General features: G+C 65.9%; 54 protein-coding genes (1 of these 54 cut by a window edge). 37 read left to right on the top strand and 17 right to left on the bottom strand.

What is annotated here, in order from left to right:
- Positions 1-207 precede the first annotated feature (207 nt).
- Positions 208-714 carry a transglycosylase family protein gene (locus ACPGXI_RS07465; RefSeq protein WP_526651382.1) on the top strand — a complete coding sequence of 169 codons (507 nt, stop codon included), beginning with the start codon at positions 208-210 and terminating at the stop codon, positions 712-714.
- Positions 715-738: 24 nt separating this feature from the next.
- On the opposite strand, the gene ACPGXI_RS07470 is transcribed toward ACPGXI_RS07465, so the two are convergent.
- Positions 739-1,905 carry an FAD-dependent oxidoreductase gene (locus tag ACPGXI_RS07470; protein WP_526651384.1) on the bottom strand — a complete coding sequence of 389 codons (1,167 nt, stop codon included), beginning with the start codon at positions 1,903-1,905 and terminating at the stop codon, positions 739-741.
- Positions 1,906-2,095: 190 nt separating this feature from the next.
- On the opposite strand from ACPGXI_RS07470, the gene ACPGXI_RS07475 reads away from it, so the two are divergent.
- From ACPGXI_RS07475 to proB, 11 genes are all read left to right on the top strand, one after another.
- A complete protein-coding gene (locus tag ACPGXI_RS07475; RefSeq protein WP_526651386.1) occupies positions 2,096-3,364 on the top strand; it encodes a saccharopine dehydrogenase family protein in 1,269 nt (422 codons plus the stop codon).
- 102 nt (positions 3,365-3,466) lie between these two features.
- Complete coding sequence (locus ACPGXI_RS07480) at positions 3,467-4,072, top strand: DUF937 domain-containing protein (RefSeq protein ID WP_526651388.1); 606 nt, start codon at positions 3,467-3,469, stop codon at positions 4,070-4,072.
- A 98-nt stretch (positions 4,073-4,170) separates the two neighbouring features.
- Positions 4,171-6,876, top strand: coding sequence for a valine--tRNA ligase (locus tag ACPGXI_RS07485; RefSeq protein ID WP_526651390.1), 2,706 nt, complete (start codon positions 4,171-4,173; stop codon positions 6,874-6,876).
- Positions 6,873-8,318: a bifunctional tetrahydrofolate synthase/dihydrofolate synthase gene (gene folC, locus ACPGXI_RS07490; protein ID WP_526651392.1), complete on the top strand. Its 1,446-nt coding sequence runs from the start codon at positions 6,873-6,875 to the stop codon at positions 8,316-8,318. Before ACPGXI_RS07485 ends, folC begins: the two co-directional genes overlap by 4 nt.
- Before the next feature lie 77 nt (positions 8,319-8,395).
- The gene (locus ACPGXI_RS07495) at positions 8,396-8,734 is read left to right on the top strand and encodes a DUF4233 domain-containing protein (protein ID WP_526651519.1); all 339 of its coding nucleotides are present in this window, start codon (positions 8,396-8,398) and stop codon (positions 8,732-8,734) included.
- A gap of 135 nt (positions 8,735-8,869) precedes the next feature.
- A complete protein-coding gene (ndk, locus tag ACPGXI_RS07500; RefSeq protein ID WP_526651394.1) occupies positions 8,870-9,280 on the top strand; it encodes a nucleoside-diphosphate kinase in 411 nt (136 codons plus the stop codon).
- A gap of 310 nt (positions 9,281-9,590) precedes the next feature.
- Positions 9,591-12,566: a ribonuclease E gene (gene rne / locus ACPGXI_RS07505; RefSeq protein WP_526651396.1), complete on the top strand. Its 2,976-nt coding sequence runs from the start codon at positions 9,591-9,593 to the stop codon at positions 12,564-12,566.
- A 164-nt stretch (positions 12,567-12,730) separates the two neighbouring features.
- Positions 12,731-13,054, top strand: coding sequence for a 50S ribosomal protein L21 (rplU, locus tag ACPGXI_RS07510; RefSeq protein ID WP_526651398.1), 324 nt, complete (start codon positions 12,731-12,733; stop codon positions 13,052-13,054).
- Positions 13,055-13,071: 17 nt separating this feature from the next.
- Positions 13,072-13,338: a 50S ribosomal protein L27 gene (rpmA, locus tag ACPGXI_RS07515; protein ID WP_526651400.1), complete on the top strand. Its 267-nt coding sequence runs from the start codon at positions 13,072-13,074 to the stop codon at positions 13,336-13,338.
- 84 nt (positions 13,339-13,422) lie between these two features.
- Positions 13,423-14,868 carry a GTPase ObgE gene (gene obgE, locus ACPGXI_RS07520; protein ID WP_526651402.1) on the top strand — a complete coding sequence of 482 codons (1,446 nt, stop codon included), beginning with the start codon at positions 13,423-13,425 and terminating at the stop codon, positions 14,866-14,868.
- Positions 14,865-15,965 (top strand): glutamate 5-kinase, encoded by a 1,101-nt coding sequence (proB, locus tag ACPGXI_RS07525; RefSeq protein WP_526651404.1) that lies wholly within the window; start codon positions 14,865-14,867, stop codon positions 15,963-15,965. Before obgE ends, proB begins: the two co-directional genes overlap by 4 nt.
- Here proB and ACPGXI_RS07530 read toward each other — a convergent pair.
- Positions 15,909-16,802 carry an NAD-dependent protein deacetylase gene (locus tag ACPGXI_RS07530; protein ID WP_526651406.1) on the bottom strand — a complete coding sequence of 298 codons (894 nt, stop codon included), beginning with the start codon at positions 16,800-16,802 and terminating at the stop codon, positions 15,909-15,911. The genes proB and ACPGXI_RS07530 overlap by 57 nt on opposite strands.
- Before the next feature lie 89 nt (positions 16,803-16,891).
- Between ACPGXI_RS07530 and ACPGXI_RS07535 the strand changes: the two genes are divergently transcribed.
- On the top strand, positions 16,892-18,946 hold the full coding sequence (locus tag ACPGXI_RS07535; RefSeq protein ID WP_526651408.1) for an NAD(+) synthase: 2,055 nt from the start codon (positions 16,892-16,894) through the stop codon (positions 18,944-18,946).
- Here ACPGXI_RS07535 and ACPGXI_RS07540 read toward each other — a convergent pair.
- Genes ACPGXI_RS07540 through ACPGXI_RS07550 form a run of 3 tightly spaced genes read right to left on the bottom strand, consistent with a single transcriptional unit; the run spans position 18,943 to position 20,514 of the window.
- Positions 18,943-19,551 carry a methyltransferase family protein gene (locus tag ACPGXI_RS07540; RefSeq protein WP_526651410.1) on the bottom strand — a complete coding sequence of 203 codons (609 nt, stop codon included), beginning with the start codon at positions 19,549-19,551 and terminating at the stop codon, positions 18,943-18,945. The genes ACPGXI_RS07535 and ACPGXI_RS07540 overlap by 4 nt on opposite strands.
- A 1-nt stretch (position 19,552) precedes the next feature.
- Positions 19,553-20,182 (bottom strand): cation efflux transmembrane domain-containing protein, encoded by a 630-nt coding sequence (locus ACPGXI_RS07545; protein WP_526651412.1) that lies wholly within the window; start codon positions 20,180-20,182, stop codon positions 19,553-19,555.
- Positions 20,182-20,514 (bottom strand): ArsR/SmtB family transcription factor, encoded by a 333-nt coding sequence (locus ACPGXI_RS07550; RefSeq protein WP_526651414.1) that lies wholly within the window; start codon positions 20,512-20,514, stop codon positions 20,182-20,184. Before ACPGXI_RS07550 ends, ACPGXI_RS07545 begins: the two co-directional genes overlap by 1 nt.
- Positions 20,515-20,621: 107 nt before the next feature.
- Between ACPGXI_RS07550 and ACPGXI_RS07555 the strand changes: the two genes are divergently transcribed.
- The 9 genes from ACPGXI_RS07555 to ACPGXI_RS07595 all read left to right on the top strand — a co-directional run bounded on the left by ACPGXI_RS07555 (position 20,622) and on the right by ACPGXI_RS07595 (position 28,778).
- Positions 20,622-21,923, top strand: coding sequence for a glutamate-5-semialdehyde dehydrogenase (locus tag ACPGXI_RS07555; protein WP_526651416.1), 1,302 nt, complete (start codon positions 20,622-20,624; stop codon positions 21,921-21,923).
- 13 nt (positions 21,924-21,936) lie between these two features.
- Positions 21,937-22,836 carry an AAA family ATPase gene (locus ACPGXI_RS07560; RefSeq protein ID WP_526651417.1) on the top strand — a complete coding sequence of 300 codons (900 nt, stop codon included), beginning with the start codon at positions 21,937-21,939 and terminating at the stop codon, positions 22,834-22,836.
- Positions 22,836-24,275, top strand: a complete 1,440-nt coding sequence (locus tag ACPGXI_RS07565) for a vWA domain-containing protein (protein ID WP_526651419.1) — start codon at positions 22,836-22,838, stop codon at positions 24,273-24,275. The genes ACPGXI_RS07560 and ACPGXI_RS07565 overlap by 1 nt, the downstream gene beginning before the upstream one ends.
- Before the next feature lie 173 nt (positions 24,276-24,448).
- A complete protein-coding gene (locus ACPGXI_RS07570) occupies positions 24,449-25,318 on the top strand; it encodes an endonuclease domain-containing protein (RefSeq protein WP_526651421.1) in 870 nt (289 codons plus the stop codon).
- A 138-nt stretch (positions 25,319-25,456) separates the two neighbouring features.
- On the top strand, positions 25,457-26,107 hold the full coding sequence (gene nadD / locus ACPGXI_RS07575) for a nicotinate-nucleotide adenylyltransferase (RefSeq protein WP_526651423.1): 651 nt from the start codon (positions 25,457-25,459) through the stop codon (positions 26,105-26,107).
- A complete protein-coding gene (rsfS, locus tag ACPGXI_RS07580; RefSeq protein WP_526651521.1) occupies positions 26,104-26,511 on the top strand; it encodes a ribosome silencing factor in 408 nt (135 codons plus the stop codon). Before nadD ends, rsfS begins: the two co-directional genes overlap by 4 nt.
- Positions 26,508-27,185 (top strand): glucosyl-3-phosphoglycerate phosphatase, encoded by a 678-nt coding sequence (gpgP, locus tag ACPGXI_RS07585; RefSeq protein ID WP_526651424.1) that lies wholly within the window; start codon positions 26,508-26,510, stop codon positions 27,183-27,185. Before rsfS ends, gpgP begins: the two co-directional genes overlap by 4 nt.
- Positions 27,175-27,930 (top strand): diglucosylglycerate octanoyltransferase, encoded by a 756-nt coding sequence (octT, locus tag ACPGXI_RS07590; protein WP_526651426.1) that lies wholly within the window; start codon positions 27,175-27,177, stop codon positions 27,928-27,930. Before gpgP ends, octT begins: the two co-directional genes overlap by 11 nt.
- An 8-nt stretch (positions 27,931-27,938) precedes the next feature.
- Positions 27,939-28,778, top strand: a complete 840-nt coding sequence (locus tag ACPGXI_RS07595) for a DegV family protein (RefSeq protein WP_526651428.1) — start codon at positions 27,939-27,941, stop codon at positions 28,776-28,778.
- A 205-nt stretch (positions 28,779-28,983) separates the two neighbouring features.
- On the opposite strand, the gene ACPGXI_RS07600 is transcribed toward ACPGXI_RS07595, so the two are convergent.
- Positions 28,984-30,291: an MFS transporter gene (locus ACPGXI_RS07600; RefSeq protein WP_526651523.1), complete on the bottom strand. Its 1,308-nt coding sequence runs from the start codon at positions 30,289-30,291 to the stop codon at positions 28,984-28,986.
- 49 nt (positions 30,292-30,340) lie between these two features.
- Complete coding sequence (locus tag ACPGXI_RS07605) at positions 30,341-31,399, bottom strand: NAD(P)H-dependent amine dehydrogenase family protein (RefSeq protein ID WP_526651430.1); 1,059 nt, start codon at positions 31,397-31,399, stop codon at positions 30,341-30,343.
- 59 nt (positions 31,400-31,458) lie between these two features.
- On the opposite strand from ACPGXI_RS07605, the gene ACPGXI_RS07610 reads away from it, so the two are divergent.
- The gene (locus tag ACPGXI_RS07610; protein ID WP_526651432.1) at positions 31,459-32,265 is read left to right on the top strand and encodes an SDR family NAD(P)-dependent oxidoreductase; all 807 of its coding nucleotides are present in this window, start codon (positions 31,459-31,461) and stop codon (positions 32,263-32,265) included.
- Position 32,266: 1 nt separating this feature from the next.
- Here the strand turns inward: ACPGXI_RS07610 and ACPGXI_RS07615 are convergent, their stop codons facing one another.
- Genes ACPGXI_RS07615 through ACPGXI_RS07625 form a run of 3 tightly spaced genes read right to left on the bottom strand, consistent with a single transcriptional unit; the run spans position 32,267 to position 35,210 of the window.
- Complete coding sequence (locus ACPGXI_RS07615; RefSeq protein WP_526651434.1) at positions 32,267-33,286, bottom strand: acyl-CoA dehydrogenase family protein; 1,020 nt, start codon at positions 33,284-33,286, stop codon at positions 32,267-32,269.
- Positions 33,283-34,428, bottom strand: coding sequence for an acyl-CoA dehydrogenase family protein (locus ACPGXI_RS07620; protein ID WP_526651436.1), 1,146 nt, complete (start codon positions 34,426-34,428; stop codon positions 33,283-33,285). The genes ACPGXI_RS07615 and ACPGXI_RS07620 overlap by 4 nt, the downstream gene beginning before the upstream one ends.
- Positions 34,428-35,210, bottom strand: a complete 783-nt coding sequence (locus ACPGXI_RS07625) for a hypothetical protein (RefSeq protein ID WP_526651438.1) — start codon at positions 35,208-35,210, stop codon at positions 34,428-34,430. The genes ACPGXI_RS07620 and ACPGXI_RS07625 overlap by 1 nt, the downstream gene beginning before the upstream one ends.
- A gap of 113 nt (positions 35,211-35,323) precedes the next feature.
- Between ACPGXI_RS07625 and ACPGXI_RS07630 the strand changes: the two genes are divergently transcribed.
- From ACPGXI_RS07630 to holA, 3 genes are read left to right on the top strand one after another with little or no spacing between them, the layout of a single operon-like run.
- Positions 35,324-36,205, top strand: a complete 882-nt coding sequence (locus ACPGXI_RS07630; protein ID WP_526651440.1) for a ComEA family DNA-binding protein — start codon at positions 35,324-35,326, stop codon at positions 36,203-36,205.
- Between the two features lie 8 nt (positions 36,206-36,213).
- The gene (locus ACPGXI_RS07635; protein WP_526651442.1) at positions 36,214-37,707 is read left to right on the top strand and encodes a ComEC/Rec2 family competence protein; all 1,494 of its coding nucleotides are present in this window, start codon (positions 36,214-36,216) and stop codon (positions 37,705-37,707) included.
- A gap of 10 nt (positions 37,708-37,717) precedes the next feature.
- Positions 37,718-38,680 carry a DNA polymerase III subunit delta gene (holA, locus tag ACPGXI_RS07640; protein ID WP_526651525.1) on the top strand — a complete coding sequence of 321 codons (963 nt, stop codon included), beginning with the start codon at positions 37,718-37,720 and terminating at the stop codon, positions 38,678-38,680.
- A 49-nt stretch (positions 38,681-38,729) separates the two neighbouring features.
- Here the strand turns inward: holA and rpsT are convergent, their stop codons facing one another.
- Positions 38,730-38,990: a 30S ribosomal protein S20 gene (rpsT, locus tag ACPGXI_RS07645; protein ID WP_526651444.1), complete on the bottom strand. Its 261-nt coding sequence runs from the start codon at positions 38,988-38,990 to the stop codon at positions 38,730-38,732.
- Positions 38,991-39,287: 297 nt separating this feature from the next.
- On the opposite strand from rpsT, the gene ACPGXI_RS07650 reads away from it, so the two are divergent.
- From ACPGXI_RS07650 to ACPGXI_RS07660, 3 genes are read left to right on the top strand one after another with little or no spacing between them, the layout of a single operon-like run.
- Positions 39,288-40,952 (top strand): circularly permuted type 2 ATP-grasp protein, encoded by a 1,665-nt coding sequence (locus ACPGXI_RS07650; protein WP_526651527.1) that lies wholly within the window; start codon positions 39,288-39,290, stop codon positions 40,950-40,952.
- Positions 40,952-41,929 carry an alpha-E domain-containing protein gene (locus tag ACPGXI_RS07655; protein ID WP_526651446.1) on the top strand — a complete coding sequence of 326 codons (978 nt, stop codon included), beginning with the start codon at positions 40,952-40,954 and terminating at the stop codon, positions 41,927-41,929. Before ACPGXI_RS07650 ends, ACPGXI_RS07655 begins: the two co-directional genes overlap by 1 nt.
- Before the next feature lies 1 nt (position 41,930).
- Positions 41,931-42,770: a transglutaminase-like domain-containing protein gene (locus ACPGXI_RS07660; RefSeq protein WP_526651448.1), complete on the top strand. Its 840-nt coding sequence runs from the start codon at positions 41,931-41,933 to the stop codon at positions 42,768-42,770.
- A 12-nt stretch (positions 42,771-42,782) separates the two neighbouring features.
- Here ACPGXI_RS07660 and ACPGXI_RS07665 read toward each other — a convergent pair whose 3' ends face one another.
- The gene (locus ACPGXI_RS07665) at positions 42,783-43,640 is read right to left on the bottom strand and encodes a ribonuclease Z (protein ID WP_526651450.1); all 858 of its coding nucleotides are present in this window, start codon (positions 43,638-43,640) and stop codon (positions 42,783-42,785) included.
- 109 nt (positions 43,641-43,749) lie between these two features.
- On the opposite strand from ACPGXI_RS07665, the gene ACPGXI_RS07670 reads away from it, so the two are divergent.
- Both ACPGXI_RS07670 and ACPGXI_RS07675 read left to right on the top strand, forming a co-directional pair.
- On the top strand, positions 43,750-44,178 hold the full coding sequence (locus ACPGXI_RS07670; RefSeq protein WP_526651452.1) for a CBS domain-containing protein: 429 nt from the start codon (positions 43,750-43,752) through the stop codon (positions 44,176-44,178).
- Between the two features lie 4 nt (positions 44,179-44,182).
- Positions 44,183-44,809, top strand: coding sequence for a GNAT family N-acetyltransferase (locus ACPGXI_RS07675; RefSeq protein ID WP_526651454.1), 627 nt, complete (start codon positions 44,183-44,185; stop codon positions 44,807-44,809).
- Between the two features lie 9 nt (positions 44,810-44,818).
- Here ACPGXI_RS07675 and ACPGXI_RS07680 read toward each other — a convergent pair whose 3' ends face one another.
- Positions 44,819-45,421 carry a type II toxin-antitoxin system PemK/MazF family toxin gene (locus ACPGXI_RS07680; RefSeq protein ID WP_526651456.1) on the bottom strand — a complete coding sequence of 201 codons (603 nt, stop codon included), beginning with the start codon at positions 45,419-45,421 and terminating at the stop codon, positions 44,819-44,821.
- 59 nt (positions 45,422-45,480) lie between these two features.
- Here ACPGXI_RS07680 and lepA point away from each other — a divergent pair, with 59 nt between their 5' ends.
- From lepA to ACPGXI_RS07695, 3 genes are all read left to right on the top strand, one after another.
- Positions 45,481-47,436 carry a translation elongation factor 4 gene (gene lepA, locus ACPGXI_RS07685; RefSeq protein WP_526651529.1) on the top strand — a complete coding sequence of 652 codons (1,956 nt, stop codon included), beginning with the start codon at positions 45,481-45,483 and terminating at the stop codon, positions 47,434-47,436.
- Positions 47,437-47,527: 91 nt separating this feature from the next.
- Positions 47,528-48,283, top strand: a complete 756-nt coding sequence (locus ACPGXI_RS07690) for a sensor domain-containing protein (protein ID WP_526651458.1) — start codon at positions 47,528-47,530, stop codon at positions 48,281-48,283.
- A gap of 17 nt (positions 48,284-48,300) precedes the next feature.
- Positions 48,301-49,032: a sensor domain-containing protein gene (locus tag ACPGXI_RS07695; RefSeq protein WP_526651531.1), complete on the top strand. Its 732-nt coding sequence runs from the start codon at positions 48,301-48,303 to the stop codon at positions 49,030-49,032.
- Positions 49,033-49,104: 72 nt separating this feature from the next.
- On the opposite strand, the gene ACPGXI_RS07700 is transcribed toward ACPGXI_RS07695, so the two are convergent.
- On the bottom strand, positions 49,105-51,111 hold the full coding sequence (locus ACPGXI_RS07700) for a glycoside hydrolase family 15 protein (RefSeq protein ID WP_526651460.1): 2,007 nt from the start codon (positions 51,109-51,111) through the stop codon (positions 49,105-49,107).
- A gap of 85 nt (positions 51,112-51,196) precedes the next feature.
- On the opposite strand from ACPGXI_RS07700, the gene ACPGXI_RS07705 reads away from it, so the two are divergent.
- Together ACPGXI_RS07705 and ACPGXI_RS07710 are read left to right on the top strand one after the other, a co-directional pair.
- Entirely contained in the window at positions 51,197-51,418 is a 222-nt protein-coding gene (locus ACPGXI_RS07705; protein ID WP_526651462.1) for a hypothetical protein, read from the top strand.
- A 101-nt stretch (positions 51,419-51,519) separates the two neighbouring features.
- Complete coding sequence (locus ACPGXI_RS07710) at positions 51,520-52,545, top strand: sulfate ABC transporter substrate-binding protein (protein ID WP_526651463.1); 1,026 nt, start codon at positions 51,520-51,522, stop codon at positions 52,543-52,545.
- Positions 52,546-52,569: 24 nt separating this feature from the next.
- On the opposite strand, the gene ACPGXI_RS07715 is transcribed toward ACPGXI_RS07710, so the two are convergent.
- Genes ACPGXI_RS07715 through ACPGXI_RS07725 form a run of 3 tightly spaced genes read right to left on the bottom strand, consistent with a single transcriptional unit; the run spans position 52,570 to position 55,707 of the window.
- Positions 52,570-53,274, bottom strand: coding sequence for a sirohydrochlorin chelatase (locus tag ACPGXI_RS07715; protein WP_526651465.1), 705 nt, complete (start codon positions 53,272-53,274; stop codon positions 52,570-52,572).
- On the bottom strand, positions 53,271-53,978 hold the full coding sequence (locus ACPGXI_RS07720) for a phosphoadenylyl-sulfate reductase (RefSeq protein WP_526651467.1): 708 nt from the start codon (positions 53,976-53,978) through the stop codon (positions 53,271-53,273). Before ACPGXI_RS07720 ends, ACPGXI_RS07715 begins: the two co-directional genes overlap by 4 nt.
- A gap of 28 nt (positions 53,979-54,006) precedes the next feature.
- Positions 54,007-55,707, bottom strand: coding sequence for a nitrite/sulfite reductase (locus ACPGXI_RS07725; RefSeq protein WP_526651469.1), 1,701 nt, complete (start codon positions 55,705-55,707; stop codon positions 54,007-54,009).
- A gap of 308 nt (positions 55,708-56,015) precedes the next feature.
- Here ACPGXI_RS07725 and hemW point away from each other — a divergent pair, with 308 nt between their 5' ends.
- Positions 56,016-56,377: the beginning of a radical SAM family heme chaperone HemW gene (gene hemW, locus ACPGXI_RS07730; protein ID WP_526651471.1), read on the top strand. 823 nt of this gene lie beyond the right edge of the window; only the first 362 of its 1,185 coding nucleotides appear in the window; the start codon lies at positions 56,016-56,018; the stop codon falls past the right edge of the window.

The following is a 56,377-nucleotide window of genomic DNA, read 5'->3' on the forward strand; positions in this document are numbered from 1 at the left end:
CTTTGGCCCCTATAAGCGCTCCAGCCTCTTTAGCCCGGCCATTCTCAGCAGCCTCTTACGTCAGATAAATAACTCCTAAAACTTTTGACGCTTACGCCCCATGTGACACCGGTCACCGGATAAACCTGGTACCCGCAGGGTGAAGACGCAGCACCAGCACTTCGCCCGCGAGCCTTGAGTTTCAACGGTCGGGGAAGGACCGCAGAGATGAACGTTCGTAATGTCGTCACCGCGGGCCTGAGGGCCACCGCGATCTCCGGAGCGCTCGCCGTCGTCCCGATGGCACTGGACGGCCCACTCCGCCCGATGGCCACCGCACACGCCGATTCGGTCAACTGGGACGCGATCGCCGAGTGCGAGTCGGGCGGAAACTGGGCGATCGACACAGGCAACGGCTACTACGGCGGCCTACAGTTCAAGCACACGACGTGGACCTCCCACGGCGGCGTGGGCCATCCGTCGGCCGCGTCGCGGTCCGAGCAGATCCGGGTGGCCGAGAACGTGCTGCGCAACCAGGGCATCAATGCGTGGCCGACCTGTGGCAAAAAGGGTACGGCTGCTCGGGTGAGGGGCAACGGCCCCGCAGCCACGGCCCCTGCCGCTCCCGTCACGGTTCCCGCGAAGGCGAACGGGTGCGCGGTGATGCCGGCCTCGGTCTTCGGGGGCGTGATCGACCTGCGCAAGATGTGCTCAGCGCTGCTGCGGTCGAGCTGACTGTCGAGCTGACTAAGGCGAACCTCAGCCTGCGGCATCCGCCGCGGTAGGCAGGATGAACGCCGAGCGGGCTGCCAGGGCCCCGAGGTGAGATGCCACCACGCGTTCGGGAATCAGGGCGGTGGCCCGGCTGGCGGCACCACCGAGGAACGACGGACGCATGTTGACGATCCTGCCGATCGTGGCAGATTCCCGCACCAACGGGCGGACCCGGCGCCGGCGGAACCGGCCGAAACTGGCAAAGGCGGTGGGCAGATCTGAGGCCAGTTCGATGAAACGGGCCAGGATCGCGGCGTCCTCCAGCCCTTGGCACCCGCCCTGTCCGAGGTGTGGACGCATCGGGTGGGCGGCGTCACCGACGAGCACCACATTCCCGCGTGACCAGTTTCTGGGCTGGACACGGTCGAAGAGATCGTTGCGCATCAACTCCGCGGGATCGGTGCAGGCAATCAACTCGGGTATCGGCGCGGCCCAGGAAGCCAGCTTTGTCGTGAGGTAGGCGTGGTCGCCGCCAGGGGCAGTGCCGCCTTCGGGTGCGCGTTCGGAGGCGAACCAGTAAGTGTGATCCGCGCCCAGTGGCACATGCCCGACCTCGGTCCCGTTCCCCATGGTCGTGCCGGCCAGTGCGGGATCAAGCGGGCAAGCGGCCACCCCGCGCCAGGCGGTGTATCCGACGTAGCGGCTGGGCAGCGGACCGTTGAGGAAGCGCGCCACCAAGGAGTTGACGCCGTCGGCGCCGACCACCGCGTCAGCGTCTCGAATCTGGGAATCCGAGACAGTGACCCGAACCGAGGAACTGGTGATCACCAGTCCGGTAGCGGTCACGCCGGTTTGGACGGTGTCGGCGGGCAATGCGGCCCGCAGGATGTCGGTCAATTCTGATCGGCGCACCACCACCAGGGGCTCGCCGAGAGCGGTGACGATCCGCTGGGGCGACGGGCGGCGCAGCCACCGGCCGTCGCGCCAGCGCATCGCTCCGCCCGTCACGCTGCCGCCCGCGCGCCGTATCGCGTCGCCCAGTCCGATTTCGTCCAGGGCAGCCAGCGCGTTGGGCCAGATGCTGATGCCCGCGCCGCTGGCGATACCGGTGCGCTGCTCGATCACCGTCACTTCGTGTCCGGCTCTGCGCAGGGCGACAGCAGTCGCCAGGCCGGCGATGCCGGCGCCGATCACGGTGATGTGCGCGGACATGGGCCGACACTATCGGCCCGGGTGCACCATCGGCCCCAATCCTTCTCGGCCCATATCGATCGTCGGCCCATATTCATCGCGAAGGACTGCGCACCGCACGGCTTCGTACGTTGTCCGACCGGGTGTTGTCGGGCCGTGTGCCCGGTCGGGACTTCGAGGTGTCCGACATGCTCGGGTAGCGTCAGGAGCCATGGGCCATCCGGAAAATACCGCCGATCGCGAGTTCGACATAGTGCTCTACGGGGCCACGGGTTTCGTCGGCAAGCTGACTGCTCAGTACCTCGTCTCCGCCGGAGCAGGTGCGCGCGTTGCCCTGGCCGGCCGTTCCGCGGACCGCCTCCGAGCCGTGCGCGACACGCTCGGCGAGGCGGCGCAATCTTGGACGCTGATCGTTGCCGACGCATCGCAGCCCTCGACGCTCGATGCGATGGCGGCCCGCACCCGCGTGGTGATCAGCACCGTCGGGCCCTATCTGCGCTACGGACTGCCGCTGGTCGCCGCTTGCGCGGCCGCAGGAACCGACTACGCCGATCTGACCGGCGAGCCCTTGTTCGTCCGGGAATGCATCGACCTCTACCACAAGCAGGCGATCGACACGGGCGCGCGCATCGTCCACGGGTGTGGTTTCGATTCCATTCCATCGGACCTGACGGTGTTCGCACTGCACCGCCAGGCCGAACGGGACCAGGCCGGGCAACTCGGAGACACCAACTTCGTGGTGCGCCAGGCCGCGGGCGGCGTCTCCGGCGGCACGGTCGCGTCGATGACGAACCTATTTCGGGAAGCATCCGCTGATCCGGAGGCGCGGAGGCTGCTCAATGACCCCTACACGCTGAGCCCCGACCGTGCGGCGGAACCGGAACTCGGCGCCCAGCCCGACGCGCGGTGGCGGCGCGGCCGCGACATCGCCCCCGAACTCGACGGCTACTGGTTTGGTGCATTCGCGATGGCGATTCCCAACACCCGCATCGTCCGGCGTACCAACGCGCTGCTGGACTACGCCTACGGCAAGCGTTTCGAGTATGCCGAGCAGATGAGCGTGGGCCGCTCGATCGCCGCACCGGTGGCCGCGGCGCTGGCGACGGGGGCCAGCGTGGCAACGGTGGAACTCGGCAGCCGGTTCCTCGACCGCGTGCCCGAACGCATCCTCGATCGCATCCTGCCCGCGGCAGGTACCGGGCCCAGCGAGCAGACCCGCGAGCAGGGGCACTACACCGTGGAGACTTACACCACCACCTCCACCGGCGCGCGCTACCTCGCGCGGATGACCCAGCAGGGCGACCCTGGCTACAAGGCGACATCGGTGTTGTTGGGCGAGAGTGGGCTGGCTCTTGCACTGGACCGGGAACAACTCTCTGACCTGCGCGGAGTGCTGACCCCGGCCGCGGCCATGGGTGACGCGCTGTTGGCCCGGTTCCCGGCGGCAGGCGTGTCGCTGGAAGTCGCGCCGCTGAACTGATCGAGGTTCGGCCCGCGTGAGCCGAACTCCTCTCGTTGCTTGCTGCGCGGGATTAGTGTCGTGCGTGCAGCGTGTGTTTTCCAGCGACGAAGGTGAAATGTGATGGCAGGCCTCGACGAACTCTTCGACCAGATTCCGACTCAGCAGATTGCCGGCAGGCTGGGCGTCGACGAAAGCGAGGTGGACAGCGCGGTCAAAACGTTGGTTCCGATGCTCGTCGGTGGCCTCCAGCAGAACGCCGAGGATCCTGATGCCGCGACCAACATCGAGTCGGCGGCCAACACGCACGCCGCCAGCGGACTGCTCGATGGTGGGGTCAGCGTCGACCAGGTCGACGAATCCGACGGCTCCAGGGCGGTCTCGAAGATCTTCGGCGGCAACGACACCGGCCAAGTGGCGTCGGCATTGGCAGGCGGCGGCGCCGGAAACAGCGATCTGATCCAGAGACTGCTGCCGATCCTGGCCCCGATCGTGCTCGCCTACATCGGCAAGCAACTCTCCGGTGGCCAGGCCCCGGCGCAACAGCAGTCCAGTGGCGGGGGCGGTCTCGGCGACATCCTCGGCGGCATCCTGGCAGGTGGCGCGGGTGGCGCAGGTGGCGCAGGTGGCAATAACCCGCTGGGCGGCATCCTCGGTAGCGTCCTGGGCGGAAACCAGGGCGGCCCTCTCGGAGATATCTTGGGTGGGCTGCTGGGTGGGAAAAAGTAGCGCGGGCTGCCGGGTGAAACTTCGCGGGCTACCGGGTGAAACTTCGCGGGCTACCGGGTCGCGGTGAGACGCCCGCGACGTCTTCCTAGAATGGCTCGGTGACCGCCAGTTCCCAGCCCATCGCCGGCAGTGGCCTCCCAAAGGGGCCCAGCCTCGACGCCCTGCCCAAATCGTGGGATCCCGGTGCGCAGGAGAGCTCCCTGTATGAGGGCTGGGTCAATGCCGGCTACTTCAGCGCCGATCCCGCCAGCGGCAAGCCCGCCTACTCGATCGTGTTGCCGCCCCCCAATGTCACCGGCAATCTGCACATGGGCCACGCGCTGGACCACACGCTGATGGACGCGCTGACCCGGCGCAAGCGGATGCAGGGCTACGAGGCTCTCTGGCTCCCCGGCATGGACCACGCGGGCATCGCCACCCAATCGGTGGTGGAGAAGCAGCTCGCAGTCGAGGGCAAGACCAAAGAGGATCTGGGTCGCGAGCGGTTCATCGACAAGATCTGGGACTGGAAGCGGGAGTCCGGCGGCACCATCGGGTCGCAGATGCGCGCCCTCGGCGACGGGGTGGACTGGAGCCGCGAACGTTTCACCATGGATGACGGCCTGTCGCGCGCGGTGCGAACGATCTTCAAGCGGCTCTTCGACGCCGGGCTTATCTACCAAGCCGAGCGGTTGGTCAACTGGTCGCCTGTGCTTGAGACCGCGATTTCGGATCTCGAGGTCAAGTACGAGGATGTCGAGGGTGAACTGGTGTCGTTCCGATACGGATCGATGGCCGATGCCGAGCCCCATATCGTGGTAGCCACCACCCGTCTGGAGACGATGCTCGGCGACACCGCCATCGCCGTGCATCCTGACGACCAGCGATACCGCCACCTCGTCGGACAGACGCTGCCGCACCCGTTCCTGACTCGACCCATCGCTATCGTTGCCGATCATCACGTCGACCCGGAATTTGGAACGGGCGCAGTCAAAGTCACACCCGCGCACGATCCGAACGACTTCGAAATCGGCATGCGTCATCAGTTGCCGATGCCGTCGATGCTGGACAGCAAGGGCCGGATCGCCGACACCGGAACCTCATTCGACGGAATGGACCGATTTGATGCGCGGGTCGCGGTCCGCGAGGCGTTGGCTGAACAGGGCCGCATCGTCGCCGAGAAGCGGCCCTATCTGCACAGCGTGGGTCACTCCGAACGCAGCGGCGAGCCTATTGAGCCCCGCCTGAGCCTGCAGTGGTGGGTCAGGGTCGAGGCCCTCGCAAAGGCCGCCGGCGATGCAGTCCGCAACGGCGACACGGTGATTCACCCAGCCAGCCTGGAACCCCGCTGGTTCAGCTGGGTCGACAACATGCACGACTGGTGCATTTCGCGGCAGCTGTGGTGGGGTCACCGCATACCGATCTGGCATGGCCCCAATGGTGAAACCGTCTGTGTGGGACCAGACGAGACACCGCCGCAGGGATGGGAGCAGGACGCCGACGTGCTCGACACCTGGTTCAGTTCAGCGCTGTGGCCGTTCTCCACGATGGGCTGGCCCGATCACACCGCCGAGTTGGCGAAGTTTTACCCGACCACCGTGTTGGTGACCGGCTACGACATCCTGTTCTTCTGGGTGGCGCGGATGATGATGTTCGGCACATTCATCGCCGAGGATCCTGCGCTTACGGGAGACGGTGCTCAGAGGAATTCACGCGCGCGGGTTCCCTTTGAAAATGTGTTCTTGCACGGCCTGATCCGCGACGAGTTCGGCCGCAAGATGAGCAAATCCCGCGGCAATGGCATCGACCCACTCGAATGGGTGCAGAAGTTCGGCGCGGATGCGCTGCGATTCACCCTGGCCCGCGGTGCCAGCCCCGGCGGCGATTTGGCCATCGGGGAGGACCATGCCCGGGCGGCCCGCAACTTCGCCACCAAACTGTTCAACGCCACCCGTTTCGCGTTGCTCAACGGTGCCGCCCCGGCACCGTTGCCCGCAGTCGACGATCTCACCGATGCCGACCGCTGGATCCTCGGCCGTTTGGAAATGGTACGCGCCGAAGTAGATTCATCGTTTGACAGCTATGAATTCAACAGGGCGTGTGAAGCGCTGTATCACTTCGCATGGGATGAGTTCTGCGATTGGTACGTGGAACTGGCGAAGGTGCAGTTGGGTTCTGAGGACGAGTCGACCACCGCGCGCACTACTGCCGTGCTGGCGTTCGTGCTGGACACTCTGCTCAAACTGCTGCATCCGGTGATGCCGTTCGTGACCGAGGTGCTGTGGAAGACGCTGACCGGCGGTGAGTCCCTGGTTATCGCTGACTGGCCCGCGCCCTCTGGATTCGAACTGGATCATGCTGCAGCACAACGTATCGACGATATGCAGAAGTTGGTCACCGAGGTGCGCCGGTTCCGTAGCGACCAGGGTCTTGCCGACCGGCAGAGGGTGCCTGCCAGGCTCTCGGACATCACCGCCGCCGGCCTCGATGAACATGTCCCGGCGATAACGGCTCTGGCCTGGCTGACTCCGCCCGCCGACGAGTTCGGCCCATCGGCCTCGCTGGAGGTGCGGTTGTCGGCAGCCACCGTCCTCGTCGAAGTAGATACCTCGGGCACCGTCGACGTGGCGGCCGAACGGCGTCGGTTGGAGAAGGATCTCGCCGCGGCGCACAAGGAACTGGCCGGTACCGCGGCCAAGCTCGGCAACGCAGGATTTCTGTCCAAGGCGCCCGCGGAGGTCGTCGATAAGATCCGGGTCCGCCGGCAGGTCGCCGACCAAGAAGTGCAGCGCATCACCGCGAGGCTTGAGTCGTTCCCGACATGACCAGCCCACCCGAACCGACTCCCGACGAGATCGCGTCGTTGCTCCAGGTCGAGCACCTCCTCGACCAGCGTTGGCCTGAGACCAAGATCGAGCCGAGTACTGCCCGGATCTCGGCGTTGATGGAGATGCTCGGGTCACCGCAGCTTGGCTATCCATCGATTCATATCGGTGGAACCAATGGCAAGACATCGGTGGCCAGGATGGTGGACGCGCTGCTGATCGCGCTGGCTCGGCGCACCGGGCGCACCACCAGTCCGCACCTGCAGTCTGCGGTGGAACGAATTTCCATCGACGGCGCGCCGGTCAGTCCGCGGACCTACGTGGCTGCCTACCGTGAAATCGAGCCCTTCGTCGAGCTTGTCGACCGGCAGTCGCAGGCGGGCGCCCTGGGGGAGGCAGGCCCGCGGTTGAGCAAGTTCGAGGTCGTCACCGCGATGGCTTTCGCCGCGTTCGCCGACGCCCCCATCGACGTTGCGGTCGTCGAGGTCGGGCTCGGCGGACGATGGGACGCCACCAACGTGGTCAACGCCCCGGTCGCGGTCATCACGCCCATCGGCATCGACCATGCCGACTACCTGGGCGAGACCGTCGCCGAGATCGCCGGCGAGAAGGCCGGGATCATCACCAGGCAACCCGAGGACCTCGTGCCCTCGGACGCTGATGTGAGCACGGTCGCGGTGATCGCCCATCAGCCGCCGGAAGCAATGGACGTACTGCTGGCTCAGGCGGTGCGCGCGGACGCCGCGGTCGCTCGCGAAGGCTCGGAGTTCGCGGTGCTGGGCAGACAGGTGGCTGTCGGTGGACAATTGCTCGAACTCCAGGGGCTCGGCGGCGTGTACGGCGACGTGTTCCTTCCGCTGCACGGCGAGCATCAGGCGCACAACGCCGTCGTCGCCCTCGCGGCGGTCGAGGCGTTCTTCGGGGCCGGGGCGCAACGTCAACTTGATGTCGACGCCGTGCGTGCCGGCTTCGCTGCCGTGACCGCACCGGGCCGATTGGAGCGGATGCGCAGTGCTCCAACAGTTTTCATTGATGCCGCGCACAATCCCGCGGGCGCCGTCGCGCTGGCTCAGGCACTGGGGGAGGAGTTCGATTTCCGATTCCTCGTCGGCGTCGTCTCCGTCCTGGCCGACAAGGACGCCGACGGCATCCTGGCCGCACTCGAACCGGTCCTGGACCAGATCGTCGTCACCCACAACGGCTCTCCCCGGGCACTCGAGGTAGAGGCGCTGGCGGTCAAGGCTGAGGAGCGTTTCGGCCCGGAGCGGGTCATCGCCGCCGATACGCTCGCCGACGCTATCGAAACCGCCACCGCATTGGTCGAAGATTCCGGCAACGCAGGCGACGGTATCGGCGGCATGGGCGGGGTTGGCATCGTGATCACCGGATCGGTCGTCACCGCAGGCGCGGCGCGCACCCTGTTCGGAAAGGACCCAGCGTGATCGAGCAGTCACCACCGTCGGGACCCGACGGCGCCGGTCCCGGTGCGCCGGACCCGTGGAAGAGCTTTCGCGGCGTCATGGCCGGCACGCTGATCCTCGAGGCCATCGTCGTATTGCTCGCGCTGCCTGTCGTGAGCACGGTTGGGGGCGGTTTGTCGGCCGGTTCGACGGCCTACCTCGTCGGCATCGCAGTGCTGCTGGTATTGATGGCCGGCATTCAGGGCCGCTCCTGGGCCATCTGGGCCAATCTGGGCGTCCAGCCGCTGATAATCATCGGGTGGGCGATCTACCCGGGTGTCGGCTTCGTCGGGCTGCTGTTCACCGTCGTATGGCTGCTGATCGTGTACCTGCGGGCTGAGGTACTCCGTCGGCAGAAGCGTGGCCTTCTTCCCGGGCAACAGCCGCCGGGCGAATGAGTCCGGCCGGCCGGATTCCTCAACGCGGACTCGTTCCTCGCCGCTTGATCGTCATCCGGCTGGTTCTGGGGGCCGGATTCCTCAACGCGGACTCGTTCCTCGCCGCTTGATCGTCATCCGGCTAGGCTGTCGGCCGTGACTGAGCGCACCCTCGTATTGATCAAGCCCGACGGCGTAGAGCGCCGCTTCATCGGAGAGATCCTCGCCCGCATAGAAGGCAAGGGCCTCACCATCGCGGCCCTGGAGCTGAAGAACGTCAGTGACGAACTGGCGCGTGCACACTATGCCGAGCACGACGGCAAGCCCTTCTTCGCCTCGCTGCTGGAGTTCATCACCTCGGGTCCAGTAGTGGCCGCGATCCTGGAGGGGCCACGCGCTATCGCGGCGTTCCGTCAGCTGGCCGGCGGGACGGATCCCGTCGAGAAGGCCACACCCGGCACTATCCGCGGTGACCTGGGGCTGGAGACCCAATTCAACCTGGTCCACGGATCCGACTCGCCAGAGTCGGCCGCTCGGGAAATCGATCTCTGGTTCCCCGGCCGGTAGACATCGCGGAGCGAATCGGTGCGGCCTGATCGGTCCGACTCACAGGATGTGGGATACTTACCGCGGGTGACCTGCCTTACAACCCAAGGTTGGCTACCCGGATGAAGACTTCGACGAGCGCGACCACCGCAACCCGCGGCGCGGCGCAGACCGTCCGGCCATCATTCAGACCGGCACCGAGATTGTTCCCCCGTGGATCGCTCGGGGCGAGACCATAACAGGTTCGGGAGTAGTTGACCCGGACATAAAATCGGAGCCCTCGCGTGGCCGCGTCAGCACAATGACGCGCCCGGGGGCTTGAGGAGAGTACGTGGCCGACAATGAGAACCTTCAAGCCCCTAGCCACAACCTGCCCGAGGATGCCGAGCACAGCGCGGCGCCGTCCGGTGAAGCCAAGGATGCGCCGTCGCCTGAACGGCTGAGGGTTCATTCGCTGGCCAGGGTCCTGGGCACCACCAGCAAGCGGATCATCGAAGCCCTCGTCGAACTGGATGGCCGGACGCGCAGTGCGCACTCCACGCTGGGTCGTGAGGAAGCCGACCGAGTGCGCGAGGTCCTCGCCGGGGCCGAGCCCGATTCCGAATCCCAGCCTGATTCCGAATCCCAGTCCGATGCTGAATCATCCCGGGCGGATGCCGAATCTGATCCAGAGTCGATCGCCACAGCTGTGGCCGAGGAGGAACCGGAGTCACGACTTATTCTGGAAACCCGCGCCTCTGGCCCGGCCGAGCCCGCCGACTATTTACCGCTGTTCGTTGCTCCGCAGCCCGTCCCGTCGAAAGTTGACAGGGATAGCGACGATGGCGAGGAGGAGCCGGACGACGATGATGCCGGGCCGGAGTCTGATGATGAAGGGGCAGATCGTCCGACTGCCAAGCGCCGTCGGCGTGGCCGTCGCGGTCGGGGCCGCGGGCGCGGCGAGCAGAATGGTGAGGATTCCCCGTCGGACACCGCTGGCGACGGTCAGAACGACAGCGATCAGTCCGAGGGCGCTGACGAATCCGGGGATGGCAACGACAGTGGTGACGACGGGTCGAGTGCCGATGGCGGCAAAACCCGTCGGCGTCGGCGTCGGCGGCGTAAGTCTGGCTCCGGCGATGACAACGACGGCGGCACCTCGTCTGACGATCCGCCCAATACCGTCGTGCATGAACGCCCCCCACGACGTGCCAAGGGCGGCAACGGCGATTCGTCCAACAACGAGATCCAGGGGATCAGCGGCTCGACCCGATTGGAAGCCAAGCGGCAGCGGCGCAGAGATGGCCGCGATGCCGGTCGTCGCCGGCCACCAATCCTGAGCGAGGCTGAGTTTCTGGCACGGCGCGAAGCGGTCGAGCGGACCATGGTCGTCCGCGACAAGGTGCGCGCCGAACCGCCGCATCAGGGCGCCCGCTACACCCAGATAGCGGTTCTCGAGGACGGTGTCGTCGTCGAACACTTCGTAACTTCAGCGGCCTCGGCCTCCCTGGTGGGCAACATTTACCTCGGCGTCGTCCAAAATGTGCTGCCGTCGATGGAAGCGGCCTTCGTGGACATCGGCCGCGGTCGCAACGGCGTGCTCTACGCCGGTGAGGTCAACTGGGAGGCCGCCGGCCTCGGGGGTTCCCAACGCAAGATCGAGCAGGCGCTCAAGCCGGGTGACTACGTCGTCGTCCAGGTCAGCAAGGACCCGGTCGGTCACAAGGGCGCTCGGCTGACGACGCAGGTCTCGCTGGCTGGTCGCTACCTTGTCTACGTGCCCGGCGCGTCGTCCACCGGCATCAGCCGAAAGTTGCCCGACACCGAGCGTCAGCGACTCAAGGAAATTCTGCGGGAGGTCGTTCCCGCGGATGCGGGCGTGATCATCCGGACCGCCTCTGAGGGCGTCAAGGAATCCGACATCCGCACCGACGTTGACCGGTTGCAGCAGCGATGGAACCAGATTGACGCCAATGCCGCCGAGACCAAGAAGAAAGCCGCGGGCGCGGCGGTTCCGCTATACGAAGAGCCTGACGTACTGGTCAAAGTCATCCGTGACCTGTTCAACGAGGATTTCAAGGGTCTGATCGTGTCCGGCGAGGACTCGTGGAAGACGATCAACGATTACGTGAACTCGGTGGCGCCGGAGTTGGCCCCGCGGATGACGAAGTACGAGCCCCCTGCGTCCTCGGCAGCCGGGACGGGCCCGGACGTTTTTGCCGTGCACCGAATAGACGAGCAACTCGCCAAGGCAATGGACCGCAAGGTGTGGTTGCCGTCCGGGGGCACGCTGGTCATCGACCGCACCGAGGCGATGACCGTTGTCGATGTCAACACCGGCAAGTTCACCGGATCTGGCGGCAATCTGGAGCAGACCGTCACGCGTAACAATCTGGAGGCTGCCGAGGAGGTTGTCAGGCAGTTGCGGCTGCGTGACATCGGCGGCATCGTCGTCATCGACTTCATCGATATGGTTCTGGAGAACAACCGGGATCTGGTGCTGCGCAGACTGACCGAGGCGCTGTCCCGGGATCGAACCCGCCATCAGGTGTCGGAGGTGACGTCGCTGGGGCTGGTGCAGTTGACCAGAAAGCGTCTGGGTACTGGGTTGATCGAGGCGTTCTCGACACCGTGTCCGCATTGCAGCGGTCGCGGCCTGCTGCTACACGGGGATCCCGTCGACTCCGCGTCCTCTGCGGGGCGCAAGTCTGAATCCGGCGGTGGTGGGCGCCGCGGCAAGCGCGGCAAGCGTGCCGGCCGGGAACAGCAGGAGACGCCGGTCGTCAAGGTGCCCGCGCATTCGCCGGGAGAGCACCCGATGTTCAAGGCGATGGCCGCGGCGAATGGCAAGCATGCCGCTGATGACGATGCAGACGCCGCAGATGACACCGACGCGGCCGCAGATGACACCGACGCGACAGAAGCTGCCGAAGAGGTTGCTGAGCTGGATCTCGACACTGTCGGCGCTGGGGCCGACTCCGAGGACACCGACGACGACTCCGACGACGACTCCGACGACGATGACGATGACGATGACGATGACGATGACGATGACGACACCGACGACGACGACGACGACACCGACGACGACGATGATGACGATGATGACGATGACGACGACTCCGACGATGACGATGATGATGACGACGAGATCGATCTCGATGACGACGACGATGATGAGGACGACGAGATCGACGTTTTAGACGACATCGACAGCGGGTCAGACCAGTCGGATGAGCCTGAGCAGCCCGGGCCGCTGGCCGCTGCTGGTGCCCGGCACCGCAGACGCGCCGCGGCGCGTCCCGCAGGTCCGCCCAGGCCCGACTGAGCGGTTTGACCCTCTACCCGCTGGTCACGTAACCTTGAGCAGTTGTCTCCAGGGCCTACCCATGGCTGGTTGGAGACAGTGGGATGCTTTCAGGGCCCCCGCACCCCAGATCCGCGCGCACACCCCAAGTGCTGTGCGCCCGCACGCGAAGAGGAAGACCAACGATGGCAGCCGAAACAGCCACGTACGCGATCGTGAAGACCGGTGGCAAGCAGTACAAGGTCGCTGCCGGGGACATCTTCAAGGTGGAGAAGCTCGACGTCGAACCCGGCGCCAAAATCTCGCTGCCTGTTGCGCTGGTAGTCGACGGCTCAAAAGTGACCACCGACGCCAAGGCGCTGGAGAAGGTCGCGGTCACCGGCGAGGTTCTCGAACACATCAAAGGTCCGAAGATCCGGATCCACAAATTCAAGAACAAGACCGGCTATCACAAGCGCCAGGGCCACCGTCAACAGCTGACCGTGCTCAAGGTCACCGGCATCAAGTAACGACTGGAGCGAGAGACATGGCACACAAAAAGGGCGCTTCCAGCTCACGCAATGGTCGTGACTCGAACGCGCAGCGCCTCGGCGTCAAACGGTTCGGCGGGCAGGTCGTCAAAGCCGGGGAGATTTTAGTGCGGCAGCGGGGTACTCATTTCCATCCCGGCACTAACGTCGGTCGCGGCGGCGATGACACGCTGTTCGCTACTGCGCCCGGCGCCGTCGAGTTCGGTAAGAAGCGCGGCCGCAAGTTCGTCAATATCGTGCGGGTTACGCGAACCGACGCCTGACTTTCGCGTCCAGATCGACGTCGCGGCGTCGCGCACTAGTGCGCCTGCGTCCATATGTCGATTTCGGTGGGGAGAGGAAGTCCGATGACTCGGTTCATCGACCGCGTCGTCGTCCACGTGCGAGCGGGCAATGGCGGAAACGGCTGCGCCTCGGTACACCGCGAGAAGTTCAAGCCCCTGGGTGGACCTGACGGTGGAAACGGCGGGCGCGGAGGCAGCGTAGTGCTGATCGTCGACCCGCAGATCCATACCCTGCTGGATTTCCACTTCCGCCCGCACATCGTGGCTCCGTCGGGCAAACAGGGCGCCGGCAACAACCGCGACGGAGCCGCGGGCGAAGACCTGGAGGTGAAGGTGCCCGACGGCACCGTCGTCCTTGATGAGCACGGCCGCCTCCTCGCCGACCTGGTCGGCGCGGGTACTCGATTCGAGGCTGCCGCCGGCGGGCGGGGCGGATTGGGCAATGCCGCGCTGGCCTCGCGGGCCCGCAAGGCGCCCGGCTTCGCGCTGCTGGGCGAGAGGGGCCAGGTCGGTGACCTAACTCTTGAGCTCAAGACGGTCGCCGACGTCGGGTTGGTCGGATTCCCCTCGGCCGGCAAGTCCTCACTGGTGTCGACCATCTCGGCGGCGAAGCCGAAAATCGCCGACTACCCGTTCACCACGCTGGCGCCCAACCTCGGGGTGGTCTCGGCCGGAGAACACACGTTCACCGTCGCCGATGTGCCCGGCCTCATCCCCGGCGCCTCCCATGGGCGGGGCCTGGGGTTGGACTTCCTTCGGCATCTTGAACGGTGCGCAGTCCTGGTACACGTCGTCGATTGCGCGACGCTGGAGCCTGGCCGCGATCCGGTCTCGGACATCGAGGCCCTGGAGGCCGAACTCGCCGCGTACACCCCGACACTGCAGAGCGATGCCACGCTGGGCGATCTCCCCGAACGTCCACGGGCCGTGGTGCTCAACAAGATCGATGTGCCCGATGCCCGCGAACTCGCTGATTTCGTCCGTGACGATATCGCCCAAAGGTTCGGCTGGCCGATATTCGAGGTGTCTACGGTTACTCGAGAAAATCTGCGGCCCTTGATATTCGCGTTGTGGGAGATGGTGTCGACATATCGCGCCGCGCAACCCGAGGTGGTTCCGCGTCGTCCGGTGATCCGGCCGGTCGCCGTGGACGACAGCGGTTTCACCGTCAAGGCCGACGGCATGGGCGGGTTCGTGGTGAGAGGGACCCGGCCGCAGCGGTGGGTGGCGCAGACCAACTTCGACAACGATGAAGCGGTCGGCTATCTGGGGGACCGATTAGCCCGTCTCGGTGTCGAGGAGCAGTTGTTGAAACTCGGTGCCCGGCCCGGCTGCGCGGTGACGATCGGGGACATGACATTCGACTGGGAGCCGCAAACCCCGGCCGGCGTGGACCTTCCGCCGTCGGGTCGGGGTACCGATGTCCGCCTCGAGAAGACCGATCGGGTGCCCGCTGATGAGCGCAAGGCGGCGCGCAAAGCGCGCAGGCAGAGCGACGAGTCGCGATGAGTGCTCACCGGGAGGCTGTGCGGACCGCTCGGTCAATTGTCGTCAAGATCGGCACAACTGCGCTGACGACCCCGTCCGGCGTGTTCGATGCGAGTCGGTTGCAGTGTCTCGCCGACGCGATCGAAGCGCGAATGAAGGCCGGATCCGATGTCGTGATCGTGTCCTCTGGTGCGATCGCCGCCGGTATCGAGCCACTGGGCTTGAGCAGGCGGCCAACGGATTTGGCGACCAAGCAGGCGGCGGCCAGCGTCGGGCAGGTGGCGTTGGTCAACTCGTGGAGCGCAGCGTTCGGGCGCTATGACCGCACCGTGGGGCAGGTGCTGCTGACTGCGCACGATATCTCGATGCGCGTGCAGCACACCAACGCTCAACGCACCCTCGACCGGCTGCGAGCTCTGCATGCGGTGGGGATCGTGAACGAGAACGACACGGTGGCGACGAACGAGATCAGATTCGGCGACAACGACCGACTCTCTGCGCTCGTCGCACAGTTGGTCGGAGCGGACGCTTTGGTGCTATTGAGCGACATCGACGGTCTCTACGACAGCGATCCGCGAAAAGCGAACGCGCGCTTCATCCCTGAAGTCGATGGTCCCGCCGGTTTGGAGGGTGTGACAGCCGGACGTGGCAGCCACCTGGGGACCGGCGGTATGGTCTCGAAGTTGTCCTCAGCGCTATTGGCCGCCGACGCGGGCGTGCCGGTTTTGCTGGCCGCCGCGACGGATGCGGCGGCCGCACTTGCCGACGCCTCGGTTGGCACCGTCTTCGCCCCCCGCGCCGAGCGCATGTCGGCCCGTCGGTTCTGGGTGCGCTACGCCGCGGAGGTGGCCGGCACTTTGACGCTGGACGCCGGAGCTGTCAATGCCGTTGTACGGCAGCGACGTTCCCTGCTGCCCGCAGGCATCACGGCGCTGTCGGGCCGGTTCTACGGCGGCGACGTCGTCGAGTTGCGCGCGCAGGACGCCACGATGGTCGCGCGCGGCGTCGTCGCCTACGACGCGGCCGAATTGGCTACTATGCTGGGCCGGTCTACCTCGGGCCTACCAGCGGAGATGCGTAGGCCCGCGGTACACGCCGACGATCTCGTCGCCGTCTGAACGGCTGGGTTTCCTCAGCGGGGGCAATTCGTCGGCAAGCAGCGCGAGCATTGGCGAACAGCCGTTATCGACTTTCACGGCCGCGAGTTCGTCACCGCGGGTCTGGCCGCGATTGACGATGGCCACCGGGATGCCCGCGGCGGCGGCGTGGCGGACGAAGCGATAGCCGGAGTAAACGGTCAGCGATGACCCGGCGACCAGTAGTGCGTCGGCATCGTCGACCAATGAATAGGCGTTCTCGACGCGATCTTTCGGGACGTTCTCGCCGAAGTAGACGATGTCGGGCTTCAGCATCCCGCCACAGCAGGGGCAGTCGACGATCCGGAATGCGCCGGTAGCGGCGATGTGGGCATCGGCGTCGGGAGCCACCGCGATGCCGCCGAGGGGGGCGGCTGCCTCGGCGAACCCCGGGTTGGCGGCCTCGAGAAGATCAGCCAGCGCTGCCCGCGACATTCGGTGGCCGCAGTCGAGGCAGATCACCCGGGAGTAGCTGCCGTGCAGGTCGATGACCACCGTGCTGCCCGCCTTGCGATGCAGCAGATCGACGTTCTGGGTGATCACCCCGGTCACGACTCCCGCGCGCTCCAGTGCGGCGAGAGCTCGGTGTCCGGCGTTGGGCAGCGTCCGGTCCATGTGCCGCCAGCCCAGGTGATTGCGTGCCCAGTACCGCTGCCGGAACACCGGATCGGTGGTGAATTGCCGGATCGTCATCGGGTTGCTGGGCGGGGAGTCCGGGCCTCTGTAGTCGGGGATCCCTGAGTCTGTGGACATCCCGGCACCGGTCAGCACCGCCAGGCGCCTGCCCCGCAGCACGGTGACCAGCTCAGGTGACTCCACGTCACTGAATGTAGGTGATCGGCAGTTTCGACAGGCCAATTCGCACCCAGTGGCCGAATCCGCACCCCTGGCGGGCGACAATGGTGGCGATGGACTTCTATTCGGCCTACCAACACGGCTTCGTCCGTGTCGCAGCCTGCACGCAGCACACGGCGATCGGCGATCCCGTGGCAAATGCCGAATCGGTGTTGGCGGCCGCGCGTGACTGTGCCGCCGAGGGTGTGGCACTCGCAGTGTTTCCCGAGTTGACGCTGTCGGGGTATTCGATCGAGGACATCCTGCTGCAGGATGCGCTGCTCGATGCCGTGCAGGAGGCACTGCTGGACGTGGTGGCCGGGTCCGCGGACCTGATGACAGTTCTTGTGGTCGGTGCGCCGCTGCGCCACGGACACCGGATCTACAACACCGCGGTCGTCGTGCACCGAGGCAGGGTGCTCGGGGTTGTCCCGAAGTCTTATCTGCCGACTTACCGAGAGTTCTACGAGCGGCGTCAGATGGCCGCCGGCGACGACGTCCGGGGGGTGTTGCGAATCGGCGACACCACTGCACCGTTTGGGCCTGACCTGCTGTTCGCCGCGACCGACGTACCAGGGTTCGTGCTGTACGTCGAGGTTTGCGAGGACATGTTCGTCCCGATCCCGCCGAGCGCTCAAGCGGCGTTGGCCGGCGCGACGGTGCTGGCCAACCTGTCGGGCAGCCCTATCACGATCGGGCGTGCCGAGGACCGCGCACTGCTGGCTCGCTCGGCGTCGGCCCGCTGTCTGGCCGCCTACGTCTACGCCGCTGCAGGGGAGGGTGAGTCCAGCACCGACCTGGCCTGGGACGGTCAGACGATGATCTGGGAGAACGGTGCATGTCTGGCCTCGTCGGAGCGGTTCCCCGCCGGCTTGCGCCGATCAGTCGCCGACGTCGACCTCGAACTGCTGCGCTCGGAGCGGCTGAGGATGGGAACCTTCGACGACAACCGCGTGCACCACGGCATCACCGCCGAGGGGTACCGGCGCGTCGACTTTCTGCTCGACCCGCCGACCGGCGACATCGGGTTGCGGCGCCGCGTCGAACGTTTCCCGTTCGTCCCATCCGATCCCGCGCGGCTGCAACGGGATTGCTACGAGGCGTACAACATTCAGGTGGCCGGGCTGGAGCAGCGGGTGCGGGCCCTGGGTTCCCCGAATCTCGTCATCGGTGTCTCGGGCGGTCTGGACTCTACCCATGCGCTGATCGTCGCCGCGAAGGCGATGGATCGGCTGGGGCGCCCGCGCAGCGACATCCTCGCGTTCACGATGCCAGGGTTCGCGACGGGCGATCGCACCAAGAACAACGCCATCCGGCTTGGCGAAACGCTCGGGGTGACCTTCACTGAGATTGATATCCGCTCTACCGCGCAACTGATGCTTTCCGAGATGGACCACCCGTTCGCCCGCGGCGAGAAGGTCTATGACGTCACGTTCGAGAATGTGCAGGCCGGGCTGCGCACCGACTATCTGTTTCGGCTGGCAAATCAGCGTGGCGGCATCGTGCTGGGCACCGGAGACCTCTCCGAGATCGCGCTCGGGTGGTCCACCTACGGCGTAGGTGACCAGATGTCGCACTACAACGTCAACTCCGGGGTGCCCAAGACGCTGATCCAGCACCTGATTCGGTGGGTGATCTCGTCGAACCAATTCGCACCTGGAGCCGATCACCCGATCAACGCTGCGCTGCAGTCGGTGCTCGAGACAGAGATCACCCCCGAACTCGTGCCTGCCGCAGAGGGGGACGAGATCCAGAGCAGCGAGGCCGAAGTCGGTCCGTTCGCACTGCAGGATTTCTCGCTGTTTCACGTGCTGCGCTACGGGTTCCGACCGTCGAAGGTCGCGTTCCTGGCGTGGCATGCGTGGAGCGATGCGTCGAACGGCGAGTGGCCGCCGGGTTTCCCCCCTGAGAAGCGTCCGTCGTACACACTGGGCGAGATTCGGCATTGGCTACAGGTGTTCGTGCAGCGTTTCTACTCGTTCTCGCAATTCAAGCGATCGGCGATGCCCAACGGTCCCAAGGTTTCCCACGGCGGGTCGTTGTCGCCGCGGGGGGATTGGCGTGCGCCCTCGGACATGTCGGCGCGTACCTGGCTCGACGAGATCGAGCGCGCGATTCCCAGCGACTAGGCCGTGTCCCGTCCCACGCCGGGAACGAACCGTCCCACCGACGCGAGGTAGGCGCGGTACGTGTCGCCGTGCACCGCGAGTAGATACGGCTCTTCGACGGCGCGGACTTGCAATTGGATTGTCGTGACCAGCAGCGGGAAACCGATGAGGGCGAGGGCGTTCGGGGTCACCAGGGTGAGGCCGAACGCGAATACGATCATTGCTGTGAAGATCGGATTGCGGACCCTGGAGAACACCCCGGTGTGGATCAGGGACGTGGTCTCGGCGTGGTCCACGCCGATGCGCCACGAGTCGCCCATGTCCAGCTGCGCGTAGACCGTCGCCGCGATCCCGAACGTTGCGACGACGATGCCGACGATCTGGATCCACGCTGCGTGCAATACTCCCAGCGGGGCGACGACGCCGAACAACTGCAGAGCCGGGGCGATGGCCCCCACCGAGACCGCAACGACGAACCCGAGCCCTGCGATCCACTCGACTGAGCCCGGATGTCCGCTGATTCCGTTGAAGCCGGTTGAGCCGGTCCGGCGCCGTTGTACCCAACTACGCCAACCGAATCCGAGCACGGCAAAGGCGGCGAACAAGGCGAGCGCGGCGACGGGCATGTCAGGATCTTTCCCCACGCGTTTGTGCGCAGCATGGGTCGCCCCGCCAGGCGTTGCGCCCTTCGCGCACCGCGAGTGCAGCGATGCCCAGCGCGGCGATGGGATCGGCCCAGGACCACCCGAGAACTCCGTTGAGCAGCAGGCCGCCCAGCAGCACCGCGGACAGATAGGCGCACAGCAGTGTTTGTTTGGCATCGGCCACTGCGGACGCCGAACCGAGTTCGCGGCCGGTGTAATGCTGCGCCAGCGACAACGCAGGCATGATCACCAGGCTTGCCGCCGCGAGCGCGATGCCGATGGCCGAAGGCTGGGGCTCACGCAGGCCGGTGAGCGCAAGGGCGGCGTCGACGCTGACATAGCAGGCCAACGCGAAGAAAGAGAATGCGATGAAGCGCAGCGCGGTCTTCTCCCGCGATTCGGGATCCTTTGCCGAGAACTGCCACGCCACTGCCGCTGCCGAGGAGATCTCCACAAGCGAATCAAGGCCGAATCCGATGAGTGCGGACGACGACGCCCGAGTGCCCTCGATCAGCGCGATCGTCGCTTCGACGGCGTTGTAGGAGATCGTTGCGGCAACCAACAGTCGGACGCGCCGGGTGAGAAGGCTCCGACGTTGATCTGAAATGGCCATCAGCAACACCCCTGGCCATCAGTGGCGGGGCAGTACGCGGGGTGCACGGCCAAGACGAGGCCGACGAGGTCGCTCAGCGCGTGCGCGATTCGCGGGTCAGCCAGTTCGTAGCGGTTGCGCCGACCCTCGGGCGACACGGTGACCAGACCGCATCCCCGCAAACAGGCGAGGTGGTTGGACAGGATCTGGCGTGAGACCCCGATGCGGTCGGCGAGCTCGGACGGGTAGCCGGCCCCCTCGCGCAGAGTCAGCAAGATCTGCGCGCGGGTGGGGTCTGACAGGGCACAGCCGAATCGAGAAAGTGCGTCGCTGTCGAGTGCTGCTGCCTGCATCGCGCCAACAGTACAGATTCTGATGTATTCAGGAAAGCATGAACTATCTGACGCCGACGCCGGTTCCCGGCATCAGGTGACGTCGGCAAGTCCGATACGCTGGTCTAATGACTCTGCACGCCCCGGAGCGCGGGCAGGCAGCCGAGGATCCGTCGACCGAGTGCACGCAGGCCCCGGACAGCCTCCGCCAGCAGGTGCACGGTGCTGCCCGGCGATCGCGTGCTGCGGCTCGCGGGCTGGCCACGTTGAGCACCGAGGTCAAGAACCGGGCTCTGGGGACCGCTGCCGAGCATGTACTGATGAACACCCGCGCGATCCTGGCCGCCAACCAGGTCGACCTTGACGTCGCCCGCGCGGCGGGCACCTCCCCGGCGATGCTCGACCGCCTGGCACTGGACCCGAGCCGCATCGAGGGTATTGCCGACGGGTTGCGGCAAGTTGCCGACCTGCCGGACCCGATCGGCGAGGTGTTGCGGGGCCGCACGCTGCCCAATGGCCTGCAGTTGCGCCAGCAGCGGGTTCCACTCGGTGTGATCGGCATCGTGTACGAGGGCCGCCCCAATGTGACCGTCGACGCGTTCGGATTGACGCTGAAGTCGGGCAATGCCGTTCTGCTGCGCGGTAGTTCGTCGGCGGCGAATTCCAACGCCGCACTGGTGACCGCGCTTCGGGAGGCGCTGGCAGCCGAGAATCTGGACAGTGACGCCGTGCAACTGCTGCCAAGTGCGGACCGGGCCAGCGTCACGCACCTGATCCAGGCCCGCGGCCTGGTCGATGTCGTGATCCCGCGTGGCGGAGCGGGCCTGATCGATGCCGTGGTGCGGGACGCGCAAGTGCCGACCATCGAGACCGGTGTCGGCAATTGTCATGTCTACGTCCACGAATCAGCAGACCTCGAGATGGCGCAACGCATTCTGCTCAACGCCAAGACGCGCAGGCCCAGCGTGTGCAACGCCGCGGAGTCGCTACTGATCGATACGGCCATCGCTGACATGGCGGTACCCAGGTTGGTCGGGGCGCTGCAGGACGCGGGCGTAACGGTGCACGCCGATCCATCCGAAGAGGAGCTCCGCGCGGAGTTCCTCTCGATGGACATCGCGCTGGCGGTCGTGGACGGCATCGATGCTGCGATCGAACACGTCAACGAGTACGGCACCGGCCACACCGAAGCCATTGTCACGACCGATCTTGCTGCTGCCCAACGATTCACCGACCGGGTGGATGCGGCAGCGGTGATGGTGAACGCATCGACGTCATTCACCGACGGGGAGCAGTTCGGCTTCGGTGCAGAGATCGGCATCTCCACCCAGAAGTTGCACGCCAGAGGTCCGATGGGCCTGCCGGAATTGACGTCGACCAAGTGGATCGTGTGGGGCTCGCCCGTTACTGGCCACACCCGCCCAGCTTGAGTCAGGAGACTCGATGACCCTCCCCGCACATTCGGCGCCGCTGTTCGCCGACATCGACGATGTTGCGCGCCGGCTGTCTGAGACCGGCTATCTGCCCGACACCGCTACCGCCACGGCGGTGTTCCTGGCCGACCGGCTGGGCAAGCCGCTGCTGGTCGAGGGACCGGCAGGCGTCGGCAAGACCGAGTTGGCCCGCGCCGTCGCCCAGGCCACCGGATCGGGGCTGGTGCGGCTGCAGTGCTACGAGGGTGTCGATGAGGCCCGCGCACTCTACGAGTGGAACCACGCCAAGCAGATTCTGCGTATCCAGTCCGGATCGGTCGGCGGTGGCGACAGTGATGAGACCGACTGGGATCGGACGAAGACCGACGTTTTCTCCGAGGAGTTTCTGCTGTCCCGCCCGTTGCTGACCGCGATCCGTCGCACCGATCCGACGGTGCTGCTGATCGACGAGACCGACAAGGCCGACATCGAGATCGAGGGCCTGTTGCTCGAAGTCCTCAGCGATTTCGCGGTGACGGTGCCCGAGCTCGGCACGATCGTCGCTGAGCGTCGGCCGCTGGTGGTGCTGACGTCGAATGCGACCCGGGAACTCTCCGAGGCGCTCAAGCGTCGGTGCTTGTTCCTGCACATCGACTTCCCGGACGCCGACCTGGAGCGCCGCATTCTGCTCTCGCGGGTTCCCGAGCTGCCGGTGCATCTGGCCGAGGAACTGGTGCGCATCATCGGCGTGCTGCGTGGCATGCAGCTCAAGAAACTGCCGTCGGTCGCCGAGACGATCGACTGGGGCCGCACGGTGCTGGCGCTGGGTCTGGACACCATCGACGATGAGGTGATCGCCGCGACACTGGGTGTCGTGCTCAAGCACCAGTCCGACCAGACCAAAGCAGCCGGGGAGCTGAGGCTCAACTGATGGGCGCTCGACGCACCCGGCCGCCGCAACCCCTGGCTCCGCACGGGCTTCCGGGGCACTTGGTGGAATTCGTGGAAGCATTACGTGGGCAAGGGATTTCGGTGGGTCCATCCGAGACGGTGGACGCCGGCCAGGTGATGTCAGTATTGGGCCTTGCCGACCGTGAGGTGCTGCGCGAGGGTATCGCCTGCGCGGTGCTGCGTCGCCCGGATCATCGCGAAACCTACGACGCGTTGTTCGATCTCTACTTCCCGGCCGCTCTCGGCGCGCGGACTGTGCTCGACGACGACGCCGGCGGTGACGACCCGGCTTTGCCGCCGGCCGACATCGAGGCGTTGCGCACCGCGCTGGTCGACATGCTGGGCGACGCAGAGGAGCTGGCCGACCTGGACGAGCGTTTGGCGGCGATGATCGCCCAGATCGTCGAGGCCTATGGCCGCTACAACTCCAGTCGCGGACCCTCGTACTCGTCCTATCAGGCGCTCAAGGCGCTGACCCTCGACGACCTCGAGGGTCGGCTGCTGGCCGGGCTGCTGGCACCCTACGGCGAGGAACCCACGCCGACTCAGGAGCAGATTGCGAAAGCGCTCGCCGCGCAGCGCGTCGCGCAGTTGCGCAAGATGGTCGAGTCCGAGACCAAGCGGCGCACTGCCGAGCAACTGGGCCGCAAGCACGTGCAGATGTACGGGGTCCCGCAGCTAGCCGAGAATGTGGAGTTCCTTCGGGCCTCTGGCGAGCAGCTGCGCCAGATGCGTCGCGTGGTGGTGCCGCTGGCGCGAACGCTGGCCACGCGCCTGGCTGCCCGCCGTCGGCGTGCCCGGGCCGGCGAGATCGACCTGCGCAAGACGCTGCGCAAGTCGATGTCCACTGGTGGGGTCCCGATCGACCTGGTGCTCAAGAAACCGCATCCCGCGCGGCCCGAGTTGGTGGTGCTGTGCGACGTCTCGGGCTCGGTGGCAGGCTTCAGCCACTTCACACTGCTGCTGGTGCACGCACTGCGCCAGCAGTTCTCGCGGGTTCGTGTCTTCGCGTTCATCGACACGACCGATGAGGTCACCGAGCTGTTCGGCCCCGACTCCGACCTGGCAGTCGCCGTGCAGCGAATCACCCGCGAGGCCGGCGTCTACACCCGCGACGGACACTCCGACTACGGGCACGCGTTCGTCTCGTTCCTCGACCAGTATCCCAGCGTGTTGTCCCCGCGCAGTTCGCTGTTGGTCCTCGGTGATGGGCGCAACAACTACCGCAATCCCGAGGCGGAACTGCTCGCCCACATGGTCAACGCCAGCCGGCACGCGCACTGGTTGAACCCGGAGCCCAAACACCTGTGGGGCAGTGGTGATTCGGCGGTGCCCCGATACCAGGACATCATCACGATGCACGAATGCCGATCGGCCAAACAGTTGGCGTCGGTGATCGACGCGCTGCTGCCGGTGTGAGGCGGTTGCGCGGCCGGTGTAGGGCGGTTGTGCGGCCGGTGTGAGGCGGTTGTGCGGTTTCATGCGCGACCAGCCGGGCGGGGCGAATATTTCCGCACACTCGGTGCGGTCACCTGTGGATAACAGGGTTTCGAGGCATCAAAATTGTCGGGCAGCGGAGGCACGCTGCCGCCATGGACGAGATCCCGTGGCCGTTTCGCGCATCCGAGCAACTGAACGCGGGCAACCTCACATTCCGCGAACTGCGCCGATTTCACGCGGCGGTCTATCCGGGCGTCTGGATTCCGCGCGGTGCACAGTTGACTGCAATCGGGCGTGCCCGGGCCGCGTGGCTGTGGTCTCGTCGCAAAGGTGTGCTCTGCAGCTTGTCGGCCGCAGCGGTGCAGGGCGCCAAGTGGGTGGATTCTGACGCGCCGGCTGAGTTGATCCACAGCAACCGGCGACCGCCATCGGGAATCGTCGTTCGTACGGAGGTGCTGGCCCCGGGCGAGGCCGTGCAAGTCGATGGCTTGCCGGTCACCACACCAGCACGTACGGCATTCGACCTTGGCCGGCTGCTGTCGGAAACCGAAGGCGTGCAACGAGTCGATGCATTGATGAACACCACACATCTCAAGACCATGGATATCGAGCGTGTCGCCCGGAGTCATCCTGGCGCGCGTGGCCTTCGTCGGCTTCGTCGAACGCTAGAGCTCGTCGACGGCGGGGCAGAGTCGCCGTATGAATCGCTGACACGACTACTGCTGGTGCGGAAAGGCTTTCCGCGGCCGGAGACCCAGATCAAGGTTCGCGACAGATTCGGGAGAGTCTTTGCCCGCCTCGACATGGGTTGGTCGCGATGGAAGGTCGCGGTCGAGTACGACGGCAAACAGCACTGGTCGAACGGCAGACAACGAGCCTGGGACATCGACCGGATGGCGTTGCTCGAGGCGGCGGGGTGGGTGGTTATCCGGGTGAGCGTGGACTTGCTGCGGCGTCAGGGCGTGATTATCGAGCGGGTGGCTGCGGCACTGGCGGCGCGTGGCTGCGTGCTGACGCGGTGAATGTGCGGTGTGCTGCGTGCTGACGCGGTGAATGTGCGGTGTGATCCGCCTGCGTCGGCGGGTCTGGCATGAAACCGCACATCCGTCGGCGGTCAGCGGCTCCGAGGTTGCCCGCTAGGTCCCGTAAGCTCGCTATTCGTGCAATCACGACGGCGCCTCGGGGTGATGGGTGGGACGTTCGATCCCGTCCACAACGGTCACCTCGTCGCCGCCAGTGAGGTAGCTGACCTGTTCGGACTCGACGAGGTGGTCTTCGTCCCCACCGGCCGGCCCTGGCAGAAGCGGACACACCCGGTGACGCCCGCCGAGGACCGCTACCTGATGACGGTGATCGCGACCGCCTCCAACCCGCGATTCTCGGTCAGCCGGGTGGACATCGACCGCGCCGGGCCGACCTACACTAAGGACACCCTGCGAGACCTCCGGGCGCTCAATCCCGACGCAGACCTGTACTTCATCACCGGCGCCGACGCGCTCGCATCTATCCTGTCGTGGCAGAACTGGGAGGAGATGTTCTCGATCGCCAACTTCATCGGCGTCAGCAGACCCGGCTACGAGCTCGACGGCCAGCACATCTCGGCAGCCATGGCCGAGTTGCCCGCTGACTCGCTGCATCTGGTCGAGGTGCCCGCACTGGCGATTTCGTCCACCGATTGCCGGGTCCGGGCCCGGGAGGCCCGGCCCATCAGGTACCTGGTTCCTGACGGCGTCGTGCAATACGTTGCCAAGCGAGACCTCTACCGACATCACAGCAGTCCCCGCATCTTAGCCGAAGGAGACCGTCCCTGAGCGCCACCCAGGAAGCCATCGACATGGCCACCGTCGCCGCACAGGCCGCGGCTGCCAAACTCGCCGATGACGTCGTCGTCATCGACGTGTCAGACCAACTCGTCATCACCGATTGCTTCGTGATCGCATCGGCTGCCAACGAGCGGCAGGTGAACGCGATCGTCGAGGAGGTCGAAGAGAAGATGCGCGCCGCCGGACATAAGCCGGCCCGTCGCGAAGGCACCCGGGAAGGGCGCTGGACACTGCTCGACTTTGTCGACATCGTGGTGCACATCCAGCACCAGGATGAGCGCGAATTCTATTCGCTGGATCGGCTTTGGCGTGACTGTCCCACATTGGCAGTCGATCTGGAAGCCTCGTCGAACGAAGCCTCATCGCACACTGCGGACGAGGCGTCGGAATGACGATCCGCCGGCTGGTCATGCTGCGCCACGGGCAGACCAATTACAACGCAAGCAGCAGAATGCAGGGCCAGTTGGACACCGACCTCACAGATCTCGGGCGAGAACAAGCCATCGCCGCCGCCGAAGTGCTCGCCAAACGTCAGCCGCTGCTTATCGTTTCGTCAGACCTTGGGCGTGCGCTTGACACCGCCGTCGCCCTTGGTGACCGCAGTGGACAGTCGGTGAGCATTGACACCCGGTTGCGCGAGACCCATCTCGGAGACTGGCAGGGCATGACCCATCTCGAGGTGGATGCCGCGGCTCCGGGTGCCAGGCTGGCCTGGCGCGACGATGCACGCTGGGCACCGCACGGCGGCGAGAGCCGGGTCGATGTCGCCGATCGCAGCATTCCGTTGGTGACGGATTTGATCGCACAGCAGCCGGAGTGGGGAGCCGACGAGCCCGACCGGCCGGTTGTGCTGGTGGCGCACGGCGGGTTGATCGCTGCCCTGACCGGCGCCTTACTGGGTCTGCCGGTCGACAACTGGCCGGTCCTGGGCGGCATGGGCAATGCCAGCTGGGTGCAGCTGGCCGGGCACACTCGCGTGGGTGGGGCGCGTGATTCCCTCGACGATATTCGCTGGCGTTTGGATGTCTGGAACGCCTCGGCGCAGGTCGCCAACGATGTCCTCTGAGGGGCCCCCTGAAACCCCGGCGCGCCGGTCCCTGCTGGTCTTCTGCGACTCGCTGTCCTACTACGGACCGACCGGGGGACTGCCCTCAGATGATCCCCGGATCTGGCCCAACATCGTTGCCGGCCAACTAGGTTGGGAGCTGGAACTGATCGGCCGGATCGGCTGGACCAGTCGAGACGTCTGGTGGGCGGCCACTCAAGATCCGCGTTCGTGGGCGGCGTTACCGCGTGCGGGCGCGGTGATTTTCGCAACCTCGGGTATGGATTCGCTGCCGTCGCCGTTACCTACGGCGTTGCGGGAGACGATCCGATACATTCGGCCGGCCTGGCTGCGTCGCTGGGCTCGCGACGGCTACGGCTGGGCGCAGCCGAGGTTCTCGCCGGTTGCTCGTGCTGCGCTGCCGCCGCACCTGACCGTTGAGTATCTTGAAATGACAAGGGCAGCAATTGACTTCAACCGACCGGGTATCCCGGTCGTGGCGTCATTGCCGTCGGTGCACATGGCGCCTACTTACGGAATGGCTCATCACGGTAGGTCGGGAACGGCCGAGGCGATCACCCATTGGGCGGCCGCGCACGGTGTACCGCTGGTCGACCTCAAGGCGGCGGTAGCTGAGCAGGTGATGAGCGGCCGGGGCAATCCCGATGGTATCCACTGGAATTTCCCGGCGCACCAGGCAGTGGCCGACCTGATGATCAAGGGACTCGCCGAAGCGGGCGTGCAGCTGCCCGATTCGAGTGGTTAGCGCTCGGCATGTCTGTTGTCGTGGTCAGTGATTCGTCATCGCGCTTACCGTTGGATGTGCGCGAACAATGGGACATTCTCGAGGTGCCGTTGCATGTATTGGTGGACGGCAGGGACCTGCGTGACGGTATCGACGACATCCCGAACGACATCCACGACAGGCCCAAGGTCACGACAGCCGGAGCCACGCCGGCTGAACTCGTGGATACCTATCGGCAGGCCCTGATCGACAGTGATGGTGACGGTGTCGTGGCGGTTCATCTTTCGGCCGCGCTGTCGAGCACCTACAGCGCCGCGGTTACGGCGGCTCGGGAGTTCGGTCCGTCGGTTCGCGTTGTCAATTCACGGTCGGCGGCGATGGGTGTCGGCTTGGTCGCGATGGCGGCTGCGCGCCGCGCTTCCGCTGGCGGCGATATCGCCAGTGTCGAAGCTGCGGCACGGTCGGCGCTCAAACGGGCGCATGTCCTTCTGGTGGTGCATCGTTTGGACAATCTTCGGCGTAGTGGGCGCATCCGGTCCGCCGCTTCCTGGTTGGGAACGGCGCTGTCGATCAAGCCATTGCTGTGTCTGGACATCGACGGGCGGTTGGTGCTCGATCAGCGCATCCGCACCGTCACCAGGGCTCATGCGGCGCTGGTGGATCGGGTGGCCGAGGTGGTGGGGGAGAACGCGGCCGACGTCGTGGTGCATCACGTCGACAATCATGACGCCGCCGACGCACTGGGTGCGGCGCTGACGCAACGGCTGCCACAGCTGTCATCGCTCAGTGTCGCCGATCTAGGTCCGGTGTTATCGGTGCATGTAGGTGGGGGTGCGGTTGGAGTGGCGATTCAGGTCGCAGCACCGTAGACGGCTCTTCAATACCCGTTGTCACACGCCTGGGACACCGGTTCCACAGCAGGAGCCCAGCCGCGACCGTACGTCGGTGCCGCCGAATCCGGCGTGCTCGCAACGTCCTTACACTGTGCCAACGCCCGGAGCTAAGCCTGCGTCAATCCCGGTCTGGCCAACGGAACCGCCGGTGAACCCGCAGCCGTAGTTCGGCGTTGGAGTCTTAGAGTCCCTTCTGTGCCCTCTGCCGCGCCGGTTCATCGGCGGGCTTGGGGCGTGCGCCCAGATAGACGACCAGGGCCGCAGAACCGAGGGACAATGCCCCCACCACCCACAGTGCCACCCTGGTGTCGCCGGTGAGATCGGTGAGCCAGCCGGTGATGTATGGCCCCCCGAATCCGCTGAGATTGCCGAGCGAGTTGATCAGCGCGATACCTCCGGCCGCGGCGACACCGGTCAGGAAAGTCGATGGCAGGGCCCAGAATACCGGCAGCGCGCACATGATCGAGCAGGTGGACAAGGTTACTGCCAGCATCGCCAGATACGGGTTGGTCATGTAGAGCGCGGCGGGTATGGACACCCCACCGACGATCGCGGGGATCGCCACGTGCCAGACGCGTTCACCGGTCCGGTCGGCGTGGCGCGCCCACGGCACCATCACGACGGCTGCGATGACGAAGGGGATCGCCGTGACCACCCCGCGTTCGATGATGCTCAGCTGGGTCCCGTACTGATCCTGGAAGCCCACGATGATGCTGGGGAGAAAGAATCCGACCGCGTACAGGCCGTAGGTGATTCCGAAGTAGATGACGGCCAGGGCGAGAACCCTGGGGTGGGTGAGCGCCTTCTTGAGCGGCCAGTGTTGGTCGGCCTCTGTCGCGACTCGCTCCAGCGCTAGTTTCGCTTCCAGCCATTGCTTCTCGCCGGAATCGAGCCAGCTCGCCTTGGCCGGCCGATCGGTGAGGTAGAACCAGCAGGCGAAAGCCAGCGCAATCGCGGGTAGTCCTTCGACCAAGAACATGATGCGCCAGCCCGCCAAACCGAAAAGCCCGTGGCCCCACTCGATTATCAGTGACGACATCGTGGCGCCGATGGCCGTTGAGGCCGGCACGGCGATCATGAACAACGAGACCGCCCGCGCGCGGTGCTTTTCGGGGAACCAGAAGGTGAGGTAGAGGATGATTCCGGGAAAGAAGCCGGCTTCGGCGACGCCCAGCAGGAAGCGCAGCACGACAAGTGTTTCCGCGTTGGGGACGAACGCGATCGCAGTGCTGATGATCCCCCAGCTGAACATGATGCGGGCGAGCCACCGCCGTGCGCCGAACCTGTCCAGCGCGATATTGCTCGGCACTTCCAGCAACAGGTAGCCGAAGAAGAAGATCCCCGAGGCGAATCCGAACATGGTGGCGCTCATGGCGAGGTCTTCGTTCATGCCGTTCGGCCCTGCGAAGCTGATGTTGACGCGGTCGAGGTAGTTGACGAAATAGAGCAGGACGAGGAACGGGATGAGACGGCGGGTGACCTTCGCCATCGCCGTCTTGCCCACGGCCGCCTCGGGGCCCTGGGTGCTCAAACCGGAATCACAGTGCCGCGCGGCCAGTGATCGGCGGCAGGTCGGCCAGCGTCACGATGCCCGGCGCGGCAGCTACTACCGCGGGGACAGCGTTGGTCACCGGCAACGCCGTGTAGATCATGCCCAGCCCCATGAATCCAGGTTCGGCCCAGTCCTTGGGCGGCAGGCAGTGCAGCACCGTGCGCATGTTGGGCAGTCCGAACACTTGCACGACGTGACCGTGCTCGAGTCGCTTGGGCGGGGTGACGTGCTCGCCCATGATCCAGTTGAAGCCGACGCTGACCACGTTTCGGTCGCCGACCCAGCCCCGGTGATATCCCAGCACCCCGGCCACCGTGCCTTCCGGAATCCGCATGAAGCCGAGGTCGCTGTCACCGGTGGCCGCTGTGAATGTGACGTCGAAGGTGACCCGGTCGAGTCTGACCCCGATGGCGTCGGCCATCATCGCGGCGGACTCGGCGAAAACTTCGCTTTCCCTGCGCACACTCTCGGCCAGACCGGGGGTGTCTGGATCCTGAGAGAATCCCATCGCGGTCTGGGTACCCGCGGACTCATAGGTCGAGCAGTCGACCGACTCGGTGATGCGGATCTCGTCGACACGTTCGCACGCGCCGGACAGAACCATCCCCACCAAGTTGCTCATACCGGGATGCGCTCCGCTGCCGAAAATAGTGGAATTGCCTTTCTTGCAGGCGATTCGAATCCGGCTGAGATCCTCCGGTGACTGCTTGCCGCCGGTGATCCAGGCGGCACTCGAACACACGTTGATACCGGACTCCAGGAGGCGGACCAACTCATCGACGCTGGACCACAACGGGTTATAGCAGCAGGCGTCGGGCTGCAGCGCGAGTAGCTGGTCAATATCGCTGGTGGCTTTCACGCCGGTGGCGTGCGGCCACCCGCAGAGCTCGGCTGCATCGATACCGGCCTTGTCGGCGCCGTGCGCGTACACGCCGACAAGTTCCATGTCGTCGCGTCCGATAATGGCGTGCAGCGAGCGCCGCCCGATGTTGCCTGTCGTCCACTGGATGACCCGCAGCGGTCGGTCGGTGGCCGGTGTGCTCATGACATCTCCCTATCCAGAGCGGTTCAACAGATCAAGCTACTGCCTCTAGGGTTAGTCACATGACTGACACCGCGCCGGTGGCCGTGGTGACCGGCGCCAGCCGCGGCGCCGGTCGCGGTATTGCGGCTGCGCTCGACGCCAGAGGATGGCGGGTTTACGCGACGGCCCGCACCATCTCAGACGCACCTCCCAATGGCGTGGCAGTCCAGGTGGACCATCGTGACGACGATGCGGTGGGCCGACTGTTCGAACGAGTCGGGCAGGAGTGCGGACGGCTGGATCTACTGGTGAACAATGCCGCGGCTATCTCCGACGACTTGGTCGGCCCCGGGCCGTTCTGGGAGAAACCACGGGAGTTGGCCGACGTGCTGGACGTTGGACTGCGGTCCTCCTACATCGCGGCGTGGTACGCGGCGCCGCTGCTGTTGATCGGTGAGCGCGGACTGATCGTGTTCACCTCGTCGCCGGGTTCAGTCTGCTACATGCACGGCCCGGCTTACGGGGCGCAGAAGGCCGGCGTGGACAAGATGGCCGCGGACATGGCGGTGGACTTCGGCGACACCGGGGTGTCCACGGTGTCGATCTGGATGGGAATACTGCTGACGGAAAAGATGCTCTCGGCCTTCCAGGGGCAGCCCGCGGCACTGGCCGGGTTCGCCGAGCAGGCGGAGACACCGGAGTTCACGGGTCACCTGATCGATGCGTTGTACCGTGATCCCGCGCTCGGTGACATGAGCGGCCATGCGGTGATCGGGGCTGAGTTGGGCCAGCGCTACGGAGTTACCGACGAAGGTGGCCGCATACCGCCGTCGCACCGCGAGATGCTCGGAGCCCCAAGGGTGCCGAGTTCGGTCATCGTCCGCTAGATCAACCGCTGATCAGGCGCCATAGCCGGTTGGCCCCGGTCTGCAGAGCCATGTCAGTGATTCGGTCATCCCAGTACTGCACCGAACCGAACTCCGACCGCCAGGCCAGCGCGGCCCGGGTGAACTCGTGCAGTCGGTGCTCGCTGGTGGTGCCGATCGCACCGTGCACCTGATGGGCATTGCGTGCCACGACCGTCGTGGCGTGGCCCGCGCACGACCGCGCTGCGGCCACCAGGAACTCGAGGTGCGGAGCCGACCAGTCGCTGGCAATCGCAGCAGACAGTGCGGCCTCGGTGGCAGACCGCGCCAGCGCGGCTTCAGCGGCGATGTCGGAGATGAGATGCTGAACGGCCTGGAAGTGCGAGAGCGGACGACCGAACTGTTCGCGGGACGTCGCATGGTCGATCGACAGCTCCAGTGCCTTGTCCAATGCGGCGCACACCTGGATTGACCGCAGAAGCGCAGATTTCAACTGCAGCTGTGCCACCAGGTCGGGGGCGACATTCACGCCGGTGAGGTTCTCGAGATCGGCCACGACGGTGTCCCGCGGCTCGCCGATCATGTTGACGCCGGACGTGATTTGGATATCGGCGAGCTCGGCATCCGCCACGAGATATTCGCCGGCGGGCTGCCACACGACCACGATCCGCTCCGCGCAGGACGCCCACGGTACCCCCGAGGCGCGGCCGTACTCGTCGAGCAGGCACAGTGTGCGCGCCGCACCGTCGACCGGTATGCCGGCGGCCTCCAGGAGCCAGCAGGCCAGTAGGTCGTGCTCGGCCAACGGAATTCGTACCCCGTGGCGAACCCCGGCGGCCAGCAGTTCGGCGGCCTCGTGCCAGCCGGCTCCGCTTCCACCGGACTGCTCGACACCAGTGAGGCGGACCAGCCCGAGCTCGTCGAGACTGCGCCAGAAATCGGTGTCGCGACTGATGGGGCCGGCCGAACGCGATTGGCGGTACTCAGCGAACACGGCATCCATCATGTCGGCCAGTTCGGGCTCAACCTCAGGTGCGGTCATCGCATGCCCAATCCGCGGGCGATCACGCCACGCAGTACTTCGTTGGTGCCCCCGCGCAAGGTGAAGCCCGGCCGCTGATCCACCGCCGTGCAGGCGATCGCCGAGAAGGGTTGTTCGGCAGTGTGATCGCTGGAGAGGTGGGCGAATTCAGCGATATCACCTTCGGTGGTGGTACCCAGAACCTTGACGACAGCGGCGGCCACGTCGGCAGATTCGTGGCGCTCCAACGCCTCTGCGACCGCGGAGGACATCTGATGCAACCCGGCGACGCGAGCCACCAGACGTCCGAGATCGGCAGAACGTGAGATCTGTTGCGAGGAAACGCGTTCCGCGTAAGCATCCAGCAACACGAATGTCGATAGGAATCGCTCGGGGCCGCTGCGTTCGAAGCTGAGCTCCGCGGTCACCTGCCGCCAGCCCTGACCGATCTCACCGAACACCATCGTGTCGGGGACAAACGCCCCGTCGAGGATCACCTCGTTGAAGTGATGCGCACCGTTCATCGAGACGATCGGCCGCACCTCGACACCTGGTCCGCGCAGGTCGACGATGAATTGGCTGAGACCGGCGTGGCGATCAGTCGGATCGACGGGTTCGGTACGTGCGAGTGCGATGAAGGCATGGGCGAGATGAGCGCCGGAGGTCCACACTTTGGTGCCGGTCAACGCCCAACCGTTGTCCACCCGCTCGGCGCGGGTGCGCACGCTGGCCAGATCGGATCCTGAATCCGGTTCGCTCATCCCGATGCCGAAGAAACACTCCCCACGCACGATCCTGGGCAGGAACTCCGAGCGTTGCAACTCGGTGCCGTACTTGAGCAGCGCGGGCACTATCTGCCGGTCGGCGATCCAGTGGGCCGCCACCGGCGCACCCGCGGCCAGGAGTTCTTCGGCGACGACGAACCGCTCGAGGAATGAGCGCCCGTGCCCCCCGTATTCGACGGGCACCGTCATGCCCAGCCATCCACGCGCGGCCAGCGCGGCGGTGAAGTCTTCGTCCCAACCGCAAAGCCAGGCGTCCACCGCAGGGGTGAAGGCGCCTGCCGCGGCCTGTGCGGCGAGGAACGCCCTCACCTCGTCGCGCAACCCCTCGGTTCTGGACGGGTCGTCGGCGGCAGGGGGCACCAAGCGAGGCAGTGCCATCAGTGGGCCACAGAATCGTCGACCGGTTCGGTGGGGTCGACCGGTCCAGCGCCGTCGGCCGGTCCAGTGCCGTCGGCCGTTCCAGCACGGTCGGCCGGTCCAGTGCCGTCGAGCCCCCGGGTGTCCCGGCTCCGGGTCGAGTCCTGGGAGGTCGCGTCCGGGGACGCCGCGTCATGGCTGGGGCCGAAGTGGTGCGGTTCGGTGAGCCACAGAGCGACTCCCAGCGCGAGGTAGAACGCGACCGTCAGTGTTCCGCCGAGGTAGTGGTTCATCGGACCACCGGGGGAGATGAAGCTACCGGGCGGACCGATGATCGTGATCGTCTCGATCAGCTGCTCGACGGTGAAAACGGCGGCGCCGACACCGAGCCACCGAGGCAGGCGATCCACGTTGGCGGTCAACAGAATCGGGACGGCCACCAGGATGTTGGCGATGGTAGCCACCGGAAGCCACATCGTGCCGATGTTGTCGATGGCTCCCGCGGTACCCGGCGTCACCTGCCCGGGCCGTAGCGACGGGCCGCCGATGAACCAGATCGCAACACACATCTGAGCTACCAAAGCACCCGAACCAATAGTGAACAGGTACGCGGGTGGGCCAGTCAGCCGGTTCCGGGCGAACGCCAGGACGACGACGAGGGCAAGTGTCGCGAAAGCCAGTAGCAGTGCCTGGGTGCGCATGGCGCCGGGCCCGGACCCGGGAAGTGCAGGCAGGAGAACCACCGCTGTCGCGTAGAGCACCGCGAACGCGACACCGGCGATCATCGGGGCTCGACGGTTCATCTCAGGGTGCCATGCTAGCCACGGTCATCCCCAATTCCGAGTTCATCCCCAAACTGGGGCCGTGAATGTCTCCCAGGCCGGGCGAGGTCGGGCGACGGACATACCGTCGGCGCATGTCAATCGAACTGCCTGTCGAGCGGCTGCGTAGACGCCTGGGTGCCGACAGCCACCCCGACAGGGACAGCCGTCCCGACCGGGACAGCCACCCCGACGAGGAGGGTCGGCCCGACCAGGAGGCCGGCGCCGAGGACGCCGACGAGCCATCGGAGACATCGCTGTCCCGATGGCTGCCGGAGTCCCACTCAACAGGCCCGGCCGGCTGGGTCGCGACGATCAGAGCCGATCCGGGCCGCGCCGGTGTAGTGGCGCTGGGCATCATCGGCGGGGTGGCTGTGCTGGTCACGGTGTTGAGCTTGATCAGTGATGGGCCGCCGGCTGTGGTGTCTGCCAAACTCCCGCCGGTCGAAACGGTTTCGTCGGCGGCTTCGACGCCGGGTACCGGAGCGCCCGGTCCAGCGGTTCCCGTTGTGGTCAGCGTGATCGGCCTGGTCAATACACCAGGCCTGGTCACCCTCGCTCCGGGGGCGCGGATCGCTGACGCGCTGGACGGCGCGGGTGGGGCGTTGGAGGGAGCCGACGTCATGGGGTTGAACATGGCCAGGCGCGTCACCGACGGTGAGCAGATCGTTGTCGGTATCGGTGCGCCAGCCGGTCGGCCAGTGCAGATGGGCAGCTCGATCGTCTCCGATCCCGCCGCGCCCGGCGCCGGTTCATCATCGGCTGAAAAAGACTCGCGCTCAGACACTTTGATTGATCTGAACAGTGCCGCGGCCGACGATCTCGATGCATTGCCCGGGGTGGGGCCGGTGACCGCTGCGGCGATCGTCGCCTGGCGCGAGGCCAACGGCCGATTCGCCCGGGTAGATCAGCTCGGTGACGTCGACGGCATCGGCCCGGTCCGACTGGACAAGCTGCGCGACCACGTCCGTGTGTGACCAGGGTGATGCCCGACCCCGCCGGCGCCCCGGCTCTGGATCTGCGGCTGGTTCCGGCGGCGCTGACCAGTTGGGCAGTAACGGCTGCGGGGATTTTGTGGGCCCAGGCCGGTTCGCTGGCCGCGGTTGCGGTCGCGGTTGTTGCGACCGTGGCGGCGGGATGGTGGGGTAGCCGCGGTGGAGGTTCTGGGCACAAGCGGGCGCTCGCGGCCGCCGTTGCGACCGTGTTCTTGGTGGGCGCCGGGTTCGCCGTCGCGGTGATGATGCGCGCTGACGAGGTTCGCCACCATAGGATTCTGGGCCACCTGGGTGAGGTCACCGATGTAGTCGTCACCCCGACCGAGACTCCACGCATGCTCGAGGGTGGCCGGCTGATGTTCCGCGGATCCCTGCTGGCACTCGACGGCGTCCAATCCTCGGGCAACGTGTTTGTCTTCGCCTCCGGTGCAGGATTCTCGCGCTTGATCGCCGGACAGCCGGCTGCGTTTCGGGCGCGAGTCGGCCTGCCGAAGCGACGTGACCTCACCGTCGCGGTTCTGGCGGCGCGGGGCCAGCCCACCTTGGGTGAGGCGGCGCCCATACACCGGGCCGCCCACCGTATCCGCGACCACTTCGCGCAGGCGTCTCGCACGGCGCTGCCCGGTGACCAGGCGGCCATGCTGCCCGCGCTCGTGCTCGGCGATATGTCGGCCGTGCCGGGCTCCACGACCGCCGACTTCCGCACCTCGGGTCTGACGCACTTGACCGCGGTGTCGGGGGCCAACGTGACGATCGTCTGTGGCGCAGTGCTGTTGACCGCGAGATTGATCGGGCCTCGAGCCGCCGTCGGCCTGGCTGCGGTGGCGTTGGCCGGATTCGTCGTGGTGGTACAGCCGTCTCCGAGCGTGATGCGAGCCGCCGTCATGGGCGCGATCACGCTCCTGGCGGTGCTGTCCCATCGCCGCCGACAAGCCATTCCGGCGCTGGCGGCGACCGTGCTCGTCCTCATGGTGGCCGACCCGCGACTCGCTGTCGACGTCGGGTTCGCGCTCTCGGCCTCGGCCACAGCGGCCCTGGTGCTCGTCGCCCCGGCATGGTCGCGAAGGCTGGCCGACCGTGGCTGGCCACGACCCCTCGCGGATGCGGTGAGTGTCGCGGTCGCTGCCCAATTGGTCACAGCGCCTTTGGTGGCAGGCATCTCCGGGTCGGTGAGCCTGGTGTCAGTCGCGGCGAACCTGCTGGTGGCGCCGGTGATCCCGCCGATCACCGTCATCGGTACCGCGGCTGCGGCGCTGTGTGTGCTGTGGCCGGCGGGCGCCGAGCTGCTGATCCGATTCACCGGTCCCGAAGTGTGGTGGCTGCTGGCCGTGGCCCGCCGGGCCGCGGATCTCCCGGCGGCGTCCGTGCGCGTCCCGTCGGGTACCGCTGGTGTGGCCGTTGTCGCTGTTGCCGCGCTCGGCGCGGCGCTGGTGTGGCATTGGTGCTGTCAGCCGGGCATGACACGATCGGGCGGTGAGTCATGAGGTGACCGGCCTGCACCTGATCCTGGGTGACGAAGAGTTTCTGGTGGACCGCGCTATCGCGTCGGTGCTGCGGGACGCACGGGCAGCAGCGGGCGACAGTAACCCCTCGGCCAGCGCTGCGGATATGCCGGTCGACCGGCTCCGTGCGGGCGAGGTCAGCACCAGTGAACTCGCCGAGTTGCTCAGCCCGTCACTTTTCGCCGATGAACGTGTCGTGGTGCTGGAGTCCGCGGCCGAAGCCGGGAAGGACGCGGTGGCCATCATCGAGTCCGCCGCCGCGGATCTGCCCGAGGGAACGCTGCTGGTGGTGGCCCACTCCGGGGGCGGCCGGGCAAAGGCGCTCGCCGAGCGGCTCAGGAAGATGGGGGCACAGGTCCATCCTTGTGCGCGCGTCACCAAGGCGTCCGAGCGCGCAGACTTCGTCCGGCGGGAATTCCGCGCGCTCCGGGTGAAGGTCGATGACGACACGGTGACCGCGGTGCTCGACGCGGTCGGCTCCGACCTTCGCGAGCTTGCCTCAGCGTGTTCGCAGCTTGTTGCCGACACCGGTGCAGACCTGGACGCGGCAGCCGTGCGCCGTTACCACTCCGGTAAGGCCGAGGTGAAGGGATTCGACATCGCAGACAAGGCGGTCGTCGGGGACGTCGCAGGGGCTGCCGAGGCGCTGCGCTGGGCGATGATGGGGGGCCAACCCCATGTGGTCGTGGCCGACGCGCTCGCTGAGGCTGTGCATGCGATCGCCCGCGTCGGACCGATGTCCGGTGACCCCTACCGGCTGGCCGGGGAGCTGGGCATGCCACCGTGGCGGGTGCAGAAGGCGCAAAAGCAGGCGCGGCGATGGTCGCGCGATTCGGTCGCCGAAGCAATGCGGCTGGTAGCCAGCCTCAACGCTGACGTCAAAGGTGCCGCAGCGAATCCCGATTACGCGCTGGAGACCGCGGTCCGCAGTGTTGCGGAGCTCGTCGACGAATGACCGGACTGAAGGCTGACCGGAACGGAGGCTGGCCGGTCGGAAGTTCTACTCAGATCTTGTTGAACGCTTGAGCGAGCGCGGACTTGCGGTTGGCGGCCTGATTCTTGTGGATGACGCCCTTGGTGGCCGCTTTGTCCAGCTTGCGCGTGGTTGAGGCCAGCAGCTCGCCTGCTTTTTCCTTGTCGCCTGCCTCGACGGCCGCACGGAATCCACGGATCGCGGTGTGCAGCGCGGACTTCACCGACTTGTTGCGCAGTCGGGCGCGTTCGTTGGTGAGGACTCGTTTCTGCTGCGACTTGATATTGGCCACGCGTGTATTCCTTCGTAAATCTCGATGGGATTGCCTAAATCTGTGGGCGCCCGGCGTGGGCAGCGACTCTTCAGGGTACCAGCGAGCCGATTAATGTCCCAAAGTGAACCCACTGGCCTGCCGAAACGACAGAAATGCTGCAGCATGGGACGGGTGCGCCCGCGCAATGGCGGCGTACGGGGACCTGACTCGTCTGCGGGGACCTGACACGACCAGATCACCACGCCGTTGGTGCGAGGAGAAGGAGCGATTTTGGCAACCGAGACCGCACGAACCGCACGCAGCAACTCCAAGACGGTGAAGCAGCACGACGGTGTCTTCGGTGGCTACAACAGTCTGGGCACGTATGCCAAAGCGTTCGACGAGATGTTCGACCGCAATGGCAACGTCCGGGGACCCTATAAGGGCATTCACACCGAACTCGCCCCCTCTGACGCCTCCGAGCTCGAAGCGCGCACCGAAGCCCTCGGTCGGGCGTTCATCGATCAGGGCATCACGTTCTCGCTCTCGGGTCAGGAGCGGCCGTTCCCCCTCGACCCGGTGCCACGGGTGATTTCGGCGGCGGAGTGGACCCGTCTGGAGCGGGGGATTCGCCAGCGGGTCAAGGCGCTGGAGATGTATCTGGCTGACATCTACGGCGAGCAGGAGATTCTGCGCGACGGCGTCATCCCGCGCAGGCTGGTGACTTCCTGCGAACACTTCCACCGCGAGGCGATCGGGATCTTCCCGCCCAACGGGGTGCGCATCCATGTCGCGGGCATTGATCTCATCCGTGACGGGCAAGGAACCTTCCGGGTTCTCGAGGACAACCTCCGCTCGCCCTCGGGTGTCTCCTACGTGATGGAGAACCGCCGCTCGATGGCACGGGTGTTCCCGGACCTCTTCGCGACGCATCGGGTGCGCTCGGTGGGCGACTACGCCTCGCATCTGCTGCGGGCCCTGAGTAATGCCGCCGCCAACAATGTCGCCGATCCAACCGTCGTGGTGTTGACCCCGGGCGTCTACAACTCCGCGTACTTCGAGCACTCGCTGCTGGCCCGGCAGATGGGCGTGGAACTCGTCGAGGGCCGCGATTTGTTCTGCCGCGACAACACCGTGTACATGCGCACGACCGAAGGCGAGCGCCAGGTCGACGTCGTCTACCGGCGTATCGACGACGACTATCTGGACCCCATGCAGTTTCAGCCGGATTCGGTACTCGGCGTAGCGGGAATCCTCAACGCCGCCCGTGCCGGCAACGTGGTCATCTCGAGCGCCGTGGGCAACGGTGTCGGTGACGACAAGCTGGTCTACACCTATGTACCCACGATCATCGAGTACTACCTCGGCGAGAAGCCATCGCTGGCAAACGTCGACACGTTCCGATGCTGGCTGGACGAGGAACGCGAGGAGGTGCTGGACCGGGTCGACGAGTTGGTCATCAAACCGGTCGAGGGCTCCGGCGGCTACGGCATCGTGTTCGGCCCGGACGCATCGGAGAAGGAGTTGGCCACGATCACCAGGAAGATCAACGCTGATCCACGCGGCTGGATCGCCCAACCGGTGGTGCAGTTGTCGACGGTCCCGACCCAGATCGGTGATGAACTCTCGCCGCGCCACGTCGACCTCCGCCCCTTCGCGGTCAACGACGGCGACGACGTGTGGGTGCTGCCCGGTGGGCTGACCAGAGTGGCCCTACCGGAGGGTTCTCTGGTGGTGAACTCCAGCCAGGGCGGCGGGTCCAAAGACACCTGGGTGCTGGCCTCGCGCTCATCGCGGGCCGACCGCGAACTAGGCGCTGCCGAGATCGTCCGTTCGCTTCCCAAACGCGCGAAGGGATCCAAGGCCGACAAGGGATCCAAGGCCGACAAGGACGGCGACGGATCCTCATCGCACCAGCAGAGTCAGCAACAACAAAGTCAGCAACAACAAAGTCAACAACAACAGCAGCAGCAACAACAACAACGGGCGGTAGTGGACTGATGTTGGCACGCAACGCGGAGTCGCTCTACTGGATCGGTCGCTACGTCGAGCGAGCCGACGACACGGCCCGCATCCTCGACGTCACCGTCCACCAACTCCTCGAGGACTCGAGCGTGGACCCCGACCAAGCGTCGCGCACCCTGCTGCGGGTGCTCGGGATCGAAGCGCCAGAGTCAGCCTTGGACCTGTGGTCGCTGACGAACCTGGTGGCATTCAGTCGGGACACCGATGGGGCCTGTTCGATCGTCGAGGCGATCTCGTCTGCCCGAGAGAACGCCCGTGGTGCGCGCGAAGTCACCTCCTCCGAGATCTGGGAGTGCCTCAACACCACCTACAACGCGTTGCCCGAACGGGAGCGAGCCGCCAAACGCCTTGGACCGTATGAATTCTTGTCGTATGTCGAGGGTCGCGCAGCGATGTTCGCCGGCCTGGCCGACTCCACCCTGTCCCGTGATGACGGATACCGGTTCATGGTGCTGGGCCGAGCAATCGAACGCGTCGACATGACGGTGCGACTGCTGCTGTCCCGCGTCGGCGACAGCGCGTCCTCGCCGGCATGGGTGACGGTGCTGAACTCCGCGGGTGCGCACGACACCTATCTGCGCACGCGGCGTGGCGTGCTCGATGCTGCCCGCGTCGTCGAGTTCATGGTGCTGGACCGGGCCTTCCCGCGTTCGGTGATGTACTCGCTGAGGCTGGCAGAACACAGCCTCGACGAACTGCACAAGCGACGATTCATCCGAGTCGGTGCCACCGCGGAGGCGCAACGCCTGCTCGGCAACACCCGCAGTGAGTTGGAGTTCCTGCCCCAAGGTGCGCTGCTGGAGTCGCTGGAAGAACGCCTCGCCACAATTCAGGTGATGTGCGCTGATGTCGGAGAAGCGTTGGCGCTGGAGTATTTTCACACGGCGCCGTGGGTGGCCTGGACGGATGCGGGTCGCGATGGCTCACTGGTGATCGAAGAGGGCGAGGTCTGAGATGTGGCGGATGCGAGTTATCCACGACACCGGCTATGCCTACAAGTCGCCGGTTACCGCCTCGTTCAACGAGGCAAGGCTCACGCCGAGGTCGGACCTGCGGCAGAACGTCATCCTCAACCGCGTCGAGACCGTACCGGCCACCAGGACATACCGGTACGTCGACTACTGGGGCACCGCGGTGACGTCGTTCGACCTGCACGCGCCGCACACCGAATTGGAGGTGACAGCGTCGTCGGTGGTGGAGACCGACCGGCCCGAACCGCCCGAGATCAAGCTCAGCTGGGAGGATCTGGCCGGCGAGGCGGTGATCGACAAATACGACGAGATGCTTTCCCCGACGCGCTACGTTCCCGCAAGCAAGCGGATCCAACGGGTGGGGCGCCGCATCGCCAAGTACAACGAACCCGCCGAAGCCGTCATCGAGGCTGCGCGGTGGGTGCAGGGCGAACTGGAGTACGTGCCCGGCACCACGGGAGTGCACACGTCGGGTGTCGACGCGTTGCGCGAAGGCAAGGGAGTGTGCCAGGACTTCGCGCATCTGACGTTGATGCTGTTGCGCAGCATGGGGATTCCGACGCGGTACGTGTCGGGGTACCTACACCCCAACCCCGACGCGGAGCTGGGCGAGACCGTCGACGGGCAGAGCCACGCCTGGATACAGGCGTGGACGGGGCAGTGGCGGCATTACGACCCCACCAACGACGCCGAGATCAACGAGCAGTACATCAGCGTCGGCGTCGGCCGGGACTACTCCGATGTCCCGCCGCTCAAGGGCATCTATTCGGGTGAGGGGTCCACCGATCTCGATGTCGTCGTTGAGATCACCCGGCTGGCTTGATCCTTCCCGGATCTAGCCTTTCGCGGCAGCTACTCCCGGGTGGACCTCCACCCGGTGCAGATCATCGCCGATCTCGATCTTTCGGTCGAACGCCGAAGCCGCCAGTGCGCGCCACTGCTCTTCCTGGCCTGGTTGGATCGCCGGCACGTAATGGGTGAGGATCAGAATGCCGACGCCTGCCCGGGCGGCGGTCTCGGCGGCCTGCTCAACTGACGAGTGGTAATCACAGATGTCCCGAATCCGCTGCATCGGTAGCGGTTCGATGAGATCTCGGCGAATCGCCGTGTGTACCAATGCCCCGGCGCCGGAGGCCAGTTCGTCGAGGGTCGGACAGGGCACGGTGTCACCCGCCAGCACAACCGAGGCTCCGTCGTATTCGATGCGGAATCCGATGGTCGGTGCGACAGGTCGGTGATCGGTGGGTGCGACCCGGATCTGGACCCCGTCGCGACCCCACACCACTCCGTCGGTCACTTCCTCCACTTCTACCGGTGGCGGCGTGCTCAGATCGGCGTGGTGGGCGATGCGATACCCGATATCGAAGTTGAAGGCCTTCAGCGTGTTCTCGACGACCTCGGCGGTTCCCGGGGGGCCGATGATCGGCAGCGGGGCGAGATCGGGAGCGAAGTTCGACACCCACCGGGTGATGAGCACGTCTCCCAGGTCGGCGATGTGGTCGCTGTGCAGATGTGTCAACAGCAGCGCGGTCACGCTGTTGGCCCCCACGCCGAGGGCGGCGGTGCGTTGCAGGACGCCACGACCGCAGTCCACGAGGAAGGTTTGATCGCCCGCGCGCACCAGCGTGGACGGGCCCGCCCGGTTCGGGTCAGGGATGGGGTTGCCGGTGCCCAGCAGGGTGACTTCGATCATGGAAGCCAGCTAACCCGCTGTCGCGGTGCCCGAGGGGGCAAAACGCCGAACGCGATGGTCTTTATTGCATAGCCTGTTGGGTAACAGGTCACGACGGGCGGAGAGTGCGATGCGGATATCCGACGTGTTGCGGGGCAAGGGCGAGACGGTGGCCACGATCACCCCGGAGACTTCGGTCGCCGGTTTGTTGACCGAGTTGTCCGCCCGCAATATCGGAGCGCTGGTGGTGGTCTCGCCAGATGGGCTGCTGGGCATCGTGTCTGAGCGGGATGTGGTGCGCATGCTGCACGAGGTGGGCGCTGACCTGCTGGGGCGTCCGGTGTCCGAGATCATGACGACGGTGGTGGCAACGTGTGCTCCGGAGGATTCGGTCGACAGCCTGAGCGCGTTGATGACGACGAACCGGGTTAGGCATGTCCCGGTCGTGGTCGATGGTCGGCTGGTCGGAATCGTGAGCATCGGCGACGTCGTCAAGACCCGCATGGAGGAGCTGGAACGCGAACAGCAGCAGCTCCAGGCGTACATCACCCAGGGGTGAGGGCGTGCCTCCGGCGATCGACGTCCGCGTCGCGCAGAAGGCGGACGTGCGAAGCCTCTCGCGCGTGCTCGGTCGGGCTTTCTTCGATGACCCCGTCCTGAGTTGGATGTTGCCCGATGACGGGCGTCGGGCTCGGGCGCTGCCGTTGGTGTTCGGGGCGATGACCCGGTACCACTTTCTGGCAGGCGAATCGGTCCAGGTCGCGAGCAGGCCCGAGGCGACCGGTGCTGCCTCGCTGGGTGCCGCGGCGCTGTGGGATCCGCCGGGCCGCTGGAAACAGACACCGCTGGAGGACCTGCGGATGATGCCGAGTTTCCTCTGGGCGATCGGACGCCATGTCAGGCGGGGCCAGAGCATCGCCGAGCTGATGAAGCAATGCCATCCCGAAGAGCCACACTGGTACCTGGCCGTCATTGGCAGCGACCCGGATGTCCGCGGGGCGGGTTTCGGGCAGGCGCTGATGCGGTCAGGGCTCGAGCGGTGCGATGCCGAGGGAGCACCTGCCTACCTGGAGTCGACCAATGAATCCAACCTGCCCTATTACTCGCGGTTCGGCTTCGATGTGACCGGTGAGATCACCATCCCGGGCGGCGGTCCCACCATGTGGCAGATGTGGCGCGCGTCGAGGTGATGGCGGGCATCAGGTCCAGGAGTACTCGGCGCGCAGGCGCGTCGCGACCAAGTCGAACACCTCACGGTTCAGGATCGCGCCCTCGCGCCTGATGCCCTCTTCGGGGACGTCGAGCACCCGGTCCAGACGAACCCAGCTGATCCGGCCCTCGTAGTCCCAGCCGCCGCTGCCGATGCTGATCCAGTTCGGGTCGTCTCGGTGGTGATCCTGGCTGGACAGCATCAAGCCGAGCAGGTTGCTGTGGTCGCGGCCGACCACCAGCACCGGGCGGTCCTTGCCTTTGCTCGGGTCGTCCTCGTAGACCACCCAGGTCCACACGACCTCGCCCGGGTCCGCCTGCCCGTCCAGGTCGGGCGCGTAGCCGACCTTGCGGGCGCGATGTGCGGTCGGGACGAATGTGCTGGACACCGGGCGGCCGGCGGGCAGCGCCGGGGTGGGGCTGTCGAGTGCCCCGGCCAGGGCGTCCAGACCGATCCGGATGCCCTGCTGAATGCCGCGTTGCAGGGTCTCGGACTGCTGCAGTCGTCCGACGAGCTTTGGTGCCTCGTTGAACACCAGGTTCTCGGTGTTCTTGAGCAAGAAGCGCTGAAACGTCTTCCACGATGACGTCATAGCTGCCAAGCATAAGCGCACGCCGGGATGCTCGATTGTGTCGCGGGGGGTTGTGCTCGATACTCTTGACGGGCTTGCGTCGGCTTTTCGGGTGCCGACTCGACCACGCTCACCAGGAGATTCCCATCAGCAGCTTCGCCGACAAGACCTTCACTGCGCCGGCGCAGATTCGGAACTTCTGCATCATTGCTCACATCGACCACGGCAAGTCGACGCTGGCCGACCGGATGCTCGGCATCACCGGCGTCGTCGCAGATCGGGACATGCGGGCCCAGTATCTGGACCGAATGGACATCGAGCGCGAGCGGGGCATCACCATCAAGGCCCAGAACGTGCGATTGCCGTGGACAATCACGGCGAACAGCGAGCAGGCCGACGACCAGCATTTCGTCCTTCATCTGATCGACACGCCTGGCCACGTTGACTTCACCTACGAGGTGTCGCGCGCGCTCGAGGCGTGCGAGGGCGCGGTCCTGCTGGTCGATGCCGCCCAGGGCATCGAAGCCCAGACGCTGGCGAACCTGTATCTGGCCCTGGACCGCGACCTGACGATCATCCCGGTGCTCAACAAGATCGATCTGCCCGCTGCCGACCCGGACCGATACGCCGGTGAGATCGCGCACATCATCGGTTGCGAGCCCGAAGAGGTGCTGCGGGTGTCCGGAAAAACCGGTGAGGGGGTCCGCGAGCTGCTCGACGAGGTGGTCCGGCTGATCCCGGCGCCGGTCGGCGACGCTGATGCACCGGCGCGGGCGATGATCTTCGACTCGGTCTACGACATCTACCGTGGCGTCGTGACCTACGTCCGCGTGGTGGACGGCAAGCTCAACCCGCGCGAGAAGATCAAGATGATGTCCAGCGGCACGACCCATGAGCTGCTGGAAGTAGGAATCGTCTCGCCAGAACCCAAGGCCACGGAGGGGCTCGGGGTCGGCGAAGTGGGCTATCTCATCACCGGTGTGAAAGATGTCCGGCAATCCAAGGTCGGTGACACCGTCACCTCGGCACGGCACGGGGCGATCGAGGCGCTGACCGGCTACCGCGAACCCAAGCCGATGGTCTATTCGGGCCTTTACCCGGTCGATGGTTCCGACTACCCGAACCTGCGCGACGCGCTGGAACGGCTTCAGCTCAACGACGCCGCGTTGACCTGGGAGCCGGAGACGTCGGTGGCGCTCGGGTTCGGGTTCCGCTGCGGATTCCTGGGTCTGCTGCACATGGAGATCACCCGGGAGCGGCTGGAACGTGAGTTCGATCTGGACCTGATCTCGACCTCTCCGAACGTCGTCTACCGAGTGGTCTTGGACGGCGCGGCTGATGGCTCCGATCTGATCGTGACCAACCCATCAGACTGGCCGCAGGGCAAGGTCGGCGCCGTGTTCGAACCGGTGGTGAAGACGACGATCATCGCGCCCAGCGAGTACATCGGCACGATCATGGAACTGTGTCAGGCCCGCCGCGGCGAACTGGGGGGCATGGACTACCTGTCGCCGGAACGCGTCGAACTGCGTTACACCATGCCGTTGGGCGAGATCATCTTCGACTTCTTCGACGCGTTGAAGTCACGTACCCGCGGCTACGCCAGCCTGGATTACGAGGAGGCAGGCGAGCAACAAGCCGACCTCGTCAAGGTCGACATCCTGTTGCAGGGTGAGGCGGTCGATGCGTTCAGCGCCATCGTCCACAAGGACTCCGCGGCCGCCTACGGCAACAAGATGACCACCAAGCTCAAGGAACTCATCCCGCGCCAGCAGTTCGAGGTGCCGGTGCAGGCTGCCATCGGATCGAAAATCATTGCCCGCGAGAATATCCGGGCCATCCGCAAGGATGTGCTCTCCAAATGCTACGGCGGAGACATCACGCGCAAGCGCAAGCTGTTGGAGAAGCAGAAGGAGGGCAAGAAGCGGATGAAGACCATCGGCAGGGTAGAGGTTCCGCAGGAGGCGTTCGTCGCAGCTCTGTCCAGCGAGGCGGCCGCGGACAAGGCGAGCAAGGACAAAGCGAACAAGAAGTAGCACGAAGCAGGAATTCCGATCCGCTCCCGCGTCCCCCCGCGACGTGCTACTCAAGTGTTACAGAAGTGACAGCTTCGGCAGGAGAGGCGAGATGGCGGGCCGGATTTCAGGGAAGCGCGGTACGCGTATCGCCGTCGTGGTCGGCGGGTGCGCCGCGCTCGTGGGCTGTGTCGGCGCCCCGGTCGACGATCGACCTGTCGTACGCATCATCGAGGCCGCCCAACCTTCGATAGCGATTCCGCTGGGAGAGTTCTTGCCGAGTGCCCAGGAACTGTCGGCGACGCTGGGTACCGGACCCCACGGCCTCATGGGGCAAGTCGTCGAGGGGGGCGACGAGATGTTGCTGCGCAGCGTTGGAGACGCCGAGGCGACTCCGGTGGACTGCGTCGGAACTGCCTACCGCCTGCAGAAGGCCGTCTATGACGGCGGCGACGTCCGGTCGGTGACCAGTAGTTCGTGGGCGGGCGGCGGCTTCGAGGGTCCGCCGGTCTCGGGCTTTTTCGGGGTAGTGCAGATGGCGAGCGCCGCCGACGCGCAGGAGTTCTTCGCCGCGACGGCCCAGCAGTGGCGACGCTGCAACGGTCAGACCGTGGCACTGCTCGCCTCCGGACCGGGGGCCGGGGAGTTGAGCAGGATCGGCGACGTGGTCTACGACGATCAAGTGGTCTCGGCGACGGTGCTGCATGCCTCGGGCGGTGCCGGTTCGGCGAGCGTCGCGCGGGCTCTCGGCGTGGCCGGCGACTGCATCGTCGACGTGGAAGTCACCGATCCTCGCGCCACGGCCGGCCCACGGCCCGCCACCGGCGTCGTCGAATTGATTCTCGACAAGATTTCGATGCAACGCTGATGATGGCAAAGCTGATGATGGCAAAGCTGAAGATCTGGAACCGCATCCCTACCTCGCCCCGCACCTGTGCCGTCGGCGCGGTGCTCGCGGCATCTGTGCTGCTGTCGGCCTGCGTCAGCGAGGTGGAGGGCACGGCGATCCGGGCACAGGGCCCGGGCGCCGACTTGCGCAGTGTTCCACCGCTGGACGAGGCCATGCTGGATGACATTCTGCTGACCATCAGTGAGCTCAACAGCATTGTCGGCTCGACTCGGATGGAGGTCACCAGCGACCTCGAGGAGATGACCGACCACTCCGCGGACGTTTCCGACCCGGACTGCCTCGGCGCGATCTACGGAGCCGAGGATCCGGTGTATGAAGGCACGGACTGGATCGCGGTGCGCGATCAAGTGGCGCGCGAACCCGACCAGGACAATGATCACTGGGTCGAGCAGACGGCGGTGCTGTATCCGGCGGCCGCCAATGCTCAGGACTTCTTCGACAGTTCCTCGGCCACCTGGCAGGACTGTGCCAACGAGGCGATCGCGGTGGCCGACGGGGACTACGTCTGGATTCTCGACGAGGTCGAAGTCGGTGACACGATGATCACCCAGATGGCCAGTCAAGAGGACGCCGGCGGATGGGCCTGCCAGCACACGCTGTCGCTGGTGTCCAACCTGACCGTCGAGGTGTGGGCGTGCGGCTACAGCATCTTCGACGACTCGGTTCAGATCGCGAGCGCGATGATCGAGAACGCCGCCGGCCAGTAGCTGCGGTTCGCGGTTGCCGCTCGGTGTTCGAGGTCAGTGGCGCGGGGATCGCCGCCGCACGCGGTCACCGAATTACATCGGTGCGTTGGCCGGCTGGAAGACCCCGGAGCTGTCAGCCTCCTCCTCGGCGCGGATCACATGCACCACGGCGTTGATCAGGGCCAGGTGGGTGAACGCCTGCGGGAAGTTGCCCAGATGCCGTCCGGTCCGCGGTTCGATCTCCTCGGCGTAGAGGTGCAGCGGGCTGGCGAACGACAGCAGCCGTTCACACAGATGCTTGGCCTTGCTGAATTCGCCGATCTCGACCAGCGCCGACACCAGCCAGAATGAGCAGATGGTGAACGTGCCCTCCTCGCCGGACAGTCCGTCGTCAGTTTCTTCCACCCGATAGCGCAGTACGAGACCTTCTTCGGTCAGTTCTTCGCTGATGGCCAGGACTGTTGCGCGGATTCGTGGATCGTCGGGTGGCAGGAACCGGGTCAGCACCGCCAGCAGCAGCGAGGCGTCCAGCGCGTCGTCGCCGTAGCGCTGGGTGAGCACCCCGCGTGAGTCGACGCCGTGTTCGAGAATGTCGGCCTTGATCTCTTCGGCGATCGCCCGCCACTGCTGCGCGTAGGACTTCGCCCCTTCCAAATCGGCCAGCTTGGCGCCGCGATCGAGCGCAACCCAGCACATGATCTTGCTCGAGGTGAAGTGCTGTGGCTCGCCGCGCACCTCCCAGATGCCGCGGTCGGGTTCCCGCCAGTGCTTGATGGCTTCCTCGACCTGTTCTTTGAGTACCGGCCACAACGTCTCGGGGATCTGCTCGCGCGACTTGGTGTGCAGGTACACCGAGTCGAGCATGGTGCCCCAGATGTCGTGCTGCCTCTGGTTGTATGCGCCGTTGCCGATGCGTACCGGGCGGGCGTTGTCGTACCCGGACAGATGGTTGAGTTCCTCCTCGACCAGGGTGCGTTCCCCGCCGACGGCGTACATGACCTGCAACGGTTGCCGTTCACCGTTGTTCGCGCCGGACACGTCTGCGATGAACGCGAAGAAGTCGTCGGCCTCGCGGTCCAGGCCCAGCGTGTAAAGGCCCCACAGCGCGAACGTGGAGTCGCGCACCCACCCGTACCGGTAGTCCCAATTGCGTTCACCGTGTGGGGTCTCGGGCAGTGAGGTGGTCGGGGCGGCCAGCAGCGCGCCGGTCGGAGAGTAGGTCAGACCTTTCAGGGTCAGTGCGCTGCGCTGCAGATAGGACCGCCACGGATGGTCGGGGAAGTCGCCGACGTTGATCCATTGGCGCCAGCACTCGCTGGTCGTCCACATCTTCTCGGCGGCCTCCTCATAGGTCTGCGGGGCCGGATGCCCGGACCAGCTCAGTGCGACGAACACATTGTCGCCCTCACTGAGCCGGGTACGTGCGCGCGCTTCCCGGCCCTCCAGCCCGATGCGCAGGTTGGTGGTCAGCCGCATCGTCGGATGCGAATCGGGGTTCTTGGTCGCGCGCGCGATCGCCTCGCCGTACGCCTGCGCAGAGTATTCCCAGTTGGCGCTCACGCGGTGATAGTCGAACGACGGCTCGCAGCTCATCACCAACTCGACGGTGCCGCTCACACACCGCACGGTGCGCAGCAGGATGTGCTCGGCGTCCCAGTCCATCGGCGTGCGGCGATGCGTGCGGGACCGGGTTTCGAGGTCATGCCAGGGGCCCATCACCAGGGCATCCCGCACGATCACCCAGCCGGTATGCGTCTGCCAGGTGGTCTCCAGGATCAGGCTGCCGGGCAGGTAGCGCCGCGCCGCGGGCACCGACACACCGTAGGGCCCCAGCCGGAAGTGTCCCGCCCCCCGGTCCAGGATCGCCCCGAACACGCTGGGGGAGTCCGGGCGTGGCACGCAAAGCCATTCCACCGAGCCGGCTGACGAGATCAGGCAGGTGTTCTCGCAGTCGGACAGAAAGGCATAGTCGGCAATGGGCGGAAACGGGTTGCGCAGGGAGCCGCTGGTGTGGGGCAGCGGCTCGGAAACGACGCCGAAGGCCGAACCGCTGTCGAGGTGAGCTCCATCGGACGCGTCGCTGTGCTGCTGCAGAACCATTGGCACATCATCGACTGTCGAGTGCCCCGTCGTCTACCGATACGCCCAGTGTTTCGCCCAGCTTCCGGACGCATAGTCTGACCGGATGGGCGGCTTCCTGAATTGGTGGGACGGGGTGGAGCTGTGGCTGTCGGGGCTGCCCTTCATCGCCCAGACGGTGGTGGTGATGCCGGTGGTGCTCGCTGTGGCCTATGGAATCGCGGTGCTGCTCGACGGCGCACTGGGTAACGGGGTGCGGCTGTTGAAGCTGGCGCGGCGCACCGACAGGGACGGTGCCGACGGCCACCGCGAGGGAGGCGATGCATGAGCGGCATGCCCCGGTCACAGGTGACGCTGGCGCTGGCCGCGCTGCTGGTTCTCGTGGTCGTCATGTGGCTGTTCACCCGCTGATACCCGGGAAGGTCGGCAATGCAGACGATCCTGAAAAACACGTCGCTCGGGCGCGCGGCTGTGGCGTCGGCCCTGTCGGTGGCCGTTCTCGCTGCCTGCGGTGGCGGACCCGGCGATGTCGTCGGCGACCGAGGTGGCGGCTCTGACGCCGAGACCACACTCGCCTTGGTCGCGTTCGCGGTTCCAGAGCCCGGATGGTCGAAGGTGGGACCTGCTTTCGCGGCCACCGAAGAAGGCGAGGGCGTCGCCGTCGACGGCTCATACGGAGCGTCTGGCGATCAGTCTCGGGCCGTTGAATCAGGTAAGGCCGCCGACCTCGTGAACTTCTCCGGGGAGCCCGACATCACCCGGCTCGTCGAGGCCGGAGATGTCAACGAAAACTGGAATGCCGGCGCCACCAGGGGAATTCCCTTCGGATCGGTGGTCAGCTTCGCGGTACGCCCCGGCAATCCCAAGAATATCCGCGATTGGAACGACCTGCTGCAGCCAGGAATCGAGGTCATCACGCCCAGCCCGCTGAGTTCGGGTGCGGCCAAGTGGAACCTGCTTGCCCCCTACGCCTGGGCCAGCAGGGGTGGGCAGAGCCCGGCAGCGGGTCTCGACTTCGTCAACGAGCTGGTCTCTGAGCACGTCAGATTGCGTCCGGGGTCGGGCCGCGAGGCCACCGATGTGTTCAAGAACGGCACCGGCGATGTGCTGCTGGCTTACGAGAACGAGGCGATGAACTTCGACCTCGAATACGTCAATCCACCGCAGACTTTCAAAATCGAGAACCCGGTGGCTGTTGTAACTTCCAGCCGGCACCAGGAGAAGGCCACGGAGTTCGTGAACTTCCAGTTCACGCCCGAGGCGCAGAAGTTGTGGGCGGAGGCCAACTTCCGGCCGGTCGACCCAGCTGTGCTGGCTGAATTCGCTGACAAGTTCCCGGCACCGGAGAAGCTGTGGACCATCGACGACCTGGGCGGTTGGGCGAAGGTCGACTCCGAACTCTTCAACAAGGACACCGGCAGCATCACCAAGATCTACCGGCAGGCGACTGGATGACCACCGCGGTCGACCAGCGGGCTTCTATGCCGCGGCGCGGGCTGCGGTGGCCGCGTCGAAGCGGTCCAGCACCGTCTCGGCCACCTGCCGATGGGCGCCGAGAGGCGCCGACATCGGGATGCCCTGTGTACGGGCGAACGTTGCCACGCGGTCGGTGATGCGTCCGTGGGCCAGAAACCAGGGCGCGATGACCAGTCGCGTGGCGCCGCGCTCGCGCAGCAGTCCTGAGGCTTCGGTCAGCGTCGGCCGCGGGCCGGTGGCGAACGCGGTCGCGGCTTTCCACCGCGTCATCAGCGTCAGCTCACGCGCCACCGCCGCGGTGGCAACGTTGGCCCCCGGTCGTGACGACCCGACCGCGGTCACCAGCACTCCGACGCCGGGATCAAGTCGGGAGACCCCGGCTTGCTCGAGTCGCTGGCGCAGCACATGGATCAACCTGTCGTCCTCGCCGAGTACCTCGGCCAGGCGGGCGTCGGCGCCGGACTCAGCGATCATCGCGGGGATGTCGACCCGTGCGTGGTAAGCATTGGCCAGAAGCAGCGGGACCACCACCGCTCGGCCGCTTCTCGTCGAGGCGAGCGCATCGCGCAGATTCGGGGAGTTCTGTTCGCAGAAGGCCACGCGTGCGTCCAGTCCCGGCCGTAGCCGACGGATGCAGGCGAGAAGCGAGTGCGCTGTCGATGCCGACCTCGGGTCGGCGCTACCGTGCGCGGTGAGGACCAGCCTCACGAGGCGTGCAGCCCGCATTCCGTCTTGGTCTGACCTGCCCAGCGACCGCTGCGTGCGTCGGCGCCCTCGGTGGGCTTGTTCGTGCAGGGGGCGCATCCGATCGACGGATAGCCTTCGAAGACAAGCGGGTTGACCAGGATGCCGTTGCTGTCGATGTAGCTCTGCATGTCCTCGTCGCTCCACGCCGCCAGCGGGTTGATCTTCACCAGGCCGAACGCCTTGTCCCAGCTGATCAGCGGGGCGTTGGCGCGGGTCGGCGCTTCCACCCGACGAATGCCGGTCACCCAGGCGGAGTAGCCGCTCAACGCCCTGGACAGCGGTTCGACCTTGCGCATCCGGCAGCATTCGTTGGGCTGGCGCTCGAACAAGTTCTTACCGAAGAGCGAATCCTGCGCGGCCACAGTGTTTTCAGGGCGAACGTTGACGACGTTGATGTCGTAGATGGCCTCGACGGCATCACGGGTGCCGATCGTTTCGGCGAAGTGATACCCGGTGTCAAGGAACAGCACATCCACACCAGGGCGAACCTTGGCCGCGAGATCCACCAACACCGCATCCTGCATGTTGGACGCCACGATGTAGCCAACGCCGAAGTGCTCGTCGGTCCAGCCCAGCAGGTCTTCGGCACTGGCGTCGGCGCCGAGTTCAGCTGCGCCGCGCTCGGCCAGGGCCTGCAGATCCGTTTCCGCGATCAATTCCGTCATCTCCGCCTTCCGCTCTTCGCGCAAGCGCTCATCGCAACTCCGCCTCATCCGCCCTCAACGCCCATGTAGCGAAACGCTCACCCTGCTCCCGTTGTTTCATGAAGTTGCGAACAACTCTGTCGATATAGTCACCGAGCTCGCTGGACAGGACCTTGTGCTGGCGCAGCTTGCGGCCGAAGCCGCTGTCCAGACCCAGACTGCCGCCCAGGTGAACCTGGAAGCCCTCGACCGAGTCGCCCCCGTCCTCGCCGGAATCGATCATCTGGCCCTTGAACCCGATGTCGGCGACCTGGATGCGGGCACAGGAGTTCGGGCAGCCGTTGATATTGACAGTGATGGGCACGTCCAGCTGTGCGTTGAGGTCCTCCAAACGCTCCTCCAGCTCGGGGACCAGCACCTGCGCCCGCTTGCGCGTCTCGGCGAAGCTCAGCTTGCAGAACTCGATGCCGGTGCAGGCCATCAGGTTGCGCCGCCAGTGCGATGGGGTCGACGGCAGCCCGAGCGCGTCGAGTCCGGCGCGCAGTTGGTCAAGTTCGTCGTCGGGAACGTCGAGCACTATGAGCTTCTGGTACGGAGTGAACCGGACGCGGTTGCTGCCTGCTGACTCGGCCAGATCGGCGACCTTCGACAGGATCGTGCCGGACACCCGGCCGGCGATGGGGGCCACGCCCACGGCGTTCAGTCCATTACGGAGCTTCTGCACCCCGACGTGGTCGATGGGCCGGGGCACCGGCTCGGGGGCGGGCCCGTCCAGTAACGGACGTTTCAGGTATTCCTGTTCGAGAACTTCCCTGAACTTCTCGACGCCCCAGTCCTTGATCAGGAACTTCATCCGCGCCTTGGCCCGCAGCCGGCGGTAACCGTAGTCACGGAACACGTTGACCACGCCTTCCCACACGTCGGGCACCTCATCCAGCGGCACCCACGCGCCCACCCGCTGGCCCAGCATCGGGTTGGTGGACAGCCCGCCGCCGACCCACAGGTCGAAGCCGGGGCCGTGGTCAGGATGATCGACGCCCACGAAGGCGACGTCGTTGACCTCGTGCACGACGTCCTGCAGGCCCGAGATCGCGGTCTTGAACTTGCGCGGCAGGTTGGAGTAAACCGGATTGCCGATGTAGCGCTTGACGATTTCGTCCACCGCCGGGGTGCCATCGATCACCTCGTCCAGCGACTCGCCCGCCAGTGGCGATCCCAGCACGACGCGGGGGCAGTCACCGCACGCTTCGGTGGTCTGCAAACCGACCTCGTCGAGGCGGCGCCAGATCTCGGGCATGTCCTCGATCCGGATCCAGTGGTACTGGATGTTCTGCCGGTCGGAGATGTCGGCGGTGTCCCGGGCGAACTCGGTCGAGATCTCGCCCAGCGTGCGCAGCGCCGCGGTGGTGAGGGCACCGCCGTCGCTGCGGACCCGCAACATGAAGTAGGAGTCCTCGAGCATGTCGGTGTTCTCGTCGCCGGTCCAGGTTCCGTCATAGCCTGGCTTGCGTTGGGTGTACAGGCCCATCCAGCGAAACCGGCCACGCAGATCGTTCATGTCGATGCTGTCGAAACCATCGCGGGAGTAGACGTTGATGATCCGGTCGCGCACGTTGAGTGCGTCGTCTTCCTTCTTGAACTTCTCGTTGGCGTTCAGCGGCTCGAGTGAGCCGAGCGCCCACTGTCCTTCATCGCGGACCCGTTTGGCGGGCTTGGTCTTGCCGGCGGGCGGGGTCGGTGCGGTGGTCATCCGATGGGGCTCCTCGTCGGAGCCGGCGTTCAGATCGCGCGTTCTCACCGGTGGCTGTCCGGCAGCGCAGATCCGGTGGCCAGCTGAAATGGTGCGGGCGGGTCTCCGAAGCTACTTCGTCAAGGCAGACAGCGACAGGTACAAACGCGCTTGAAGTCGACATGGCGGCGCACTACCAGCGACACCCGGCGGGGCAGGCTGTGGGCTCCAGTCACGACCCCAATTGTGCCACGAACACCGGCACCTGCCCTAATGGGGCACAATTTGCGTTCACCGGGGGTGCGGCCCGCTCTGGGAGACTGATTCGCGTGACGGTCCGGACGGGGGTGACGCTGCCGGGGCTGGCGGCCGGTACCGGTCGCCCGTCGCGCCCTTTCGGGATCTACGTTCACGTGCCGTTCTGCGCGACTCGGTGTGGCTACTGCGACTTCAACACCTATACCCCGGCCGAGTTGGCCGGTGGCAGCACCCCGGAGGGCTGGCTGGCCGCGTTGCGGATCGAGCTCCGCCTCGCGGCGGCTCACCTCGGTGTCGCGCCACCGGTGCAGACAGTGTTCGTCGGCGGCGGTACGCCCTCCCTGCTCGGAGCGGCCGGCCTCAGGTCCGTACTTGATGCGGTCGGCGACAATTTCGCGATCTCCCCGGGAGCCGAGGTCACCACCGAGGCCAA

It is taken from the genome of Mycobacterium sp. (genome assembly GCF_049608025.1).
GTDB lineage: Bacteria > Actinomycetota > Actinomycetes > Mycobacteriales > Mycobacteriaceae > Mycobacterium.

Excerpts from the sequence above, each read along its gene's own strand:
- ACPGXI_RS07620 (WP_526651436.1), bottom strand. The coding sequence starts at position 34,428 with ATGGCACTGCCTCGCTTGGTGCCCCCTGCCGCCGACGACCCGTCCAGA.
- ACPGXI_RS07705 (WP_526651462.1), top strand. The coding sequence starts at position 51,197 with ATGGGCGGCTTCCTGAATTGGTGGGACGGGGTGGAGCTGTGGCTGTCG.
- ACPGXI_RS07475 (WP_526651386.1), top strand. The coding sequence starts at position 2,096 with ATGGGCCATCCGGAAAATACCGCCGATCGCGAGTTCGACATAGTGCTC.
- ACPGXI_RS07710 (WP_526651463.1), top strand. The coding sequence starts at position 51,520 with ATGCAGACGATCCTGAAAAACACGTCGCTCGGGCGCGCGGCTGTGGCG.
- ACPGXI_RS07660 (WP_526651448.1), top strand. The coding sequence starts at position 41,931 with ATGTGGCGGATGCGAGTTATCCACGACACCGGCTATGCCTACAAGTCG.
- proB (WP_526651404.1), top strand. The coding sequence starts at position 14,865 with ATGAGTGCTCACCGGGAGGCTGTGCGGACCGCTCGGTCAATTGTCGTC.
- ACPGXI_RS07560 (WP_526651417.1), top strand. The coding sequence starts at position 21,937 with ATGACCCTCCCCGCACATTCGGCGCCGCTGTTCGCCGACATCGACGAT.
- ACPGXI_RS07550 (WP_526651414.1), bottom strand. The coding sequence starts at position 20,514 with ATGCAGGCAGCAGCACTCGACAGCGACGCACTTTCTCGATTCGGCTGT.
- ACPGXI_RS07570 (WP_526651421.1), top strand. The coding sequence starts at position 24,449 with ATGGACGAGATCCCGTGGCCGTTTCGCGCATCCGAGCAACTGAACGCG.
- ACPGXI_RS07615 (WP_526651434.1), bottom strand. The coding sequence starts at position 33,286 with ATGACCGCACCTGAGGTTGAGCCCGAACTGGCCGACATGATGGATGCC.
- rpmA (WP_526651400.1), top strand. The coding sequence starts at position 13,072 with ATGGCACACAAAAAGGGCGCTTCCAGCTCACGCAATGGTCGTGACTCG.
- ACPGXI_RS07655 (WP_526651446.1), top strand. The coding sequence starts at position 40,952 with ATGTTGGCACGCAACGCGGAGTCGCTCTACTGGATCGGTCGCTACGTC.
- octT (WP_526651426.1), top strand. The coding sequence starts at position 27,175 with ATGTCCTCTGAGGGGCCCCCTGAAACCCCGGCGCGCCGGTCCCTGCTG.
- ACPGXI_RS07665 (WP_526651450.1), bottom strand. The coding sequence starts at position 43,640 with ATGATCGAAGTCACCCTGCTGGGCACCGGCAACCCCATCCCTGACCCG.
- rplU (WP_526651398.1), top strand. The coding sequence starts at position 12,731 with ATGGCAGCCGAAACAGCCACGTACGCGATCGTGAAGACCGGTGGCAAG.
- ACPGXI_RS07625 (WP_526651438.1), bottom strand. The coding sequence starts at position 35,210 with ATGAACCGTCGAGCCCCGATGATCGCCGGTGTCGCGTTCGCGGTGCTC.
- ACPGXI_RS07680 (WP_526651456.1), bottom strand. The coding sequence starts at position 45,421 with ATGACGTCATCGTGGAAGACGTTTCAGCGCTTCTTGCTCAAGAACACC.
- ACPGXI_RS07600 (WP_526651523.1), bottom strand. The coding sequence starts at position 30,291 with ATGGCGAAGGTCACCCGCCGTCTCATCCCGTTCCTCGTCCTGCTCTAT.
- ACPGXI_RS07610 (WP_526651432.1), top strand. The coding sequence starts at position 31,459 with ATGACTGACACCGCGCCGGTGGCCGTGGTGACCGGCGCCAGCCGCGGC.
- ACPGXI_RS07595 (WP_526651428.1), top strand. The coding sequence starts at position 27,939 with ATGTCTGTTGTCGTGGTCAGTGATTCGTCATCGCGCTTACCGTTGGAT.
- ACPGXI_RS07535 (WP_526651408.1), top strand. The coding sequence starts at position 16,892 with ATGGACTTCTATTCGGCCTACCAACACGGCTTCGTCCGTGTCGCAGCC.
- ACPGXI_RS07555 (WP_526651416.1), top strand. The coding sequence starts at position 20,622 with ATGACTCTGCACGCCCCGGAGCGCGGGCAGGCAGCCGAGGATCCGTCG.
- ACPGXI_RS07545 (WP_526651412.1), bottom strand. The coding sequence starts at position 20,182 with ATGGCCATTTCAGATCAACGTCGGAGCCTTCTCACCCGGCGCGTCCGA.
- ACPGXI_RS07695 (WP_526651531.1), top strand. The coding sequence starts at position 48,301 with ATGGCAAAGCTGAAGATCTGGAACCGCATCCCTACCTCGCCCCGCACC.
- ACPGXI_RS07465 (WP_526651382.1), top strand. The coding sequence starts at position 208 with ATGAACGTTCGTAATGTCGTCACCGCGGGCCTGAGGGCCACCGCGATC.
- ACPGXI_RS07720 (WP_526651467.1), bottom strand. The coding sequence starts at position 53,978 with ATGACGGAATTGATCGCGGAAACGGATCTGCAGGCCCTGGCCGAGCGC.
- ACPGXI_RS07470 (WP_526651384.1), bottom strand. The coding sequence starts at position 1,905 with ATGTCCGCGCACATCACCGTGATCGGCGCCGGCATCGCCGGCCTGGCG.
- ACPGXI_RS07725 (WP_526651469.1), bottom strand. The coding sequence starts at position 55,707 with ATGACCACCGCACCGACCCCGCCCGCCGGCAAGACCAAGCCCGCCAAA.
- ACPGXI_RS07540 (WP_526651410.1), bottom strand. The coding sequence starts at position 19,551 with ATGCCCGTCGCCGCGCTCGCCTTGTTCGCCGCCTTTGCCGTGCTCGGA.
- ACPGXI_RS07605 (WP_526651430.1), bottom strand. The coding sequence starts at position 31,399 with ATGAGCACACCGGCCACCGACCGACCGCTGCGGGTCATCCAGTGGACG.
- ACPGXI_RS07635 (WP_526651442.1), top strand. The coding sequence starts at position 36,214 with ATGCCCGACCCCGCCGGCGCCCCGGCTCTGGATCTGCGGCTGGTTCCG.
- ACPGXI_RS07495 (WP_526651519.1), top strand. The coding sequence starts at position 8,396 with ATGGCCGGCACGCTGATCCTCGAGGCCATCGTCGTATTGCTCGCGCTG.
- folC (WP_526651392.1), top strand. The coding sequence starts at position 6,873 with ATGACCAGCCCACCCGAACCGACTCCCGACGAGATCGCGTCGTTGCTC.
- ACPGXI_RS07480 (WP_526651388.1), top strand. The coding sequence starts at position 3,467 with ATGGCAGGCCTCGACGAACTCTTCGACCAGATTCCGACTCAGCAGATT.
- ACPGXI_RS07630 (WP_526651440.1), top strand. The coding sequence starts at position 35,324 with ATGTCAATCGAACTGCCTGTCGAGCGGCTGCGTAGACGCCTGGGTGCC.
- ACPGXI_RS07670 (WP_526651452.1), top strand. The coding sequence starts at position 43,750 with ATGCGGATATCCGACGTGTTGCGGGGCAAGGGCGAGACGGTGGCCACG.
- obgE (WP_526651402.1), top strand. The coding sequence starts at position 13,423 with ATGACTCGGTTCATCGACCGCGTCGTCGTCCACGTGCGAGCGGGCAAT.
- ACPGXI_RS07700 (WP_526651460.1), bottom strand. The coding sequence starts at position 51,111 with ATGGTTCTGCAGCAGCACAGCGACGCGTCCGATGGAGCTCACCTCGAC.
- ACPGXI_RS07690 (WP_526651458.1), top strand. The coding sequence starts at position 47,528 with ATGGCGGGCCGGATTTCAGGGAAGCGCGGTACGCGTATCGCCGTCGTG.
- gpgP (WP_526651424.1), top strand. The coding sequence starts at position 26,508 with ATGACGATCCGCCGGCTGGTCATGCTGCGCCACGGGCAGACCAATTAC.
- ACPGXI_RS07565 (WP_526651419.1), top strand. The coding sequence starts at position 22,836 with ATGGGCGCTCGACGCACCCGGCCGCCGCAACCCCTGGCTCCGCACGGG.